Source organism: Salirhabdus salicampi (assembly GCF_024259515.1).
In the GTDB taxonomy this organism is placed as follows: domain Bacteria; phylum Bacillota; class Bacilli; order Bacillales; family Alkalibacillaceae; genus Salirhabdus_A; species Salirhabdus_A salicampi.
Genome location: NZ_JANBWE010000003.1, coordinates 346029 through 403699, shown reverse-complemented (window position 1 = coordinate 403699; position 57671 = coordinate 346029). Strand labels below are relative to the sequence as shown.

Annotated in this window: 51 protein-coding genes and 1 pseudogene (1 of these 52 only partly in view); 7 read left to right on the top strand and 45 right to left on the bottom strand. The window is 36.0% G+C overall.

Annotated elements, in window-relative coordinates; translation table 11 throughout:
* From pseG to NLW78_RS11685, 39 genes are all read right to left on the bottom strand, one after another.
* A protein-coding gene (pseG, locus tag NLW78_RS11875; RefSeq protein WP_254497343.1) for a UDP-2,4-diacetamido-2,4,6-trideoxy-beta-L-altropyranose hydrolase crosses the window boundary here: on the bottom strand, positions 1–312 show its 5' portion. 1158 nt of this gene lie to the left of the window's left edge; the window shows 312 of its 1470 coding nt (coding positions 1–312); it begins with the start codon at positions 310–312; its stop codon lies beyond the left edge, outside the window.
* A gap of 15 nt (positions 313–327) precedes the next feature.
* The gene (locus NLW78_RS11870) at positions 328–1062 is read right to left on the bottom strand and encodes a cytidylyltransferase domain-containing protein (RefSeq protein ID WP_254497342.1); all 735 of its coding nucleotides are present in this window, start codon (positions 1060–1062) and stop codon (positions 328–330) included.
* Between the two features lie 9 nt (positions 1063–1071).
* The gene (gene pseC, locus NLW78_RS11865; RefSeq protein WP_254497341.1) at positions 1072–2244 is read right to left on the bottom strand and encodes a UDP-4-amino-4,6-dideoxy-N-acetyl-beta-L-altrosamine transaminase; all 1173 of its coding nucleotides are present in this window, start codon (positions 2242–2244) and stop codon (positions 1072–1074) included.
* A gap of 45 nt (positions 2245–2289) precedes the next feature.
* On the bottom strand, positions 2290–3264 hold the full coding sequence (gene pseB / locus NLW78_RS11860; protein WP_254497340.1) for a UDP-N-acetylglucosamine 4,6-dehydratase (inverting): 975 nt from the start codon (positions 3262–3264) through the stop codon (positions 2290–2292).
* Positions 3265–3342: 78 nt separating this feature from the next.
* Complete coding sequence (locus tag NLW78_RS11855) at positions 3343–4611, bottom strand: oligosaccharide flippase family protein (RefSeq protein ID WP_254497339.1); 1269 nt, start codon at positions 4609–4611, stop codon at positions 3343–3345.
* A 101-nt stretch (positions 4612–4712) separates the two neighbouring features.
* Positions 4713–5747, bottom strand: coding sequence for a hypothetical protein (locus NLW78_RS11850; protein WP_254497338.1), 1035 nt, complete (start codon positions 5745–5747; stop codon positions 4713–4715).
* A 196-nt stretch (positions 5748–5943) separates the two neighbouring features.
* On the bottom strand, positions 5944–6999 hold the full coding sequence (locus NLW78_RS11845; RefSeq protein WP_254497337.1) for a polysaccharide pyruvyl transferase family protein: 1056 nt from the start codon (positions 6997–6999) through the stop codon (positions 5944–5946).
* A 2-nt stretch (positions 7000–7001) separates the two neighbouring features.
* Positions 7002–8030 (bottom strand): glycosyltransferase family 2 protein, encoded by a 1029-nt coding sequence (locus tag NLW78_RS11840; RefSeq protein ID WP_254497336.1) that lies wholly within the window; start codon positions 8028–8030, stop codon positions 7002–7004.
* Positions 8031–8079: 49 nt separating this feature from the next.
* Entirely contained in the window at positions 8080–9207 is a 1128-nt protein-coding gene (locus NLW78_RS11835; RefSeq protein ID WP_254497335.1) for a glycosyltransferase, read from the bottom strand.
* A gap of 27 nt (positions 9208–9234) precedes the next feature.
* Positions 9235–10305: an EpsG family protein gene (locus NLW78_RS11830; RefSeq protein WP_254497334.1), complete on the bottom strand. Its 1071-nt coding sequence runs from the start codon at positions 10303–10305 to the stop codon at positions 9235–9237.
* A gap of 90 nt (positions 10306–10395) precedes the next feature.
* A complete protein-coding gene (locus tag NLW78_RS11825; protein WP_254497333.1) occupies positions 10396–11208 on the bottom strand; it encodes a glycosyltransferase family 2 protein in 813 nt (270 codons plus the stop codon).
* Between the two features lie 137 nt (positions 11209–11345).
* Positions 11346–12320, bottom strand: coding sequence for an SDR family oxidoreductase (locus tag NLW78_RS11820; RefSeq protein ID WP_254497332.1), 975 nt, complete (start codon positions 12318–12320; stop codon positions 11346–11348).
* 2 nt (positions 12321–12322) lie between these two features.
* Entirely contained in the window at positions 12323–13708 is a 1386-nt protein-coding gene (locus tag NLW78_RS11815) for a nucleotide sugar dehydrogenase (RefSeq protein ID WP_254497331.1), read from the bottom strand.
* Positions 13709–13719: 11 nt separating this feature from the next.
* Entirely contained in the window at positions 13720–14856 is a 1137-nt protein-coding gene (locus NLW78_RS11810) for a glycosyltransferase family 4 protein (protein WP_254497330.1), read from the bottom strand.
* 28 nt (positions 14857–14884) lie between these two features.
* The gene (locus NLW78_RS11805) at positions 14885–15505 is read right to left on the bottom strand and encodes an acetyltransferase (RefSeq protein ID WP_254497329.1); all 621 of its coding nucleotides are present in this window, start codon (positions 15503–15505) and stop codon (positions 14885–14887) included.
* The gene (locus NLW78_RS11800) at positions 15502–16146 is read right to left on the bottom strand and encodes a sugar transferase (RefSeq protein ID WP_302328532.1); all 645 of its coding nucleotides are present in this window, start codon (positions 16144–16146) and stop codon (positions 15502–15504) included. Before NLW78_RS11800 ends, NLW78_RS11805 begins: the two co-directional genes overlap by 4 nt.
* A complete protein-coding gene (locus NLW78_RS11795) occupies positions 16146–17276 on the bottom strand; it encodes a DegT/DnrJ/EryC1/StrS family aminotransferase (protein ID WP_254497328.1) in 1131 nt (376 codons plus the stop codon). Before NLW78_RS11795 ends, NLW78_RS11800 begins: the two co-directional genes overlap by 1 nt.
* Before the next feature lie 210 nt (positions 17277–17486).
* Positions 17487–19310: a polysaccharide biosynthesis protein gene (locus NLW78_RS11790; RefSeq protein WP_254497327.1), complete on the bottom strand. Its 1824-nt coding sequence runs from the start codon at positions 19308–19310 to the stop codon at positions 17487–17489.
* A 26-nt stretch (positions 19311–19336) separates the two neighbouring features.
* A complete protein-coding gene (locus NLW78_RS11785; protein WP_254497326.1) occupies positions 19337–19519 on the bottom strand; it encodes a hypothetical protein in 183 nt (60 codons plus the stop codon).
* A gap of 361 nt (positions 19520–19880) precedes the next feature.
* Complete coding sequence (locus NLW78_RS11780) at positions 19881–20645, bottom strand: tyrosine-protein phosphatase (RefSeq protein ID WP_254497325.1); 765 nt, start codon at positions 20643–20645, stop codon at positions 19881–19883.
* 244 nt (positions 20646–20889) lie between these two features.
* Positions 20890–21588 (bottom strand): CpsD/CapB family tyrosine-protein kinase, encoded by a 699-nt coding sequence (locus NLW78_RS11775; protein ID WP_254497324.1) that lies wholly within the window; start codon positions 21586–21588, stop codon positions 20890–20892.
* Complete coding sequence (locus tag NLW78_RS15690) at positions 21578–22330, bottom strand: YveK family protein (protein WP_254497323.1); 753 nt, start codon at positions 22328–22330, stop codon at positions 21578–21580. The genes NLW78_RS11775 and NLW78_RS15690 overlap by 11 nt, the downstream gene beginning before the upstream one ends.
* 361 nt (positions 22331–22691) lie before the next feature.
* Positions 22692–23291 (bottom strand): adenylyl-sulfate kinase, encoded by a 600-nt coding sequence (cysC, locus tag NLW78_RS11765; RefSeq protein ID WP_254497322.1) that lies wholly within the window; start codon positions 23289–23291, stop codon positions 22692–22694.
* 4 nt (positions 23292–23295) lie between these two features.
* Entirely contained in the window at positions 23296–25086 is a 1791-nt protein-coding gene (locus NLW78_RS11760) for an SLC13 family permease (protein ID WP_254497321.1), read from the bottom strand.
* Positions 25087–25095: 9 nt separating this feature from the next.
* The gene (sat, locus tag NLW78_RS11755; protein ID WP_254497320.1) at positions 25096–26241 is read right to left on the bottom strand and encodes a sulfate adenylyltransferase; all 1146 of its coding nucleotides are present in this window, start codon (positions 26239–26241) and stop codon (positions 25096–25098) included.
* Positions 26242–26366: 125 nt separating this feature from the next.
* Positions 26367–27374: a UDP-glucose 4-epimerase GalE gene (gene galE, locus NLW78_RS11750; RefSeq protein WP_254497319.1), complete on the bottom strand. Its 1008-nt coding sequence runs from the start codon at positions 27372–27374 to the stop codon at positions 26367–26369.
* Between the two features lie 245 nt (positions 27375–27619).
* Positions 27620–28168 (bottom strand): dTDP-4-dehydrorhamnose 3,5-epimerase, encoded by a 549-nt coding sequence (gene rfbC, locus NLW78_RS11745; RefSeq protein WP_254497318.1) that lies wholly within the window; start codon positions 28166–28168, stop codon positions 27620–27622.
* Positions 28169–28202: 34 nt separating this feature from the next.
* The gene (gene rfbA, locus NLW78_RS11740; protein ID WP_254497317.1) at positions 28203–29078 is read right to left on the bottom strand and encodes a glucose-1-phosphate thymidylyltransferase RfbA; all 876 of its coding nucleotides are present in this window, start codon (positions 29076–29078) and stop codon (positions 28203–28205) included.
* Entirely contained in the window at positions 29079–29921 is an 843-nt protein-coding gene (locus tag NLW78_RS11735; RefSeq protein ID WP_254497316.1) for a protein kinase domain-containing protein, read from the bottom strand.
* Positions 29922–29952: 31 nt separating this feature from the next.
* Positions 29953–31110: a hypothetical protein gene (locus NLW78_RS11730; protein WP_254497315.1), complete on the bottom strand. Its 1158-nt coding sequence runs from the start codon at positions 31108–31110 to the stop codon at positions 29953–29955.
* Positions 31111–31141: 31 nt separating this feature from the next.
* Positions 31142–32458 (bottom strand): flippase, encoded by a 1317-nt coding sequence (locus NLW78_RS11725; protein ID WP_254497314.1) that lies wholly within the window; start codon positions 32456–32458, stop codon positions 31142–31144.
* 29 nt (positions 32459–32487) lie between these two features.
* The gene (locus NLW78_RS11720) at positions 32488–33468 is read right to left on the bottom strand and encodes a glycosyltransferase family 2 protein (protein WP_254497313.1); all 981 of its coding nucleotides are present in this window, start codon (positions 33466–33468) and stop codon (positions 32488–32490) included.
* Positions 33469–33513: 45 nt separating this feature from the next.
* Positions 33514–34746, bottom strand: a complete 1233-nt coding sequence (locus NLW78_RS11715) for an O-antigen polymerase (protein WP_254497312.1) — start codon at positions 34744–34746, stop codon at positions 33514–33516.
* A 21-nt stretch (positions 34747–34767) separates the two neighbouring features.
* Complete coding sequence (locus tag NLW78_RS11710) at positions 34768–35673, bottom strand: glycosyltransferase family 2 protein (RefSeq protein ID WP_254497311.1); 906 nt, start codon at positions 35671–35673, stop codon at positions 34768–34770.
* A 2-nt stretch (positions 35674–35675) separates the two neighbouring features.
* Positions 35676–36275, bottom strand: coding sequence for a sugar transferase (locus NLW78_RS11705; RefSeq protein ID WP_254497376.1), 600 nt, complete (start codon positions 36273–36275; stop codon positions 35676–35678).
* Between the two features lie 110 nt (positions 36276–36385).
* The gene (rfbD, locus tag NLW78_RS11700; RefSeq protein WP_254497310.1) at positions 36386–37258 is read right to left on the bottom strand and encodes a dTDP-4-dehydrorhamnose reductase; all 873 of its coding nucleotides are present in this window, start codon (positions 37256–37258) and stop codon (positions 36386–36388) included.
* Positions 37258–38277 (bottom strand): dTDP-glucose 4,6-dehydratase, encoded by a 1020-nt coding sequence (rfbB, locus tag NLW78_RS11695; protein WP_254497309.1) that lies wholly within the window; start codon positions 38275–38277, stop codon positions 37258–37260. Before rfbB ends, rfbD begins: the two co-directional genes overlap by 1 nt.
* Positions 38278–38306: 29 nt before the next feature.
* Positions 38307–39182, bottom strand: a complete 876-nt coding sequence (galU, locus tag NLW78_RS11690) for a UTP--glucose-1-phosphate uridylyltransferase GalU (RefSeq protein WP_254497308.1) — start codon at positions 39180–39182, stop codon at positions 38307–38309.
* A 103-nt stretch (positions 39183–39285) separates the two neighbouring features.
* A complete protein-coding gene (locus tag NLW78_RS11685; protein ID WP_254497307.1) occupies positions 39286–41004 on the bottom strand; it encodes a phospho-sugar mutase in 1719 nt (572 codons plus the stop codon).
* Positions 41005–41393: 389 nt separating this feature from the next.
* Between NLW78_RS11685 and NLW78_RS11680 the strand changes: the two genes are divergently transcribed.
* Genes NLW78_RS11680 through pssE form a run of 7 tightly spaced genes read left to right on the top strand, consistent with a single transcriptional unit; the run spans position 41394 to position 48058 of the window.
* A complete protein-coding gene (locus NLW78_RS11680) occupies positions 41394–42218 on the top strand; it encodes a sulfotransferase family protein (RefSeq protein WP_254497306.1) in 825 nt (274 codons plus the stop codon).
* Positions 42219–42264: 46 nt separating this feature from the next.
* Positions 42265–43776, top strand: a complete 1512-nt coding sequence (gene murJ, locus NLW78_RS11675; RefSeq protein WP_254497305.1) for a murein biosynthesis integral membrane protein MurJ — start codon at positions 42265–42267, stop codon at positions 43774–43776.
* Between the two features lie 12 nt (positions 43777–43788).
* Positions 43789–44676, top strand: a complete 888-nt coding sequence (locus NLW78_RS11670) for a PIG-L deacetylase family protein (protein ID WP_254497304.1) — start codon at positions 43789–43791, stop codon at positions 44674–44676.
* A gap of 20 nt (positions 44677–44696) precedes the next feature.
* Positions 44697–45992, top strand: a complete 1296-nt coding sequence (locus NLW78_RS11665) for an O-antigen ligase family protein (protein ID WP_254497303.1) — start codon at positions 44697–44699, stop codon at positions 45990–45992.
* A gap of 8 nt (positions 45993–46000) precedes the next feature.
* Complete coding sequence (locus NLW78_RS11660) at positions 46001–47092, top strand: glycosyltransferase (protein WP_254497302.1); 1092 nt, start codon at positions 46001–46003, stop codon at positions 47090–47092.
* A 16-nt stretch (positions 47093–47108) separates the two neighbouring features.
* Entirely contained in the window at positions 47109–47579 is a 471-nt protein-coding gene (pssD, locus tag NLW78_RS11655) for a PssD/Cps14F family polysaccharide biosynthesis glycosyltransferase (protein WP_254497301.1), read from the top strand.
* Entirely contained in the window at positions 47576–48058 is a 483-nt protein-coding gene (gene pssE / locus NLW78_RS11650; protein WP_254497300.1) for a PssE/Cps14G family polysaccharide biosynthesis glycosyltransferase, read from the top strand. The genes pssD and pssE overlap by 4 nt, the downstream gene beginning before the upstream one ends.
* 35 nt (positions 48059–48093) lie before the next feature.
* Here the strand turns inward: pssE and NLW78_RS11645 are convergent, their stop codons facing one another.
* From NLW78_RS11645 to NLW78_RS11620, 6 genes and pseudogenes are all read right to left on the bottom strand, one after another.
* Entirely contained in the window at positions 48094–48828 is a 735-nt protein-coding gene (locus NLW78_RS11645) for a WecB/TagA/CpsF family glycosyltransferase (RefSeq protein ID WP_254497299.1), read from the bottom strand.
* Between the two features lie 151 nt (positions 48829–48979).
* Positions 48980–49783, bottom strand: coding sequence for a teichoic acids export ABC transporter ATP-binding subunit TagH (gene tagH, locus NLW78_RS11640; RefSeq protein ID WP_254497298.1), 804 nt, complete (start codon positions 49781–49783; stop codon positions 48980–48982).
* 14 nt (positions 49784–49797) lie between these two features.
* Complete coding sequence (locus NLW78_RS11635) at positions 49798–50619, bottom strand: ABC transporter permease (protein ID WP_254497297.1); 822 nt, start codon at positions 50617–50619, stop codon at positions 49798–49800.
* Between the two features lie 92 nt (positions 50620–50711).
* A pseudogene (locus NLW78_RS11630) lies at positions 50712–51866 on the bottom strand (CDP-glycerol glycerophosphotransferase family protein); the annotation flags it as partial.
* A gap of 114 nt (positions 51867–51980) precedes the next feature.
* Positions 51981–54107 carry a bifunctional glycosyltransferase/CDP-glycerol:glycerophosphate glycerophosphotransferase gene (locus tag NLW78_RS11625; RefSeq protein WP_254497296.1) on the bottom strand — a complete coding sequence of 709 codons (2127 nt, stop codon included), beginning with the start codon at positions 54105–54107 and terminating at the stop codon, positions 51981–51983.
* 164 nt (positions 54108–54271) lie between these two features.
* The gene (locus NLW78_RS11620; protein ID WP_254497295.1) at positions 54272–57613 is read right to left on the bottom strand and encodes a CDP-glycerol glycerophosphotransferase family protein; all 3342 of its coding nucleotides are present in this window, start codon (positions 57611–57613) and stop codon (positions 54272–54274) included.
* Positions 57614–57671 lie beyond the last annotated feature (58 nt).

Sequence of the window (57671 nt, the reverse complement as noted above, 5' to 3'; positions counted from 1 at the left end):
TCCATTATCATCAATAAATAAAGTTTTTGCTGCACGTTTTGAAATAATTCTATATATATCGTAACTAGCCAAGTAAGAGTCTACAATGCAATAGTCACACTGTTTAATATAATTGGTTAAAAATTCTTTTGATAACCAATTAACTATCTTGTATTGTTTATCTTTAATGATCTCAAATTTCCCGGTGTCGCTATTAATTATGAATTCAACTTCAATCCCTCTGTTCGTCAATTCATCATATAGAGAACTGCACCTTGAGATATGTCCTAAACCTATTTGACTGCCGCCCTCTGTAAAAATCAATGCCCTCATATCTTTCATCCTTTTTTAATTAATTTTCTTTTGTTCAATATGTGCATTGATAGTATACATTTCCGGTTCTTTCTCAAAGATTTCAATTATATCTTGAAGATAAAAGTCATGTGTTCCTTTATATAGTTTATTATAAATTTCACTTATTAATTCAAAATCCTCTTCTGTATCTAAAGTCCATCGATATTTAGAATAATTAACATCATTCTTAAAGTAATGTATTTTATTACTTTTTTCATAAATATAAGGAGTGACATGTTCTCTATGATACTTTTCTCTTCCGTTATAAAATGCATCTTCTAATGCATTAAATGAGAATACTTCTGTATCTAATCCTCGAGGATATGTTCTTTGACTTAGATCTGATCCAGCATTTGTTACAATTTCATATTTTTCATTCCGATAGAAACTAATAATTTCATCAATTACATAGGCATCAATTACAGGACAATCAGAAGTAATCCTTACAATAATATCAATATTGTTTTCTTTTGCTGCTAAGTAGTAACGACTGAGAACGTCTTCTTCGCTACCCCTATATACCTTAGCACCACATTTAATTGCTTCTTTTTCAATAATAGTATCTTTCTCATGTACCGTTGTAGCAATAATTATCTCTTCAATTAAATTAGATTGTCTAACTCTTTCAATAACATGGGATAGAACAGTTCTTCCCTTTATATCTTTCATTACTTTTCCTGACAGTCTTGTTGAACCCATTCTTGCTTGTATAATAGCTGCAATTTTCATGTAATTACCCTACTTTCGATAAGTATTTACTACTTTATTTACAGCTGTTATTACATCCATTACATCTTCTTCTGTCATTGCAGGGAAAAGTGGTAATGTAATGATTTCCTCATACAACTTTTCTGCATTTGGACATAATCCACGTTGGTAACCCAATTGTGAATAGTAAGGCAGAAGATGAACAGGAATATAATGCACGTTAACACCTATTTTTTCGTTAACTAAAGCTTCAAATATTTCTTTTCTGCTCACCGACAACTTATCTAAATCTAAACGTATAATGTATAAGTGCCAGCTTGATATGCCATTATGATCTTGATATGGAGTTTGAATTTCATCTATCTCTTTAAAAGCCTCGTTATAAATCGATACATACTTCTTTCTTAAGTCAACAAAATTATCAATCTTCTTCAATTGACTAGTACCAAGAGCAGCTTGAATATCTGTCATTCGGTAATTAAAGCCTAAGAACTGCATTTCATAATACCAAGGACCATGATTTTCTATTAACTTTTCAGATTCTCGGGTAATTCCGTGGGATCTAAATTGTATTAATTTTTGATAATACTCTTCATTATTAGTTGTTATAATTCCGCCTTCTCCAGAAGTAATATGTTTCACTGGATGAAAACTAAACATTGTCATACCACTTATTGATCCTATCTTTTCACCTTTATAAGTTGCACCCAAGGCATGTGCAGCGTCCTCAATTACCACCAAATTGTGCTCTTTAGCAAGTTGGTGAATTGCATCTATATCAACTGGTTGTCCAGTGAAATGTACAGGAATAATTGCTTTTGTATTCTCATTAATTAACTCTTCAACTTTTTTGGGATCAATATTATAAGTCTTTGAATCTATATCGGCAAAAACTGGCTTGCCACCTTGATAAAGAACACAATTAGAACTTGCAGCAAACGTCATTGGTGTTGTGATAACTTCATCTCCTTCACAAATACCAGCTGCAAAACAAGCTCCATGAAGTGCAGCTGTTCCATTCGAAAATGCAACAGCATACTTAGCTCCAACGTAGGAAGCAACATCTTTTTCAAATTCACCTACCGCAGGCCCAGTTGTTAAATAGTCACCTTTTAAAACATTTACCACGGATTGAATATCTTCTTCGTCAATCCATTGCCGTCCATATGGTAAATAACTGCTTCTGATTGCTTTATTACCCATATTAAGTAAACTTCCTTTCCATATTTAAATAGAGGAAAATAATTATTACTCTTTAACTAATTCTCTGAGTTCATCAACAGTTAACCAATGGTCATTTACATCACTTATATAGGTAAAGCCTTCAGGTAATGGTTTACCACCGTTTGAAAATTCTTTTCTCCACCAAGGAAATTCTGGTTGGATAACATAGTATGTGTCATATTCTAAAGTTTGGCGAGCATCATCTTCGTTTATCATTGCTTCATGCAATTTTTCTCCAGGGCGAATTCCCACTATTTTTATCTCACATTCTGGTGCAATCGCTTCAGCCAAATCAACAACCTTCATACTAGGAATCTTTGGTATAAAGATTTCGCCACCCTTCATTCTTTGAAGATTGTCAATAACAAATTGTACACCTTGTTCTAAAGTAATCCAGAAACGTGTCATGCGTTCATCAGTAATTGGAAGCTGAATCTCTCCTTGCGCTTTAAGTTTTTTAAAGAAAGGTACTACACTTCCACGACTTCCTACTACATTACCATAACGAACTACCGAGAATCTTGTTACTTTATTACCTGCATAAGAGTTTCCAGCAACAAAAAGTTTATCAGAAGCTAATTTAGTTGCACCATATAAATTAATTGGACTTGCTGCTTTATCGGTGCTCAAGGCTATCACTTTCTCAACACCACGGTCAATTGCAGCCTCAATAATATTTTGAGCGCCATGAATATTTGTTTTAACCGCCTCAAAAGGGTTATATTCACAAGCCCCTACATGCTTTAATGCAGCAGCATGAATTACAATATCTACCCCATCAAAAGCTCTATATAAACGGTCTTTATCACGAACATCACCAATAAAGAAGCGAATTCGAGGATCTGTGTATTCTTGAGCCATTTCATATTGCTTTAATTCATCTCGGCTAAAAATAATAACTTTTTTCACATCGTAGTTTAGTACCTTAGAAATGAATTTTTTACCAAAAGAACCTGTTCCACCAGTTACTAATACCGTTTTACCATTTAAGTTTTTCATTTTTTATCCCCTTTTTAATTAAAGACTAAGTTGCCTTTTTCATTAGTCAAATATTTCTTTAATACTCCTGGATTAAAATTAACTTACTGTTGAATTTCCCCTTGATTTAATTAAAAATACACCATTCATCAATACAAAATAAACATAAAAAGTAACAGAAGTTGCTAATGCAACTGAATTGATCGAATTAAATTTGTTTAATAATAAAATACTGAGTAGAAAATTAAGTAATAAACATATTAGTTGTATAGAAACATATACTTTTTGATTATTAGTAGAGTTGAAATAGTTACCTGCCATTTGTACTAAAGTTAATGGGTATATACCAAAAATTAACATCTGTGCAGCTGTAGTTCCTTCTACATATTCTGGCATAAACCACTTAATAAAGTAAGGTATCAAAAGATAGCTAACAAATACTATAATAAGCATTATGAGCGATAAATATTTATTTACCCTCCAGTACAATTTCCTAATTTCCATGATTTTATTTCTACTAATTAATCTTACAATTTTAGGATAAAATATTTGTGTTAACACTTGTGGAACTAGCATCAATGTAGTAAATACAAATGTACCAACACTATAGTTTCCTAAATCTTCAGGTGTCATAAAAATTGTTAGAATGAACTTATCAGATGCTATCATTAAATTCCATACAATTCCTACTAACAATATTGGAAAGCCGATTTTTATCAATTTTTTGTATTGAGAAAATGTAAATTTTCTTCTATGGATCGATATAACTTTTCTTGCTAAAATAACTTGAAAAGCTATAGCGATTATCATACCCAAATACATACCTTCATAACCTATTAAAAATACTAATATCAAAGTGAAAAACGATTTTGCAACACTCTTAGTGGTTATTAAGTTTGAAGTCAATTTAAAATCCTGTTGAGATTTAAAATACATTTCTACATAGCTTGATAAATAATTTAAAAATACTATGAATGCAGCTAAAAATAACCCTGTTTTATATTCAACATCTATATCCTTAAAGTAAATTAACGAACTAATAAATAACAATAAAATAACGATAAATAAAGGTAATGTAAATAAGAAAGAAAATACTGAATCCCTTATTTCTTGTACTTTTTTTAAATTTTTTCTCTCTAGATAAAATGGTACTTCCCTATTCATTGCATTTAATGTCCCTAATTGAAATAATGGGGTAAAAGTAAAAATTAATGAAATAGTTATCCAGTAACCGTATTGTTCAGGACCCAACATGTTTCTTGTTGAAATACCTACTAACAAAGCTAATACTGCTTTTATGAGAGTTGCAGAACCTAAAGATATAATATTCTTATAAGTGTTAGTTTTAATTATTTTCCTTATTTTCATATAATTTTTCCAATCTCATATATACTTCATTTTAAAACTACAGTAAATATATCTTTATTTTTAGTAGTTTTTATTTAACTTCTTAGATAGAATTTAATAAATCATCTATCTATAAAAGATAAAATTTCTTTTAATTCCTCTACATCGGATGGAATAAAGAATTTATTTTGCCTATAAGTTTTCTTTACTGACTCAGCTAACCTTATCTGCTCACTTGCGAATTCCAAATCTTCTTTAAAAAGCTTATATAGAAGGATTACAATTGGTTCTTCGTCAAATAACAATTTAGGAGTAAGACAAGCAGTAGATAATACAGAAATCAGGACATTGTTGGGTAATTTATTGTTTAAAGTTATTAGCTCCCAAGGAACACTAAACTGATTAAAGATATTACCATTAAAAATATTTTCTTTGGACCTTGGATGCATTTTCACAATGAAGTTTTCCTGACCACATTTCCCAGAAATAACGTTAATTATTTCTAAAACATTCTGTTTCGATATCTTAAATGTTTTTAAGTCTTGTTCTAAATACACAAACTTATATTCATTACAAATACTATATTTTTCCTTGTAACCGAATATTTTATTATATGTCTTTATGACCTTTTCATTTTTTTCAACAGGGTTTAATTTTTTTAATGAAATTTTTTTAAATTTATGATCTTTAATTAACTCAGGTTTATATACATAATAGTTAAATTTCATAGAAGGAACATACAAGAATCCTATTGTTTTTCTTATAGCCACCTGTATTTTACTTTTACTGTCTACGATATTATAACTGCCCACACCTTCTTCAAGAACATCAATTGCGACATTCTTGTTATTAAAATACACACCATTAACAAATGTTGAAATCACCGAAAACAGTTCATAATGTAAGTATGGAATTACCATCCTATCATACTTAATTTTTATAGGTGAGTAGCTATTGAATATCAAACTTAACTTCTTCTTAAATATCAAGTATTTAGCAAACCTATTAACCCCCTTATTCTTTTTTGTAATGTTGTATATTTCTTTATTACACTGTTGATAATTAATAAGAAATACATTTTCAAATAATTTTAAGTTATCCAAGTTACTTTTTATTTCTTTCGCACCTGAAAATGTTGCATTAATATATAAGTCCACATAATCATACTTTTCGATGTGATTAATTCTAAAATTTATAGCATTAAACAGTTGATACGGAGTACTACAAATTATACAAACCTTCAAAACATCACCTTTTCTGATCTTTAATTTAATAATTTTATATTTACTTATAACACAATACACATGCCGATGGAATTAAGTGAACAACAGCAACTATTTAGGTTGCCTTCATTCATATGGATTTCATAAGTGGTTCAAACTTTTTAATTAAAGACATATCTTGATGGTCTTTCATATCATAACTCCATAAGTACTCTATGTTTTTTTGAATTTCTTCAATATCATTATTTTCTAGCATTATTATATAGTCCAAATCCTTTAGCCAAGCTTTATATACCCCAGATATTTTATGATTAGAATTATCCAAAGCAATACAAGGTGTCTTAGTAATAGCACAAAAAATCATCCCATGAAGTCTGTCCGTTAATACTATTTTAGACTTTTTAAATGCTGTCCAAATTTTATATAGTTCATTTTCTCTTTCCTCTATAGATAAATTATTCTTATTTATGTGTGTATCATAATAGGTAACCGAATACTTTTTACTTATTTCCTCAATTAAGGAGCTCTCCTCCTCTTTGTTAATTCTTTTTTCCCCATCTTTTCTTAAACAAAAGATTATCCCTTCCCTATCTATACAGGGATATTGTTTTTCTAAAGATAATACTATATCAGGAGAATATACAATATTATTTTTCAGAAAATGCTCTTTGTACATATTGAATGAATTTTGTTCTCTAGCAGATAGAGTAAGGCCCTTGTGTTTTCCATATATCTTAGTAGCTCTTTGTAATGCTTTTTTGCCACTATTGGTGTTTGAAAAGTCAATAGTCTGTGGAAAAGAGATGATTTTATTTTCAGGAAATTGGCTAATAATAAATTGCCGACAATACTCTATATCATCATACATATCACCTGTATTACCTCCACCCACAATGGTAATAATATCATTTTTATTTATTATTTTTTTTAAAGATTTAACCTCTGTAAATGTCTTGCTAATTGGAAAATCAATTATATCTGCATCTGGAAACTTAGCTTTTAAAAATTCTGTCTGCGCATATGTGATTGCTACATCTCCTAAATTTCCATAGTCAGCAGCAAGTGCAACTACTATTTTGAAGTTCGATCTATTAAAATGGTTAAAATCTTTGTTTGGCTTACTTAGTAACCATTTAGTATATAATTTCATTCTAGTAATAAGTTTATGTGTTTTTTTTATTAACATTTTTAACCCTCCTCTTTTTTAGGGTAATTTGATGTTTTATATAGAAACAAAATAATTTGACTTTGCTTATATTTTACTAGATTCTTTATTAAATTGTCCTTCAATCCAAATACTTTAGACTTTCTTAATATATCTTTTGTAATCTCTTCAACTAGAATCCCATTTAAATAAAATACTTTCTCTTTATGAGTATAATTATTTGCAGTGCTTAGCTTTTTAATAGTTAATTTTAAGTTACCAAATCCTATTGTACCTATTAAAGAGTCTATCCTTTTACTATCAATATTCCATGCAATTAGCAACTTTTCGATGGCCTCTAATGCAATTTTTTTTAATTCAAAAAAGTTCTTGTAGAACTTATTCCCTAAAGTTTCTCTATTTCTTTGGACATAGTGAATTAGCGGAACGTCTATAAATACAATCTTATTAGCATCTAATAGTACAGATGAATTAAACACTATGTCTTCTACTAAAGATAATCCTTTTGTGAATTTGTGATCATTATCTCTAAGTAAATCAATTTTATACATTTTGTTCCACGCGTAACCAAGTATTCCCACTAGTTCTGCAGAAACATTTAAGTTCATAATATTATCTTTATAAAAGATCCCGTTTGTAGGAATATGGATTAGAGAGTTAGTTACTGCTTCACCCTTATCTAGGTAGTCAACATAATAACCCCAAATTACTACATCAGGTTCATGATTTGCCGCTACCTCCATAGCTTTTTCAACCATATTTACTTCTACATAGTCATCGCTGTCAATGAAAATAATATAATCACCTGTTGCATTTAGTAAACCAGCATTCCTAGCATCAGAAAGGCCACCATTTTCCTTATGAATAACTTTTATTCGGCTATCCATTTTTGCATATTCTTCACAAATTTCGGGAGAGTTATCTGGTGATCCATCGTTAACTAAGATAATTTCTAGGTTGGAATATTTCTGATTTATTATTGTAGTTATGCATTTCCTGATGTATTTTTCTACGTTATATATTGGAATAACAATTGAAACTTTACTTAGCAAAAGGACACCTCCGTTCTTATTTAGTATTAAGATGTTTAATGGTATGTTGTTATTCTTTTTTATCTTTTAATAGATCAATAAATAAGTCCTCTACTGATTTAACGGTGTTATCAGTATTAAAATACTTTGAGCGTTCAATGGCTTTTTCTTTGTAATGATTTCTTAAGTTATCATCTTTGATCATTCTTAAAAGTCCCTTATATAGATCGTCTTCATTATTATTAACGATAAGCCCGTATTCATTATTACATCCAAGCATTTCTTCCATCCCTGAACATAATGTGGTTATTACTGGTGTCCCAACTATTAAAGATTCTGTAACTACTGTGCTGTAACCTTCATGATATGAGGAGCATACGAATAAGTCTGCAAATCTTAAAAATTTATAGGGATTATTCTTATACCCCAAAAGGGTTACATAATTTGATAGGTTTTGTTTATTTATATAATCCACAAGCTGTTTTCTTAGTGGACCCTCTCCTAAAATATACAAGTGGAATCTTAGATTATCTTTTACAAGTTTGCAAATAATTCTTAATAGGCGATCGTATCCTTTTTGGTGGGTTAAACTTCCAATAGTAATTAGATTTAGTTGGTTCTTATTTAACTGCACATTATCTATTTTTTCATATGATTTCGCTATTATTTGATCAGCTTCAATAGTGTTATATTTAACAATATTATTATTATTCAAGTTAGTATTTGCTTCAAATATATCTTTAGCTGATTTTGCGACAAATACTGTTGCGTCAAAACTTTGATAACATTCTACAAATTCTTTATAGTTTCTATAAGAATGAACTAGTTTCTTTTTGCTCATCTCATTGTGAATCCAGTTTATTTTCTTTATTTTGTTATTCTTATTTCCACTTACAATCCTAGTTGTTGCTCCTTGCATATAAGAGATAACAATATCATAGTTCCCAGGTACCATTTTTCTATATAAAAAATCTGGCGGAAATAACTTTAACAAGTGTTGGTTCCCTCTGAAAGACCAGTTAAATATATACTTATATTCAACATCTTTGTTTAAATACTGTTTGTTAACACCCTTATTAAACATAGTCAAAAGGGTTATTTTGAATCGAGTTTTATCCATATTATTTACTAGATTCACAAGAACTTTTTCTGCCCCTCCACCAGAAAGATCGTGGATAAAGAATAATACTTTAATCATTTTTTACTCCTTCTATATTAAAGATTTCTAATTTCTATTGAAAATCCATTGGAAATTAACCAACGCTGATGTTTTTGAAACGTCAATATACCAAAAAACTGCATAGAGAATTACTATAATCATTGTTAATAAAAATTTTAGATACTTATCCTTAATGTTTATCAACCTTGGAATTCCTAAAATTGCAAAGGCGTTAGTATAGATTAAAAATCTTGCTAAATAAGCGCTTTGTGAAGTAGCAAGCGCAAAAGCAGCATTTATAAATAATAGATTTACATAAAACAAATCTTCTTTACTTAGTTTAGATTTATTAGTTATTGTAAAATAAACTATCAGTGGAGCAAAGTTAACTAATATCCTTAAAAGATTTACTTCTCGAGTTACGTACTGGGTAATCGCAAAAGAATCAGCTTTTATGTTTTCAATTAGTTCGAATATATAATCATAAGAATAAATAACCGCAAATGAAACAAACATTAACAAAATAATATGTCTAATTTTTAGTATTTTACTTGGCACAAAATATAGTATTATCATACCTAATGCACTATAGTGAAATGTTCCAGCTAATAAAACTATTAGTAAATATTTGACAAAACTTTTACTAATAATATGCCGGTGGCCTGCTAAAAGAATGGCACAAGCAAGATACTGTTTAACTCCATTAAAAGATCCGTGCCAAACACCAATAAAAATAAAAAGTAACATACTAAATGTGTACATGTTACTGTACTTAGATATTGTAATTACAAATAATCCTATTGTAATTAATGAGGATATAAAAAACATAGTTGCATAGTCGTCATAGAATACTTCCGAAAACCATGCTATAAACTTTATACCAGGTTCACTATATGTTAAAAGGTCATTAAAAAATTGATAAGTGTACCTTTGATAATTTAGTGAGTATTGCCAATAATCGGTCCCGACCTGCCACCTCAACCCACTTATTAAAACTAACCATAACACTGTTAAGAATATAAAGAATCTATTATTTTTTATTTGAATGTTATTTTTAATATCCTTTTTTTCACCAAAATATGTTGCCATACAAGAAAAAATAAAAATTATTATAACAGTAATAAAGTAAATTTCCATATAATCATGCTTTCTTATATTTTTTATGAAAAGTAATTGTTTGTAATTATATTTACATTCGCTCTGATATAAGACATCTCAAGGTATTTACTACTTATGTGTAAATTGATATTTCCTATATAAGCTTATTAAAAAATATGGTGTTATACTTTTGATCAAAAAATTAAAAGTAATAGGTATATACCAATATAATGGATAGCCTAACATTTTGAATCCAATCAATCTAGTCTTATAAGAATTGAATCGAACTTTGAATGTTCTCCTTTTAATAGCGTCATAATTCTCCCTTACATAATAAAGAGGTTCAGTTAAATTTCTTCCATTGAATCCTTCTTTATAAAACCTAAACCATAAATCTATGTCTTGAGATCTTTTTGTCCTTTCTGAAACTGTATAGCCTCCTAATCTATCATAAACGTGTTTATAAGTCATTATCGTCGCATGGTTAAAAGGAGTTTTATTTTTAAGTGTAAATTTATCTGGGTTCTGAATGCTATATAGTATGTTATGAGTTCCCTCTTCATTAAATCTCTGCATAGAAGTGCCTATTAAATGTACTCTTTGGTTTTCTCTAAGAAAACTAACCTGTTTTTCAAGCCTAGTTGGGGCAGATAAATCATCACCATCCATACGTGCAATGTATTTACCAGAAGCATATTTAAGACACTTATTGAGACTATAGGAAAGCCTATAATTCTTTTCATTTCTTAATATAATAATTTTATCGGGATATAATGTTTTATATTTTAATAGAACATTATATGTGTCATCCGTGGAACCATCATCGCAGATAATTAATTCCCAATCAATATATGTCTGCATCAGAATAGAATCAATTGCTTCATTTAGAGTATTTGAACAATTATAAACCCCCATGATAATAGACACTTTCTCATTAGTCATAGTTAACATCCTACTCCTTTACGTCACTTAATACTTAATCTATTCTTAGATAATGTGTTCTCCAAGATATATTTTTTTAGTAGTTATTGAATTTTAAAGTAAAGAAATCCAATTTTATAAAAAAGTAATATAGGTTTTTAAATGTTTTCCTTATACCACTCAATTGCAGCCTGTATTCCTCTTTCAAAATTCCAATCTGGATCATATCCAAGCATCTCTTTCGCCCTATTAATATCCGCATTACTATGCTTAATATCACCTTTCCGATCCGGTCCAAAAATAGGCTGAATATCTTTACCTAAAGCGTTTAATAATTGAGCATAAATATCAATAAGAAATTCTCTTCCACCATAAGCTATGTTGTAGGCTTGTCCTGCAGCATTATGACCTGCTTTACATGCTTTCATGTTTGCTTCAATAACATTATCAATGTAAGTAAAATCACGACTCTGCTTACCATCCCCATTAATAGTTGGCTGCTCATTATTAAGTAATTGCTTAATAAATTTGGGAATAACAGCTGCATATGCTCCCTCTGGATTTTGCCTTCTACCAAAAACATTGAAATAACGTAAACCATACGTATCAAGATTATATAATTTTGTATATAACTTTCCATACTCCTCATCTACCATTTTGGTAAGAGCATAAGGTGACAAAAGATTACCTTCTCTTCCTTCTTGTTTAGGGAGATTTGGCTCATCACCGTAAACTGATGAACTTGATGCATAGACAAATTTCTTCACACCATTTTGTCTAGCAGCTTCCATCATGTTTAAAGTACCTTTTATGTTAATCTCTTCATATAATAATGGCATCTCTATACTTCTTGGAACGCTTCCCCAAGCGGCTTGATGTAAAACATAATCGACATCTTCACAGGCTTTCATACATGTGTCAAGATCACGGATATCTCCTTGAATAAATTCATAATTAGAATTATTGATAAACTCTTCTATATTTTCTTTTTTTCCAGTTGAAAGGTTATCAAGCCCTCTAACTTGATAACCCAAATTAAGTATTGCCTCTACTAAATTCGATCCAACAAAACCAGCTGATCCAGTCACTAAAAATCTAGTTCCTTCTGGAAAACTTATACTTTTATATCCCAATTTTATAACCTCCAATATAAAAGACCAGCATTTTCAGCTTCTTCTCGATTAAATAATCCTTTAATATCAATTAAAACACGGCTATTATTACTATCAAAGTCTAATACACTCTCAGATGTCGCTGCAATTTCAGCCATTACTTCAGTATTGATATAATCTGAAGATCCAAACATTGCTATAACATCTTCTAAACATATAGCTTTAAACTCCTCGTGTGGAACTGCAAATATAACTGCGTCCATTTCTTTTATATCTTCAACTTCGTAGAGATTAATTCTATATTCATGCCACAAGTCTTCTTTATCAGCTGCAGGATCCACAACTTTAACTTCTACTCCGTACTCTTCTAATTCTTTAATTACATCTACTACTTTTGTATTTCGTACATCAGGAGTATTCTCTTTGAACGTAATACCAAAAATAGCTACTTTTGCACCACTTATTTGTTTATTTGCCTTAATCATTTTCTTAACTGTGCTTTCAGCTATATATTTACCCATATCATCATTTATTTTTCTTCCTGAAAGAATAATTTGGGAATGATAACCCATTTGCTCAGCTTTATACGTTAAGTAGTATGGATCTACTCCGATACAGTGGCCGCCAACTAGTCCAGGCGAGAAATTGAGAAAGTTCCATTTAGTTCCTGCCGCCTCAAGTACTGCTTTTGTGTCAATGCTCATTTTATTAAAAATAATTGAAAGCTCATTCATGAATGCAATATTTATATCACGTTGTGCATTCTCTATAACCTTTGCAGCCTCAGCCACTTTAATGCTTTCTGCTTTATGCACACCAGCTTCTACAACTAACTCATATACTTTCGCAACAGTCTCTAAGGTTTCTTCATCTTGGCCTGCCACAACTTTTATAATAGTCTCTAGCCTATGAACTTTATCACCAGGATTAATTCTTTCTGGTGAATAACCAACTTTGAAATCTATTCCACACTTTAGTCCTGATTCTTTTTCTAAAATTGGAACACATATATCTTCTGTTACACCTGGGTAAACAGTAGATTCAAAGACAACGATCGAACCTTTTGTTAGGTTTCTACCTAAAGTCCGGCTTGCAGATTCCACCGGTGTTAAATCAGGTGTATGGTCATCTTTAACAGGAGTTGGCACCGCTACAACATGAAACTTCGCTTCTCTAAGTCTCGTTTCATCTGAAGTAAATTGAACCGTTGTATTTTTGATTACTTCATTTCCCACTTCTTTTGTAGGGTCTATACCATTTTTATATAGCTGAATTTTTTCTTTATTAACATCAAAACCAATTACATCAACTTTTTTTGCAAATGCAACTGCTATCGGCATTCCTACATAACCGAGGCCGACTATTGAAATTTTCTCATCTCTAGTAACAATTCTTTCATAGATTGTCATATTTACCACTCCTACATTATATTGTACTGTTTATCTAGTTCCTTTAGTTCCATGTGTTCTAAAATAACATTATTTATTTTATTTACATCAAACATATCAGTTGCTCTTTTATACCCTTTTTCTGCCATTTTTATAGTCATCTCGGGGTTGTCATACATTGTTATCATTTTTTCAGCCAACATATTTGAATTCTTAAGAGGGACCAAAAAGCCATTTTGCCCATCATCTACTGTTTGTCTACAGCCCGAAACATCAGTGGCAATAACTGCACGTCCAATAGCCATAGCTTCAACTAAGACTCTACCTTGTCCTTCATGATATGATGGAAGTGTGACCACAAAACTATCCTCAATAAACGGACGGACATCATCAGTCTTACCCAAATATTCTACAGTACCTTCGTCTGTCCACTTCTTCAGTTCTTCAGGTGTGATTGCCGTAGGATTTGAATCAAACGGACCAAGTATTTTAAATTGCATCTTTGGCCTATTTTCTTTTGCAATTCTTGCAGCGTTCAAGAACTCATATATCCCTTTGTCTCTTATCAATCTGGCAATAAATAGAAAAGTGTCGGAATTTCTTAAAGGTCTTTTATTAAATAAATTCAGATTTATTCCAGAGCTTCCTATTATAATTGACTTTTGCTTATCAATAATATTTTTATTTTTAAACAACTCTAAATCATCATCATTTAAAAAGAATAAAACTTTACATTTTTTAAAAGCCAATTTATACAAAGGTATCAATATTTTTTGTATCATTCTTAACTTAAATGTGTTCCCACGAATAACAGACCCCGCACCAGTCATCAACCCATAGATGTTTTCTACGCCACTGAAATAGGCTGCCAAACTACCATAAATATTGGGCTTTATAGTGTATGATAGAAAAACATCTGGCTTTTCATCACGGAGTATTCGGATAATATCCCAAACTAGTGCAACATCTTTTAAAGGATTCATTCCAGTTCTATTCATTTTAATTGGAAGATACTTCGCACCTAGTTTTAATACCTTATCCTCAATATCTCCATTATCATTTGGGGCACATGCTACTACTTCATGGCCATTGTCAACCATAGCTTTAATCATGTCCCCTCGAAAATTCACCAATGAGGGTCCATAACTTCCTAAAATGAATACTTTCATACCTTCATCCCCCAGTACTTATACCATATCAGTCAATTTTTTTTGCTGGGATTCCAACAAATATACCAGATTCATTTGTGTCCCTTACAACAACAGCTCCTGCACCAATTTTACATCCATTCGAGATTGTTACGTTATTACTTACCACACTACCAATACCTAACCAAGAACCTATTCCTACATTAACTGTTCCTGCTAAATGCACACCTGGAGATATATGAACAAAATCTTCAATTTTATTATCATGATCTACTGTAGAACCAGTATTAATGATGCATCCTCTCCCAATACTTGTACAACAGTTAATAACTACTCCTGCCATAACCACTGTCCCAAATCCAATCTCTACTTGTTCTCCAACCACTGCATTAGGATGAATCAAAACAGGAATACTAGCCCCAACTGTTTCTAGCATTTCATGAACCTTTTGTCTTGTGACATTATTACCAATACCAACAAATATTTCGTACTCATCTAAGTGATTAAAAACATCATCCGAATTGCCAATGACATCTATACCCATTGATGATTTAATACTTTCGTCATCATCTACAAAAGCAATATCTTTCCATTTATTCATTTTCAACGCTATGTCCGCAACAACTTTTCCGTGGCCGCTAGCACCAATTATTAAAAGTTTATTTTTCATAATTCCATTCTTTCCTTTTCGGTTCCCTTAAAGGGCTCGATCGTAGCAGCAGTTTCTGAATTAATACCCTCTCTAACTAAAACCTTTTTTACGGTCAAAAAAATTAACTTCCAATCTTCAACAAATCTTACATTGTCCACATACTCAACATCGAGATTAAATTTATCTTCCCAACTAATCGCATTTCTACCACTAACCTGTGCCAAACCAGATAGCCCTGGTCTGACTTCATGTCGGCGTTTTTGATGATTGTTATACAACGGTAAATACTGCACCAATAATGGTCTAGGGCCAATAATTGACATATCACCCTTCAAAATATTAAGAAGTTCCGGTAGTTCATCAAGAGAAGTGGAACGTAGGAACCTTCCAAACTTCGTCAACCTATCACTATCAGGTAATAACTCCCCTTTAGCATCCTTTTCATCTGTCATAGTCCTAAACTTATACATCATAAAAATCTCTTCATTAAGCCCAGGTCTCTTTTGCTTGAAAAGAATGGGGCTACCTAATTTTGTTCTCACAAGAAGTGCAACTACTAGAAATACCGGACTAAGAACAATAATGGCGATCAATGATAGCATGAAATCCATCGGCCTTTTTACAAATCTTCTATAAATGCCAATTTTGGAATTCCTCATTATTTTATCCACAACCCCTTAATAATCTTTACTACTCTTTTTAGGTCCTCATCCGTCATCTTCGTATCAGACGGCAAACAAACCCCATTCTCAAACAACACTTCCGATATTCCTTCACCCACAAAATCATACTTCTCAAAGAAAGGCTGCAAATGCATCGGTTTCCAAACCGGCCTTGACTCAATATTCTCAGTTTCTAATGCATCAAATATATCAAGAGGTCTAACTTTACCAGTCAATACTATCGAGCTTAACCAATAATTCGGTTCATCCCATTCATTGCTTGGCATGAACTTCACACCCTCAAGTCCACCAAGTTCACTTTTATAAAACTCAAAAATATATCTTTTCTTCTCAACTCTCTGATCTAACACCTTAAGCTGCCCTCTGCCAACCCCAGCAACAACATTACTCATACGATAATTAAATCCTAATTCACTATGTTGATAGTGCCTTGCTTGATCTCGGGATTGAGTGGCCCAAAATCTGGCCTTAGCAATTCTCTCTTCATTATTAGAAACAAGCATACCTCCACCAGAAGTAGTGATAATCTTATTTCCATTAAAAGAGAAGATGCCATAATCTCCAAAAGTCCCTGTATGCTTACCTTTATAGTAAGTACCTAAAGACTCAGCAGCATCTTCTATTACCGCAACATTATGTTTCTTGCAAATTTCCATGATCTTATCCATATCAGCAGATAAGCCATATAAATGAACAACAATGACTGCCTTTACTGCAGGATATTTCTCAAACGCTTCTTCTAATGCTTTTGGGCTCATATTCCAAGTTTCATAATCACTATCGATAAATACAGGGATAGCATTTTGATAGATGATTGGATTTGCAGTAGCTGAGAAAGTTAGTGTTGGACAGAATACAATATCCCCTTCCCCGACCCCCGCCGCTTTAAGAGCTAGATGAATAGCAGCTGTTCCTGAAGACAGTGCTGCAGCAGCTTTAGAACCAACCATCTCAGCGAGCTCTCTTTCAAATCCATTTACGTTTTCACCAAGGGGTGCAATCCAGTTTGTATCAAAAGCTGCCTTTATATATTGCATTTCATAACCTTCATCACTCATATGTGGTGATGAAAGAAAGATTCTCTCTTTCGCTTTTGTTTTCTCCATCTTTATGTCTTCCTTCCTTAGTTAAGGTTATTCATTAGTAGATTAGGACTTAATCGGAATCTACTTTATATCTATTCCAACCAACTACTAAACCACTAAAATTAATTTGTTTTCTATACCCATAGTAAACAAGAAAGCCGAGTTTTTAGTAACATATCTACTCTTTTATCTATTCCTTCAACTCGGCTTTCTCATCTTGTTTGTTAAACCTTACTTTACAGCTGCCATTTCTCGTTTTTCAAACACGATTTCCATTAACTTTTCCCTAAGTACATCATCAGAATGGTTGTGGAAACTTTTGATCAGGGATATCAATTTATTTGTGTTCACATCAACGGTCCGGCCAACATAAATTTTTTCAAACACTTGGCCAGGAAAGACTTCGTTTTCGTTTAACAGTTCTTCATACATCTTTTCCCCTGGGCGAATGCCTGTGAATTCGATCGGTATTTCCTCTTCTGTATAACCAGAAAGTTTAATTAAATTTTTTGCGAGATCCACTACTTTTACCGGTTCGCCCATATCAAGGACAAAGATTTCTCCACCTTTTGCAAGCGTTCCCGCCTGAATGACGAGACGGGACGCTTCGGGAATCGTCATAAAATAGCGTGTCATATCCGGATGGGTGACCGTAACCGGTCCACCTTTGGCAATTTGCTTTTTAAATAACGGAATGACACTTCCCCGACTTCCGAGTACATTCCCGAATCTAACTGCAACGAACTTCGTTTTGCTTCGTGGGTTTAAATCTTGAATGACCATCTCCGCAACCCGTTTCGTTGCCCCCATGACGTTCGTCGGGTTGACCGCTTTATCCGTCGAAACGAGGACAAAGGTTTCTACTCCAAACGTATCTGCTGCTTCCGCTACATTTTTCGTGCCCATCACATTGTTTTTCACCGCTTCATGTGGGTTATATTCCATCAGTGGAACATGCTTATGGGCTGCCGCATGATAAATAATTCCTGGGCGATGCTCTTCCACAATTTCAAATATCCGTTCCCGATCTTGCACGTCTGCGATAATGGGCACAATTTCAATGCCTTGATCTCGATATTGTTCGTTAAGTTCCATATCAATCGTATAGATACTGTTCTCACCGTGACCGACTAACAAGATTTTGCGGGGATTAAATTTCATTAATTGCCGACAAATTTCTGACCCGATGGAACCACCTGCCCCGGTGACCATCACGGTGTTTTCTGTTACATATTTGGAAATCGCATTAATATCTAACTCGACCGGTTCTCTTCCTAAGACATCTTCCACTTCCACTTCCCGTAAATGGTTGACGGACACTTTCCCGGTCATTAAATCTTCAATCTTCGGTATCATTTGTACTTTTGCATTTGTGTCATTACAAATGTTCACAATTCGTTTTAACGCCCCATTTTGTAATGAAGGAATCGCAATGACGATATGTTCAATCTGTTGTTCTTGGACGATCGATGGGATATCGTCTACCGCTCCAACAACAGGTACATCAAAAATGTCCATATTATGTAATGATCGATTATCATCTACAAGTGCAACTGGCTTTAATTCGACATGTTGCTGTTCGTTTTTCAACTGTCTCGTGATCATCGCTCCTGCTGCACCAGCTCCGACAATTAGCGTACGTTTTTGTTGATCTTTCGCTGTTATATAGCGATCACGAACAATTCTCCACATAAATCTTGAGCCACCGATGAACAAGATGTGTAACAACCACGTAATGATTAAAGCGCGACGTGAAAGCGAATAATCATTTAATAAAAATAAAATAAGTCCAGCTGCCAAAATAGATAGTGTTACAGCTTTCACAATCGCAACAAGCTCCCCTACACTCGCATATGCCCACACTTTTTTATATAGTTTATAGCGAATGGCAAATACATGATGAAATACTAACAACGCGACTGCACTAAACGCTACTATATGGAATTCGGTCACAATTGCATATGGGTATAAGAACCAAACAGAAACAAAAATTGCTGTACTAATAATCAATGAGTCTAGCAGGACTAATAGAAATAATCGTGTTCGATAAGTCATTTTATTTCCTCCTTTCTATAAGGTTTTTATTTTTCGATCCTTTTCAATCGTTGTTTGATGGCTAAACCGAGAGCCTTCTCAATTTTATGGACTTTTTCAATCGGTGCGTCTTGCTTTATGTACCGCAATGCTTTTTTGATCGACTTCGGTAATTCCACATCTGCGTGGTGTTCTATGTTTTGCCCTTTACTTTCTTTATACATTTGCATAAATATCCCCCAATTTTCCCCCAATAAAAATACTCAACGGAAAGACACTGTAATAAATGTCCTTTCGTTGAGCATTTTGGTTTTTTATATAAAATCATAAATATAAAAACATGGGCATCAAACCCGACCTCACACTACTCCCTTGACGACAGGCGTCTAAGGTGACATCTTACACCCACGAAGTAACCGAGTGCCCCCATTGATATTGGTTAGGAGACATTACCAAAATGACATTACAACTAAGCATAGGCGCTTTATCCTACACTGGTCTCTATTTTGTCTCCTCGATCATTTTGGTTTCGAATTGTTTCTATATTTCTTCTTTCAAACTACTAGACGCTTTTTATGTATGTCTCTCTTTTTATATAAGACCTAAAAACTTTTTCTTCTTCAGTCGATGTGGTTGATCACCGACAATTACGTTTCCTTCAATTAAGAGCTCCGCATTTTCCGTAAACTCGTACACCATTTGGTTGCCGAACCGTTTTTCAATCACATCGTACGCTTCACGCATATGAAACAGCCGTGATTTCGTATTGTGGGCATCTGAAGCAACAAAGTGGGTTAAATTGTTGTCGATGACATCCAGGGTGAACTTCTGTATCTTCTTGCCAAACTTCCCACAAACACTTGCCGCTGTCACTTGGGTTAAGGCTCCGTTTTTCACGAATGAATACAACAAGTCTGGACTTTGCACAAGAGCGCTATTCCGTTCCGGATGAACAATAATCGGTTTATATCCTGCGACTTGAACATCAAACAAGAGCTGGTTCGCATAGCGGGGTACATGTCCGTGGGGAAATTCAACAAACACATATTTTGTTCCGTTTAACGGAATAAGTTCTCCCTTTTCCAATCTCGCCAACATATCGCCATTTACTCGAGGCTCCTGTCCAGGCAATACCTTCAACGGGATCTGTTCCGCCTGTAATGCTTCATTTAAACTTTGCACAGCAGGTACTATGACATCACGATTATTAATATACTGCCCATCTAAATGATGTGGCGTGGCCACAATCGTATGGATCCCTTCCTCGACTGCCAATTTTGCCATTTTAAGACTTTCGGTTACAGATGAAGGTCCGTCATCTACCTTCGGGATAATATGACAATGAATATCAATCAAAGGAACACCACCTTTCAGCGTATTTAAGCTTGTCTTCCTCTATTCATTACTATGTAAGTAATAGTTTTATATACTAGCATAATTTATACATTTTACCGTTACTCATTCCTTATCAATTGGTAAGGGATAACAATTCATAATCTATTCATACTACAATATATTATTCTCCAACTAAGTCTTTATACCTTGTTTTTTGGTATAAAAAAACCATAATCAAAACAGGTTAATTATGGTTTTTTTACGTTTACCGGTTGCCGTAATAGTAATAGTAGTTGCTTTCCTTCTGTTCCCGATCGTTTAATACGACCCCTAGCATTTTCGCATTGACGTGTTCCAATTGATCCTTTGCCTTTTGCGCAGCTTCGAATTCTGTCTTTTTACTCCGAATGACGAGTAAAACGCCATCACATAAGTTGGACACAATCGTTGAGTCGGTAACAGCTAACACTGGCGGTGTATCAAAAATGATCAAGTCATAATGTTCTTTCGCTGTTTGAATAAACTGTTCCATTCGTTTCGAGCTTAAGATTTCCGATGGGTTCGGTGGGATAGGCCCACACGTAATGACATCCATGTTCGGAACTTTCGTCTCGGTAATAATATGTTCAAATGATTGATCTCCGATTAAATAATTGGTTAATCCGCTGATGTTCTCAACCCGAAAGGTATAGTGCACCGTTGGTTTCCGTAGATCGGTATCCACTAACAATACCTTTTTCTCTTGCTGAGCGAACACAACACCCACATTGGCAGAGGTGATCGATTTTCCTTCTCCGGGTCCGGCCGATGTGACGACGATTGTTTGCAAGTCTTCATCAACCGCGGAAAATTGAATGTTTGTCCGGACCGACCGATATTGCTCTGAGATCGGTGATTTCTTATTAATATGGGAAACGAGGGTACGGGAACTTTTATCCTTCTTTTGCTTTCGACTACGCCTCAAAAGTTCCACCCCTTTTCTCTATGACTGGAATTTTCTTTCCCTTAGCAGATGGACGGTAATCTCCATCCTCAATAGATGAAACAACACCGAGTACAGGTAAGCCCAGTTTCTTTTCCACATCGTCTTCCGTTTTTACGGTATTGTCCAAATACTCTAGTAAAAAGGCAAGTCCAACTCCCACCATTAACCCGAGAACCATCGCAATTGCTATATTTAAAGTAGGTTTCGGTTTAATCGGGGATGGGTTTGGTGAATATTTTGCTTCCGTTAAGATATGAACATTATTCACATTCATTAAATCAGGTACAGTAGATTGGAACACTTGTACAATTGTATTCGATAAATCTACTGCTAGTTCAGGATTTGGATCTTGCACCACTATGTTTACAACCTGTGAATTTTGTTCACTATTAACGGTTACTTTTGATTGGAGTGCGTTTACAGTCATATCGACATTTAAACGTTCGATGACTTGGTCTAAAATCACAGGTGATTTAATAATAACGTTATATGTATTAATTAATTCAACGCTCGACCGTATGTCATTTACATTATATTGAAAATCGGATTCTGACTTCTCCTGGTTGACTAAAAATTGAGAGGATGCTTGATAAATCGGTGTTAACACAAAGTAGCTTAATAGTGCACTAATTACTATGGCACTAACTGTTATTGATAAAATTAATAGTAAGCGCTTCTTTAACGTTTCATAGATTTCCTTTAAGGAAATTGTTTCTTCCACGATGCCACCTCCATAGTCGCTATGTATATTGTTTATTATCTATCATAGCATGGATTCACTTCGTCTCATAGATGGTTACTTTCATAAAAATACCAAAGTTGGCACTTTTCTACATCTTTCGACATGAGTACATATTACCATGAAACGTTTAGCTTTTCTACAATAATATCCAAATTTGGATATTATTTTAAATAACAGCACATAAAAAAGGATATTCTTATTGACCCATGGTAGCCATGAGTACACAGAATATCCCCGATCGAACGCGTATGTATTTTTTTGGAATTATATGACGCTTTTTATATTTATATCTCTATTACATATAGCGTAGCACTATTTTCATAGGTCGACAAGACGATTTTTATGAAATGTCATAATTTTTCCTCAAATGTTGAATGATAGTCTCGACCGATTGCTGTAGAGATAATTTCCCTGTATCGATGATGAGCTCAGGATCTTCCGGTGCTTCATAAGGATCATCAATTCCGGTAAAACCTTTAATCTTACCTGCTCGTGCTTTTTTGTATAGACCTTTCGGGTCACGCTGTTCACATATACGTAAATCACATTTTACATACACTTCAATAAATTCCCTTTCGGAAAATAGTTGTCGAACCTTTTCTCGATCTTCACGGTAAGGAGAAATAAAGGCAGTTAATGTAATCAGTCCTGCGTCGACCATCAACTTCGACACTTCCCCGACCCGGCGAATGTTCTCAGAACGATCTTCCGCACTAAAACCTAAATTATTGTTTAAGCCGTAACGAACGTTATCACCATCTAAACGATACGTTCTCATCCCCTTCTCAAATAGCGCCTTTTCAACGGCTACCGATAACGTAGATTTACCTGAACCTGATAAACCTGTAAACCAAAGTACCATGCTTTGATGGCCGTTTAAACGTTGCCGATCTTCTTTCGTAACCTTTGACTCGTGCCATGTTATATGTTTTGCTCTCATTGTCTTATCCTCCTTGCAATGTTACAAACGTTACAATCGTTACCGTCATAACCATGACTAATAAAGTTAGTGGTAAACCGACTTTGATATAGTCCGTAAATGTATATCCACCTGGGCCATACACGATTAAATTCGTTTGATAACCAATTGGTGTTAAAAAACTAGCAGAAGCTGCAATGGCAATAACCATCGCGAATCCTATTGGTTCCATTTGTAATGAATACCCGAATTGGAGGGCAATCGGAAGCATGATAGCTGCAGCTGCACTATTCGTTATCATTTCCGTCAGTAGATTCGTCGTAATATACAGGATCGTCAAAATTCCAATTGTACCTAATGGAATACTAATCGATAAGATTGCATCGGCGATCATTTGAGCCAAGCCGGTTTTTGATAGAGCGATTCCTATTCCGAAGGCACTTGCTATAGTTAGTAATACTTGAAATTGTATGTACCCTTTAATCTCCTCAAAGGACACCGTTTTTGTTAATAATAAAAGGAATACAACAAAAGCTGCTCCCTGGACCATACTGACAAAATGGAACATGACAGCTATGATCATAATGAGAAACAAAGATAGTGATAACATTCCTTTCCACGTACTTCCTTCAACTTGCTTTGGCTTGTTTAATGGAGAAAGCACATAAAAATCCTTCGCTTCATAATGTTGTTGCAAAAAGTCAGTTCCGGCTAACAACAGCAAAGTGTCCCCCGGTTTTAATTTTATATCACCAATTTTGCTTTGAATTCGTTCATTATTACGGTGAACTGCAACAATACTTGCGTCAAACTTCGAACGGAACCTCGCTTCCTTAATGGTTTGATCCAATAATGACGATTGATGAGACACAACCGCTTCTACTAAGGCAGTATTGCCATTTCTCAAATCATCTAATGACAAATCCGAACCGGTTTCAACGGTCAACCCCTTTTTCGTTTGTAGTTCCGCTAGGGTTGAGATTAGTCCAGTAAATATAAGCCGATCCCCTGCTTGAATCAACGTCGATGATTTTACTGGAGAAATTTTTTCCTCTTTCCGTATAATTTCAATTAAATAAAGACCTTGTAAATCTCGTAACCCAGCATCTTTCACACTATTATTCACGTGACGAAAGGATTCATCGACCGTTAATTCTGCGATATATTGTTTCGTCTCTTCCTTTCGTTGTTTTTCAACCGATTCATAGATTGGCAACAACCGAAAACCGATGACAGATATATATAGGATACCTACGATTGTAATTGGTACACCAATTACGGCTAATTGAAACATTGAAAAGCCATCGTATCCATTGGCGATTAACATTCCATGGACGATAAGATTTGTTGATGTTCCAATTAACGTAATCGTTCCACCTAATGTCGTCACATAGGACAATGGAATCAATAGTTTAGAGGGTGCAATATTATGCTTTTCGCACCATTTTCGTAAGACAGGAGTAAATGTGACAACAATGGGTGTATTGTTGAGGAAGCTTGAAAAAAAGGATAAAGGGGTTAAAAAGCGAAACAACACCCCTTGTTCACTTCGACTTTTTACCAACCAAGCTTGAACAAATCGATCTACAATCCCACTTTTCTGTACAGCACCTGCCACGATAAAGAGAAACCCAATCGTTACCAGCCCTTCATTAGAAAAGCCCCGAAAAGCCTCCTCAGCTGTTAAAACACCCGAAATAAGGAGAACGAGTAAGGTGGACAAAAGTACGACATCAGGTCGAGCAACCTCGGCTAGTAACGCGATAAACATACATGTTAATACGATGAGCAGAAATGTCATCTCGGTAGTTAACATAGGTAACGCCTACCTCATTCCGTTCATTAACACTTCAACCACCTCTGGTCGAGAGAACTGTTTCGGAGGTTTCTCACCGTTACGTAACAGTTCTCGCACTTTCGTACCACTTAAATGGACATGATGCTTCTTGTCATGGGGGCATGTTTTCGTAGTGCCCATACTTTCACATTTCACACAGTAAAACGCATGCTCAAATTTCATAATCGTCATATTGAGCTCGGCCTCAAATTCAGCCAAAAATTGTTGTGCTTCATACGTCCCATAGTAATCACCTACCCCGGCATGATCCCTCCCGACAATAAAATGCGTACAACCGTAATTTTTGCGCACAATGGCATGAAGAACCGCTTCTCTCGGCCCTGCATAACGCATTGCGGCTGGATAGATGACGAGTTGAACACGGTCCTTCGGATAATAATCGTTCAGTAATACTTCATAGCTTTCCATTCGTACATGGGCAGGAATATCATCAGATTTCGTTTCCCCGACCAGCGGGTTTAGAAGTAATCCGTCGACGACTTCTAATGCACATTTTTGAATATATTCATGGGCACGGTGAACAGGATTTCTCGTTTGGAATCCGACAATTGTTTCCCAACCTAGCGCTTCAAATGTTGTTCTCGTTTGCTTCGGATCTTGATAATAGTCTTGAAACGGGTGATGGTCCGGTCGATTCAACAATGTGATGGAACCGGCAATGTAAACATCACCCCTGTTAAACAGTTGATGTACTCCAGGGTGGGCAAGGTCTGTTGTACCGTAAATCTGCTTCGCCTCTCTTTCTTTGTCGTATGTATACATTTCGGAAATGGTAATCGTTCCGTATATGACATCATCTGCCCCTTTTAAAGCAACTGTTTCACCAATTGATAGATTGCCGGCTACTTCCTTCGTTATCGGTAATGTAATTGGAATGCTCCATATCGTTCCATCGGATAACCGAACATGTTGTAGCACTTGATTATAATCATCTTTTCCCATAAAACCTGTTAACGGACTAAATCCACCGATACCGATTAATTCAAGGTCTGATATCGTCCATTTTGATATATATATTGATGTGAGCGATTGGGCTCGGCGTAAAAGCTTTTCCCTTTCTTTTCCCGTTGGTTCACGATTTACTAACTGGTTTCCATGTGGTTTTATTGGCATAAGCAACCCCCATAGCTGTATAACTTGTTTACTACACCATATGCCAATTTGATTAAGGTTATTATTAAATTAAAACATGAAAAACCCCACATTCATATTGAATATGGGGTTCGCTTATTCATTTCTTAATATCCGTTTGGATTCTGTTTTTGCCAACGCCACGTATCGACACACATTTCATCAATGCCTTTTTCTGCTTCCCAGTTCAACTGTTCTTTCGCCTTGTTCGGGTCTGCATAGCTTGTCGCGACGTCTCCAGGACGTCGGTCCGCTAGTGTGTAAGGGATCTCTTGACCTGATGCTTTTTCAAACGCTTCCCGCATTTGTAACACACTAAAGCCGTTTCCAGTACCTAAATTGTATGCTTCCGCTCCAGTCATCTCTGTTACTTTTTCCACAGCTTTTAAATGGCCTTTAGCCAAGTCGACAACGTGGATGTAATCTCGTACACCTGTCCCATCAAGGGTAGGGTAGTCACTACCGAATACCTTCAACTCTTTCAACTTACCTGTTGCCACTTGGGCAATAAACGGCATTAAGTTATTCGGAATGCCATTCGGATCTTCCCCAATTAAACCACTTTCATGTGCCCCAACTGGATTGAAATAGCGAAGAAGCGCAATACTCCATGAATTGTCCGCTACATATAAATCATGGAGTACTTCTTCGACCATAAGCTTCGAACGACCATAAGGATTCGTTGCTGATAAAGGCATATCTTCTGATAGCGGCATCGTTTCCGCCATACCGTATACAGTTGCCGATGAACTGAACACAATGTTTTTCACATTAAATTCGTTCATGACTTGGCAAAGGGTAATCGTACCACCCACATTGTTTTCATAATATTTTAGAGGCTTTTCTACTGATTCACCGACCGCTTTCAAACCGGCAAAGTGGATTACCGCTTCTACGTCGTTTTCGGAAAAGATTGAGCGGAGGACTTCCGTGTCACGTATATCCCCTTCATAAAACCGTGCCGTTTTTCCGGTAATGTCCGTAATCCGGTTTAATACTTCTTGCTTACTGTTCGTTAAATTATCAATAATGACAACGTCTTTGCCTTCGTTTAATAATTCTACAACGGTGTGGGATCCGATATAACCGGTTCCACCTGTTACGAGTATAGCCATTTGTTAGCCTCCTACCGCATTTCGTTTTTTTATAATCCAACGTTCTAATCTATCCATTTGTAAATTCCAGAAGACAATTTGTCCATCTTGAGTCATATGAGATAAAATCTATGGATATAATTGTCATATAAGGAGCGTGATCATATGAATGATAATAAATCATTTAATAAAGGTTGCGGTTGGGGACTGCTTATATGTCTTCCCTTTTGGGCCTTTGTCTTTTGGCTGTTTATTGAAAAATAAGTCTACTTAAAGTTGATTTCGGCCTCTGACAATAAGGGGTGCTTTTCATCTTTTGCCGATAAAATCGGATTAGATGTAGGCCATTCAATCCCTATTTCTGGATCATTCCATGCAATTCCACGATCATGGTCTGGTGAATAGTATTCATCAACCTTATATAATACATTTGTATCTGTCGTTAATGTACAAAACCCATGGGCAAATCCTTTCGGAACGAGTAGTTGGCGTTTATTATGCTCACTTAATATGACACCAACCCACTCACCAAACGTGTTGGATTCTCTACGAATGTCTACAACAACATCAAATATTGCTCCCGTACCAACTCTCACCAATTTAGTTTGTGCTTTTGGTTCTAGTTGGTAGTGTAGACCTCTTAAAACACCAGCTTCTGCTGATAACGAATGATTATCTTGAATGAAGTTATAATTTAATCCTAATTCAGTCATAACTTTTTCATTATAGCTTTCCATAAAGAAGCCTCTATGGTCACCGAACACTTTTGGTTCTAATATAACTACACCGTCTAGTTTCGTTTTAATTACATTCATATTGTACTACCCCTCTTTCTAGAGTTACTACTGTTTAGCGATTTACTTTTTCCGCTATGTTTAATAAGTATTTCCCGTACTCGTTTTTCGCTAAAGGCTTGGCAATTTCAACAAGCTTTTCCCGATCTATATAACCTTTGCGATATGCAATTTCTTCAAGACAAGCCACTTTCAAGCTTTGTCGTTTTTCTATTGTTTCAATAAAGGTGGAGGCTTCTAATAGGGATTCGTGGGTTCCCGTATCTAGCCAAGCAAAGCCACGTCCTAATAGCTCTACGTTTAATTCCCCTAAGTTTAAGTAGGCTTCATTAATCGAAGTAATTTCGAGTTCTCCTCGGTCAGAAGGCTTGATCGTCTTGGCAATATCGACCACTCGATTGTCATAGAAATAAAGTCCAGTTACAGCATAGCTGGATTTCGGTACTTCTGGCTTCTCCTCGATCGAAAGTGCTTTTCCTTCATCATTAAAGCTAATCACCCCAAAGCGTTCTGGATCCTTAACGTTATAACCAAATACAGTTGCTCCAGTTTCTCTTGATGCAGCCCTTAACAGAAGCTCGGAGAAGTTGTGTCCGTAGAAAATGTTATCTCCCAATATAAGGGCTACATTATCATCTCCAATAAATTCTTCACCGATAATAAATGCTTGTGCCAGTCCGTCTGGGGATGGTTGCACAGCATAACTAAGGCTAATACCTAAGTCCGATCCATCACCTAATAATTGCTCAAATCGTGGTGTATCCTCAGGGGTTGATATGATTAAGATCTCCTTAATACCTGCTAGCATGAGAACAGATATCGGGTAATAAATCATCGGCTTATCATAAATTGGGAGTAACTGTTTAGATACTGATCTTGTAATCGGATATAAGCGTGTACCACTACCTCCTGCTAAAACTATGCCTTTCATTTATTCCTCAACTCCTTTATTGTTACTGTCTCCATTAAAGGTGTAAGACAGTGCTCCTACTAAACTGTTTAGAAATTTATATTCTGCTTCACACGTTATTGCCCAATTTGGGTCTATTCTTTCCGCTAATAAACAGATGGAATACGCATCATCCCATTTAAACGGAGCTGGATTCGCTCCATTTCCTAAACCTTTTAAAATTTTCTTCTGCACAGGTATATTTGGGATTTCTAATAACTCCCGACGACCAGGACTGACGGCGAATGCAAAATCAATTAATACAAGTTTCGGTCCTTTGTTCGGACCTTCGTCCCTTACAATAAAGTTATCCATTCGAATGTCTCGATGTATAATGCCCGCATTATGGAGCATTTGTACAATGACCACAAATTGTTTAACGATGTCTTGTTTCACTTCTGCCTTTTTACTAGTATCCATTATATATTGAGATAATGATTTACCTTTTACAAATTCAAAGGCTACGAATGGATTGCTTCCTTCTAATTCATGGAACAATACACTTGGGAGATGATTACCTTCTGTGTCAAAATTTTTTAAAATGTTGATCGCATTTGTTTCATTATGAACAGCATTCATTCCACCATGGTCTAATTTAATAAAGACTTTTTGATTTCGATTTTTCTTATTCCCGATAAAATATTTACACCCTTGGTGCCAAGAGGTGAATTTTAACGGCTTCACCCCTGTTAATTCATACTTCTTCTCAATGTAGTCTTGAAAGTCTCTCCCGTTTTTCAAATACCAATTCATTGATAAAGTATTTTCAATGATTTTCTTCTTTATAAGGGAGATGAAAAATCGTGCCTTTTTATAAAAACTCATCTATAAATCATCCGTTCATTCTTATTAAGCATTACCTTTTAATAAGTTTTTTAACTCGTTTTTTATACGGGCTTAGTGTACGATCTATTTTCATTTTCATCGTTCTTTTAGAACTAATTTCAGTGTCAGCAATGTCTGTATTAAAGTATACTGTAAGATCCTTCGGTTCACTGTATGTGTAATGACGCTCGTTCATAAATTCATCCATATAACCTTTTAACTGCTTCGTATCTTGAAACATGTCGTAAGTTAGTTCTTGCACATTATACTCCTTGGACATGTTTACGAGTCGCTCTTTATAGTCTTGGGAAACAGATGGCTTATGAACAATCGCATGATAAAATAAGCTATAAAAGTAATGAATCGCATCCGGCTTATAAAAACCGCCCTCATCCATTACACGTTCATTTAGTATTGCTTCTTCCCACTTCGTGTCATAATAATGATCACCTACATGACGGAAATCAAATAACACTTCTTCTCTAGCAATTCGTATTTCGTTATAGACGCGATACTTTTTTCTCGTTACTTCCTTCGCGTTCGTGATATAACACATTTCACGATAATTTGTCGTGAGTAGATCAATATCTCCGTGGGTATCCATATGATATTCATCAGGAAAACACTCAAAGTTACGTAGGACAACATATGGAATTGATGCATTTAAGACGTAGAAGAGCTGCTTAATATCAGTCCATCCATTTGCTCCAACTAAGTCTTGTTTCACTTTTTCGACATTGCCATCCCATTCCGTTGGATGTTGCTTTTCAAAATCTTGTGGATTAATTCCTAAAAGTAAGGTGAGGTCATGGCTGGTTTCTTCCGGGTCATTTGTTGCATGAATTTTATGACCACCGCCTGTCCAAGAGCGATATAACGACTTAGCGTCAAACATATTAACATTTAACGTGTCGGTACCTTTCGATGTATGTCTTTCACCGTAGGTTGGTTTTTCATCTCTAGCTACAATTAGTAAAAATGGACCTGTACCACAATGCCTTTCCTTCCCGGAACCTTTCGGGAGCTTTTCACCGTAAAAGCGGGATAGATTTTTGGAGAACAGTTTCTTGGACCATTCAACTTCGTAAACATTCAGGATAGTAAATTTCTCCCTCATGTCCTTTAAAATCTTTTTTTCGTTATACCTAGCTTTTTCCCATATAATAAATAAATGCAATTCGCTATTCATAGTAATAAATCCCCTTATCCTACTATTTCACTTAAAAATATTTAAATAATGCAATCTTCAGTTTTAGTTTAACAAAAATCACTGCTAATATATTTTTTAAAATAAGCGATGTTGCTGTTGCGACTGCTGCGCCTGGTAGTCCATAGTTAGGAATTAACACAAAGTTTAAAATAATATTCAAGATTCCACATAGTACTACATTGTTACGATGAAACTTTTCATGTCCAGTCATCATTAATAGGTAGGCTACTGGTCCAGTTGCTAGTACGACGAACTGTCCGATCGCTAAGATAATTAAAGCTAACGTTCCTTGGATAAATTCCTCTCCGAACAGGCTCAGTATGAATTCTGGAATGATTAGGAATGGTGTTAAAAACGAAATCGCGATTAATAACATAATAAATGTTGATAATTGGGATAGTTTCGTTAGCTTTGATAACTCACCTTTCGTCCATAGTTCAGAGAACTTCGGACCTACTACACTGTTAATGGCGATTAATAACATACTACTAATCATTGTAATACGGAGTACTACTCCATATATCCCTACATCCTTACTGTCGGAGAACATACCTAACATAACCGTATCAGCAATATTCATGACTAAATTCATTAAACTTACCCACAATAACGGGAGGCTTGTTGCTAATATTACATTTGTTTCAAAGTTGTCACTTTTATATCCTTTATTTGCCTTAATGGAATTCGTCCAAAACAAATATCCAATCAGTAATATGAAAACAGTTGACAGGACATATGCAATTGCTACACTTTCAACGCTATTCTCCTTATAGAAAACAAACATAAATGATAAGAACAATAGAGGGACTCCTAGTCCTTGTACAAAAATGGCTTTTGATATTTTCCCAATTGCTTTCAACGCCTCGGCATGTAAATTAAGCAAAGCAAATGGAATTACACTTAATGCCATAATTTTCAGCGGTATTACTAAGGATGGGTCATTAAAAATGATAGTACCAATAAACTGGCTGGTTACCAAAATCAAAATGGCAACTACAGTTGACACAGTTAAAGATATAAACATTGACTTACGATAAACGCTCATCAATTTGCCCAAATTGTTCTCGGCCTTTGATGAGGAAATATATCGTAACATCGTATTGTCCAAACCCATTCTACCAATAACGGAAGCTGCAGTTGATAACGTCAAAGCTAGAAAATAGACACCGGCTCCTTCCGCTCCGAGAAACCTTGCTAAGACAATGTTAGCTGTGAAGTTAATTATTGCACCCAACATTTTAATTAAAAATGCTATTACACTACCTTTTAGGATGCCTTTAAAATTATCATCTAATTTATCTTTTAATTTCTTTTGAATAATACTCATAAAAGCTCCTTAATTCATAGATGTAATCATTAATGCAACATTAATTTACTATCTCTATTTTTGGCATGTTGTTTAATTGCTTTTCTCTTTTTTAACATTATTTTAGATTTACGGAATATTTCTGGAATGGTACTTAACAATCTCGGTTCAAATAAAAGGATATAAAAGAGCTTAATAACTTCCCGCGGCATAGCGTTTATTACGTTTTTTACATTCGCGTTTTTGATTAAAATTAAATAGCTGTTTATAAACGATAGTTTTTTGATGAAATCAGATTGGGTATTCCGATGTTTAATTAAGAACTTTAACTTCTGCGGTTGTCCAATCGCTCTTCCGTGATAAGTAATCGCATCAGGTACGTAATGACATTCCCAACCATAAGTTCTTAAACGCCATGATAGATCAATGTCCTCTTTGTAAGCAAAAAAGTCATTGTCAAAGTATTCGTCGTTTAATTTAATATCGTCTAAAGCTTCTCTCCGGTAAATTGGAGCCGCCCCGGAAACACCGAACACGTGAATACTATCGTTATATTTATCAATGTCAGCTTCATTTTGGCCTCGATCAACCATGCGCATGTTTTTGTAAACGGCAATACCCGTACTATCGATAACATTTACGGAACACATTTGATCAAAGTCATATTTCAACAACTTCCCTGTTACTGCACCTACATTTCCGTGCTCTTCCAGGTACTCTAGACAGGTACTTATAAAGTTATCCCCCATCCATATATCAGTATTCAAAATCATGACATACCTACTGGAAGAGAGCTCAATTCCTTGATTCGCAGCATAGCTATAACCGCGATTTTCTTTATTTTGTACTACTGTAATATGTTGGCCATATTTTTCATTGATAAATTCATAGGAACCATCAGAAGAGTCGTTATCTATATAATAGATACCAAATTTCTTATGCAGCCCTAACTCCATCAACCTCGTAATACACTTGTCACTAAGTTCTTTCGTATTATAGTTGATTATAATTAAATCGAGTAAAGAATCCATTTTATTCCACCTTAATCTGTAAGCTATATGAATACACTTTTCCAATTACTTTTTATGAGGTTTGTATAAATAACGGCGAAATACAAAAATCCAAAAGAACTGAAAAGAAACTGGCAAGTAAAGTAAGAAATCCGTAAAGAATGACATTAAGATAATTTGTGTAAATACGACAAATATCATCAACGACAAATAGTTTATATTTTTCTTGAAATTGTGGTATACAACATATGCTAATACACCAAGGACCAGGGTATAAACGACTAATCCAATTATGCCAAAGTCTAAATATGGTTTAGCCATATAACCAGAGACTGTAAAGTTTATGCTTACAAGATATGAAGACAGTTTTGATGTAAAACTATCTATATAAAGTGTGTCAACGATAATAGTTGGAAAGAAGGAATTTAACATGTTCCATCCATAAGCGAATTCCATGTTTGCCTTTGAAAACAAGGAGTTAAGGTTTGCTACTGTCATGGTTAAATACATATACACCCAGTAAAAACCCGATAATAGGTACGGAATACTTTCACTCTTTATATCAGCAACTTCGACAAACTTACTCAACCCTGTTCGTAAATTTCCAATTAGCCCAAATAAAGTTACTAATATAATTGATGAAGGTATTACCTTTTTATAGTTGATCTTCTTGCTGTAAATTAATTTAATGATGGCGATCTGTATCAAGAGTGTAACTAATACTTGCCTCGATATAACTAAAACTGGAATAAAGAAGATAACTAATAAATACAATTGCAAACGCAATTGGGGCTTTTCCTTATTCAAGATGTACAGCAGTGTTCCGAAGAAGATAATAAAACTCATGAGCAAACCATTAAATGTAGGTATCCCATATTGAGTGTAGTTTTTCCCTATGCCTAGTAACAGCCAAGCCAATGGATAACCACCACTAAATATACCTTGAATAATCGTAAAGATAATAATAAAAGCGAGTCCTTTATCTATAAGTGATTGGTTTATGTCCAATATGAATTGGGGAGCTGTTGGTTGATGTTCCCTTAAGGTTTCAAAAGATGTAGTTTTATTCAAAACAAAGAAAGAAACTAAATAACCTACCATAAACATAGCGAACGTCAAAAAAAAGACGATTAAACTTCTATTTGAAAGATCGTTTAGGTGGTGACTTAATTGAAATGAATATAGCAGAATAATAAATCCCCAAATGCCATAAAACAGTGTTAAACTATTCAAGAATGTTCTGTGTAAGTAATAACCTACTACACTTAATAAAATTAAAAACAATAAAAGCCCAACCATAAATGTTTCACACTTCCCCTATTATTTCATATATGCTGATAATGTTCTCTTGACTGTCACTGGTAATTTCTTATGATTCTTTCCTAGTAAATAACCCGCATACTTTGCCATTGTCTCTAAAACTGCTACCGGTATTAAATAATAGTAACGTTTTTTGAACAAATAACGCAGGAGCTGTTTAACGAATTTTGCCCCTTCTTTCTCATTTGAAGCATATTTTAAAAGATATTCTGTATCTTTAAATGCCATCCCAATATCAAAGTACCTCTTAAATTGCTGCAGCATTGTATAGTTGTGGGAGTGGTAAACCCTTGCTTCATGGGCGTAGCATACTTTATAGCCATCTAAAATCGTTTCAGACGCTAAAATCATATCTTCATTTAGAATGATTTTTTCCGGGAATTGATATGAGTCAAACACTTCTCTTTTATACATACTACAAACATTAGAATTGAAGAAATTTTTAATTCCTAGTTCTTCAATAGTCGATTTATCTTTAATAACTCCACGGTCTGGGTAATTAAAGGATCGAGCAAACTGTTCAGTAGGTTTTGCACTTTCTCTTGGTATCTGTCTTGCATAGCTAATCAACACATCATCCGTAAATGAAGATAATAAATTTTGAATTAAATAATTATCATACGGTATTGCATCCTGTGTCATAAATAACAAATAATCACCTGATGCCTTGGACACAAGTAGGTTTCGCGTCCCTCCATGATCAAATTGGTCATTCGGGATCACGAAAACTTGAACATTAGGAAAGTTATTTTGTACAAGTTCAACAGTATCATCTTTTGATGAAGAATCGACAATGATAATTTCTAGTTCGTCGTTCCCAATCTCTTGGTTCGAAAGTTTTGATAATAAGTCAATAATATAATTGTGAGCGTTGTATGTCGGAATTAAAACCGATACTTTGTGCATTTCTAGTATGCTCCCTTTCTCAACAACACGATCAATATCGTTTTAAAGAAAATAGATAGATCTAATTTTACCGATTGGTTATAAACATAATATAATTCAATATCTACTCTTTCTGGGTAGCCAACATCACTCCGGCCACTTACTTGCCAATAGCCTGTTAACCCTGGCTTAACAGATAATAATACACTTTTTCTTTCCTTGTACTCTCTTAACTCTTCTTTCACTACTGGCCTTGGACCAATAATCGTCATGTCACCTTTTAAAACATTAATTAGCTGTGGTAACTCGTCTAAACTTGTCTTTCTTAAAAACTTACCTATCTTCGTAATTCTAGGATCCTCATCCTGATCTAGTTTATAATTATTCTGTATATACTTTTCATATAAAACAGGATCGCTCTTCAGTCTCTCCTCTGCATTCGTAACCATGGATCGGAACTTATAGATATAAAATTCCTTTCCATTATGTCCTACCCTCTTCTGTTTAAAGAACACCGGTCCTTTTGAACTACCCCATAAATACAATAAACTTACTAGAAAAAAGATTGGGGAAAACACGACAAGTCCAATAATAGACCCAACCACATCCGTAGCTCTTTTCATAGTTTGATAAAGGGTGTTAACCTGAGCGGTTTGATCATAATGGACATGTGTTGTTCTATATTCTTCTACATTTCCCTTTAAATTCGCCAACTTATAATCCTCCTTAAAAATTATTCTTCCTTACTTTGTTGCTTTTCCTGTAATTCTTGTAAAAATCTCGTTAACGCGTCTCGCCAATGGGGCATTTCAGCAAATTGATTTAGCCTCAATGCCATATGGTCAAACACAGAGTTTTTCGGCCTTGGGGCCGGTCTTGGAAATTCCTCTGTAGTACAAGGATTCACTTTAATATCGCTACCAATCTGGTTAAAAATCTCACTAGCAAACTCAAACCAAGAGCATTGACCAGAGTTGGAAACGTGATAGGTTCCATACTTTTCTGTCTGGACCATTTCAATGATGTTCCTTGCTAAATCTTGCGTATAGGTAGGAGAACCTACTTGGTCTTCTACAACCTTTAATTCATCCATCTTTTTCGCTAACTCCATCATTGTTTTGACAAAGTTTTGGCCATTCACACCGAATACCCAAGACGTTCGTACAATGAAAAACTGAGAATGGAGGTTACGGACAAATGTTTCTCCTGCTAGTTTCGATTTACCATATACACCTAAAGGTGAAGTTTCTTCAAACTCATGATAAGGTTTTTCACTCTCGCCATTAAACACATAGTCAGTACTAACATATACGAGTTTCGCCTTCACTTTTTCAGAAGCGGCAGCGATATTTCTGGAGCCAATGGCATTTACAAGATAAGCGGTATCTGGGTCTTCTTCTGCATGGTCAACCTTTGTATAGGCAGCACAGTGAATGACAGCATCCGGTCTAATAGAACGAAATGTATTGAAGACTTCTTCATCATTTGTAATATCTAGCTCCTGCCTAGTAAAACCGTATACTTCATATTCATCTATTTTTCTAAGTTGCTGAACAACATCAGAACCGAGTTGTCCAGCTGCACCCGTTACTACAATTTTTGACATTATACTGTTACTCGCCCTTCATACTGTTTTTTGTAGTAGTTTAAATATTCACCGGATTTAATGTTTTCCCACCATTCTCTATTGCTTAAATACCATTGAATCGTCTCTTCTATTCCTGTAGCGAAGTTAAACTTCGGCTTCCACCCAAGTTCAGTTTCCAGTTTAGTAGGATCAATCGCATAACGTTTGTCATGACCTAGTCTATCTTCCACATACTGAATTAAATCTTTAGAAGCACCTAGCTTTTCAACAATTAGTTCTACTACTTCAATGTTCGTTTTTTCATTATGACCACCAACATTATATACTTCACCAGCTTCACCATTGTGAATAACTAAATCAATAGCTGAACAATGGTCTTCTACATGCAACCAGTCTCTAACGTTTTTTCCATTACCGTAAACTGGTAAAGGCTTGCCTTCTAGTGCGTTCGTTACCATTAAAGGGATGAGTTTTTCCGGGAAGTGATATGGGCCATAGTTATTTGAGCAACGTGTTATATTCACATTCATACCAAATGTTTCATAGTAAGATCTAACTAATAAGTCTGCACTTGCCTTACTAGCAGAGTATGGGCTATTTGGTGCTAATGGTGTATCTTCAACAAAATAACCAGTGTCACCTAATGTTCCATATACTTCGTCAGTAGACACTTGTACATATTTTTCGATAGAGTTTGCCTTCGCAACATCTAGTAGATTTTGAGTTCCTAAAACATTCGTTTTCACAAAAATATCAGGTTGAGTAATACTTCTATCTACGTGGGATTCGGCCGCAAAGTTAACAATAACATCAATGTTATGTTCCTTTACAACATGCTCGACTAGTTCTCTGTTCGCAATATCCCCCTGAACAAATTTATAGTTCGGATTGTTTTCTACATCACTTAAATTTTCCAAATTTCCTGCATAAGTTAACAAATCATAGTTTACTACTTTATAAGTAGGGTATTGTTTTAACATATAGCGGACGAAGTTACTACCAATAAAACCTGCTCCACCTGTTACTAATAAGTTCATATAAAGTTCTCCTTTTTTCTTAAATTATATTAAACTTCAACTTTATCGTTTGTTAGTTGCTTTAAATATTCGGCTAATTCGTCTTTCACTTCACTATGAGATAGCGCAATTTCAATTGTAGTTTTAATAAAACCTATTTTCTCCCCAACATCATAGCGGGTACCTTCAAAGTCATAGGCATAAACTTTTTGTGTAGAATTCATTAAATTAATTGCATCTGTTAATTGGATTTCACCACCGGCTCCTGTCTCTTGTCTATCTAAATATTGCATGATTTCCGGTGTTAAAATATATCGTCCCATAATTGCTAGGTTAGAAGGTGGGTTCTCTTTTGGTTTCTCTATAAAGCTATTTACTTTATATCTTCTCCCCACTTGTTCCGATGGATCAATAATGCCGTAACGATGTGTTTCACTGTCAGGAACAGTCTGCACACCAATAATAGAAGAACCAGTCGCCTCATATTGCTGAATAAGTTGTTGTAAGCACGGTTGGTCAGACTGAACAATATCGTCACCAAGTAAAACGGCAAATGGCTCATCACCAATGAACTTTCTTGCACACCATACTGCATGCCCTAATCCTAGTGGTTCTTTTTGTCTTATATAATGAATATCAACTCTAGCTGATTGTTTTACCTTATCCAGTAATTCGAACTTCTCTTTTTTCATTAGATTATCTTCTAACTCAAAGTTATTATCAAAGTGGTCTTCAATTGCTCTCTTACCCTTACCAGTCACGATGATAATATCCTCAATACCTGAAGCAATGGCTTCTTCTACTATATATTGAATCGTTGGTTTATCTACGATTGGTAGCATCTCTTTCGGCATTGCTTTCGTAGCTGGAAGAAATCTAGTTCCTAACCCTGCTGCGGGTATAATTGCTTTTCTTACTTTTTTCAATTGAGAGCCCTCCGCATATTTATTATTGGTCATATAAAAACATTTATACATTTCTTGACAATTAAATTAGTAAAAAAATACTAGTCTTTAGATGAGCTCGTTTTTAAAAATGAATTTGTGCTAATACATGGTCTTTAATTTCTTCTAGCTTCTGTAAACTGTTCCGATAGGAATTACTCTTAACAGCAAAGTAAAACTTAATTTTCGGTTCAGTTCCTGATGGTCTTAAACAGAACCAACAATCATCATTTAAGACAAACTTAACAACATTTGATTTTGGCAGATGAATTGGTTCGATTTCGCCAGAACGCAAGTGTCTCCGCTCTTGACTTTGGTAATCTTCAACTACCTCTACTGACATACTCCCAATCTCTACGATTGGGTCTTTCCTAAATTTAGACATAATGTTCTTTATTTTTTCTGTACCTTCTATTCCTTTTAGCGTAATAGAATGTAAGTCTTCTAAATAATAACCGTGCTTTTCATATAATTCCTCTAAAGCTTCATATAAAGACTTACCTTCAGCTTTATAAACAGCGGCCATTTCACATGCTAATACTGCAGCCTGAACAGCATCCTTATCTCGAGCAAAGTCGGAAATTAAAAATCCATAACTTTCTTCATAACCGAATAAAAATGTGTTCTGCCCTGTTTCTTCAAATTCTTGAATCTTCTCACCTATAAACTTAAAGCCGGTTAACGTATTTAATGTTTTCACACCATAATGGGATGCAATAGCTTTCCCAAACTCTGATGTCACAATCGTCTTAATTAAGACCCCATTATCTGGTAGTTGTTCTGTGTTTTTCAAAATATAATCTAGCAATAGTGCACCCAATTGGTTTCCGGTTAAAACTTGGTATACATCGTTATGATTTTTAACCGCTACCCCTAAACGGTCTGCGTCTGGATCCGTTCCTATTAATATATCTGCATTTGTCTTTTCACCATACTGGATCGCCATTTCGAATGCTTGATGCTCTTCCGGATTCGGTGATTGTACAGTTGAGAACTCCGGATCTGGGGTAGCTTGTTCTTCCACAATGTTGACATTACGAATGCCAATTTGCCCCAACCCTTCTTTAACAAGGTGGTATGACGTTCCATGTAAAGGAGTAAAGACAACGTTTAAATTGTCGGCATGTTCTTTTAATATAGTTGGGTTTAATGAAATCTCTTTTAATCGTCTTAAATATTCTTTATCTATTTCTTCATCAATCCATCTTAGTAGTTGTTTTTGTTCCAGTTCCTCTTTCGTAAGCACCGGAACTGTAAGTTCATCTTCAACTTTATTTACCTTTTGAATGATTTGCTCTGCTTGTTCCGGCGGAACTTGTCCACCCTCTTCGTTATACACTTTATAACCGTTATACTCCGGCGGGTTATGGCTAGCTGTAATCATTACACCTGCCGCGGTTTTTAAGTAGCGGACAGCAAATGATAGTTCAGGTGTTGGTCGCAGAGAAGTAAATATATATGTCGGAATATTGTGTGCACCCATGACTTTCGCTGTTTCAATAGCAAATTCTTGAGAGAAATGACGAGAATCGTAGGCAACTACTACCCCTCTTTTTTTGAATGCCGCTCCCTTTTCTTCAATGTAATTTGCTAATCCTTCAGCTGCTCTTCTTACTGTATAGATATTCATTCTGTTTATCCCCGGTCCTAGCTCTCCCCGCATACCACCAGTACCAAATTCTAAGTTATTATAGAAGCTCTCTTTTATTGCACCTTCATCTATCATTTTCTCTAATTGAACACGCAAATCTCCATTTAACGTGTCAAATTCAAGCCACTTTTTGTATTCTTTCTCCCAACTCATTATGATTCCCCCTCTTTATATCGGAAAGCTTATATTATAGCAGTCCAAACTAAAAATGGACACCTCTATTAAGACACGTGCTTGTATAACGTGTTTCAAGGTATCCTCGATCAATCAATCATATACATATATCCCAAACTATAGGTAATTCATTCTATGACTTTATATTTATCTGAAAGTAGAAAAGACGCGAATTTTATCTGTTTTTGTTCTTTTTGTAGGTATTTCGATAATGAATATATTAACACTAAATTTACATTCAATCAAGGTTATGTTAATGATTGTAAAAATGTAGAAATAAGTTTAAACATTACTCAAGGGTGACAAAATATAGTGTACGTAGTGGATTAGCCATTTTACCATACATAATAAAGGAGTTTTAAATAAAAATGAAACGTATCGCCCGATCTATTATTCACCTACCACGTAATTGCAAACGATTTTATTTGCATAAAACATCCACGGTTAACCCATCGCCTACTTTTGTCCTAGGTAACCAAAAAAGTGGTACGTCTGCTATTGGGGCATTGCTGGCTCAGTTAACAGATCGTTCTGTTGCTATTGATTTACCCGGGATTTGTGAGCCGGTTCAGCCGAAATTACATCGCGGCGATTTGTCATTCCAAAAATTTGTGCAAAAAAATGCGTACGACTTTTCCAAGGATATCATCAAGGAGCCGTCTTTAACCTTTTTATACGATGAGCTCCGTACACACTTTCCCAATGCGAAGGTTGTGTTTATTATTCGTGATCCTCGGGACAATATTCGGAGCATTTTAAATCGGGTCGGAATACCGGGCCATTTACATAACATTACGGACCGAAAATGGCGTCGCCAATTAAAAAAAGCACCGAAAGATTGGGAGCGGGTCATTGACAGTCGATGGATGGGTGTTAAAGGAGAAAACTATATTGAGTGGATGGCACACCGATGGAACGTAGCCGCAGATATATATACTCAAAACAAAGACGATATGATGTTCATTCGTTATGAAGATTTCGTCAAAGATAAAGAAAGGGCCATTCGACAGTTAGCGAACGAGCTGGACCTACCTCACGTTCATGACATTTCCGATAAGGTGGATATTCAATATCAACCAGCCGGAAATCGGAATGTAAAAAAGCATGAGTTCTTTGGGGAACATAACCTTACACGTATTCATCGTATATGTGGAGATCGAATGGCATCCTTCGGCTACAAGGTGCATGTATAAATGTTCCCCCTCAAGGTTACGATGATTAACTGGAAGAGGTATGAAATTGAAAAAAACAGTCGCATTTTCAAGTCTATTATTTATCGTTGTTACGTTGATATTAAAGTTGTCTGGGTTGTTACGGGATATTGTCATCGCCTATTACTTCGGCGATAGTTATGTTGCTGATGCCTACTTAGCAGCATTTATTATTCCGAATTTATTTATTTTGTTTTTTACAACAGGGATGAAAAATGCCCTCGTACCAAGTTACATTGAAGCAATAGAACAACAACGGGGACAGGAACATTTAGGACATGTATTCAAGGGAACGATACTTATCAGTTTCTGCATCACCGTTGTTGGCGCCATGTCAGCAAATGCCTATATTCCCATTCTTTATCCCCAATTTTCAGCCGAGGCAAAAACGATTGCCATTTGGGTATCTGTCATTTTATTTGCAGCCATTTTCATGATTGGAATGAATGCAGTATTAGAAGCTTATTTCGATGCGGTGAAACAGTATACGTTTTCCGCTTTTACGCAAATTTTATTGTTGTTTACGGTTGTGCTAAGTGCTGTTTTATTCGCTAATCAAATTGGTGCCTATTCATTAGCATTCGGTTATTTAGCCGGAAGTATTCTTTCCCTGGTCGTCAAACTTGCTGTCGTCAAAACGAGGCGGGCAATGGCGGTAAGGACTAAAATGCAATGGAAAGAAGTGAAACGGTTTTACCGTATTTTTATTCCGGTCGCCCTCACTGTCGCTGTTGGACAAATTAATTTAGCGATCGACAACGTATTTGCTGGTTATTTTGGGGAAGGCGCTGTTACTTACATAAACTATGCAAAAAATTTAGTGCACTTTCCCCAGGCCATTTTCGGGGTAACGATTGGAACGATCATCTTCCCCCTTCTTTCGAAAGCAATGGCTCAACTTGACCATGACGGGTTTAAAAGAGGAATTGAACAAGGGTTAATGACGATGTTCTATATTTTGTTACCCGCTATTGTCGGACTCATGTTGCTCATGCCTGCTGTCATTGAATTGTTATATGAACGGGGTGCTTTCGGACGTGAGGCTACGGCAGCGACAAGCTATGTGAGCTACTTTTACGTTGGATCTGTACTCTTTTTCAGTATACACAACATTATTAATAAAGGGTTTTACACTTTAAAAAAAGGCCACCTCATTCTGATGATTGGCGGGCTGGCGATAGGCTTAAATATCTTGTTTAACGTTTTATTTACAAGATGGATTGGATATTATGGCATTCCCCTCGCCTCTTCGGTGATGGCATTTTTTTACGTTGGCACATGTTTCGTCATCTTTTACCGATTAGTAGGTGGACTTCAATTAAGCCATATAGGGATGGAATATAGCCGTATAATAACCGGCGCCTTCATTATGGCGGCAGCACTCTATTTCATCTTGCCAACACTTCATGAACTGCCTCGTTTCGTATATATATTCTGTAGTGCTGTTATAGGAGGTACGGTTTACGTGGTTGTAACGTACTTCCTTCAATCTACTTCTTTAGCTTTTTTCTTACAAGCGATTAAACGTCAGAAGGGATAGGGGCTGTTGATTATGTTGAAACAGATGTTAATGGAGATGAGCCGCCCAATCTTAATACCAATTACCCGATATATCCTGAGTCACTACTATAAAGGAAATCGCCCCCTCTCGAATGTAGGTCATCACAAGCGTGTTTGCATACTCGCCCCCCATATGGATGATGAAACGATTGGTCTCGGGGGGACAATAAAACTTCATGCAGAGCATGGTGCTCACGTCACATGTGTATTCACATCCGATGGGGCGAACAGTACGAGTGTCGTTAGGAAAGACCGTTTAAGCAACATTCGTAAGCAGGAGATGGAAATCGTAAAAGAGATTTTAGGCATTTCCCGAATTGAATATATGGATTTACCAGATGGAGACGTAAAAAGTACGCAAGACGCCCAACGAACATTACAAACCATACTAGAAGACATTCAACCAGACGTCATTTACTGTCCTCCATTTGTTGATGCCCACCTTGATCATATCGGTACGACAAATTTGTTACAGGATACATTAGCCGCTATGAAAATAGACAAACTTCCGATCCGCCTATACGAAGTGAACTGTCCGATTCCGCCGCGTTATTTAAATTGTCTCATTGATATTAGTTCGACCTTCCACGCGAAACAAAAGGCGATTGAAGCGTTCCAATCCCAGCAGATTGCCTTCGATGGATTTCTTGAGTTGAATCGATTAAAAAGGAAGTTAGTGCACAACAATAATAGTAAAGCGGTAGAAGGATTTTTCGAAATGCCTGCTCACGATTTTATCGAAGGGTTTAACCGAATTAAAGCGGAGACAGATCAATATCCTCATCTTTTTAAACAAGCAAACCGAACGATTACTTTACTTTGGGCTATATACCGAAGTGAGCATAAAAAACAAGCCATATACGAAAAGATTACGCAATGAAAACTTAAGGGGATATGAGTATGACATATAGAGAGGGACACCTGCCAAACTTAGAAGCTTTTTTTCTATTTTTTATTATCATACAGCCGATTTTAGATGTGACGGCCTTTTTCCAGTTACCGATTGCTCAGCCTGTCCGGGTGTTGGCGATGGCACTCGGTGTACTCTATATTGCGTTATATCAAAATAAGAACGTAAGGAATGGGTTTCTCATATACCTTGTTATTATGGGAGTATTTCTCCTATCCCACTTTATCATTAGCTATCTATACAAACCGACGTTTGTTTTATCTGTTGAGGTCACGTATTTAACGAAAACAGCGTATTTCTTTGTTATGTTGTTTACATACATACTCGTCGTACGAACCATTGCAAAGCGGACAAATTGGCAACTCCTTATACAACGCAATATTTTCATCGGCATGTCGGTTATTGGTATTGTCATGTTATTAGCCTCTTTAACTGGAACAGGCAAGCGTAGTTATGATTCTTTAGCGAAATTAGGGCATTCAGGTTGGTTTTACTCAGCCAATGAGTTAAGTGCCATTTTAGCGATGGGGTTTGGCATTATGTTGATGTATGTGTTAAACCGACACAAACCGAACGTGAAGTTAATGCTCATTCCATCCGTTGTCATTATCATATGGGCGACTTTGACTGTTGGAACGAAAGTAGGCCTTGGTGCTTTAATCATTACGTTAGTTGCTTCCATGATTATTGCCTTTACAGAATGGTCTACGAAAAAAGCGTGGCTCAACATTTTCGTACTCCTGCCCATGTTAATTGGAACGTTTAGCGCCATCCCCCTTACACCTGTCGGAAACAATCTCGGATTTGCCATGTCAAAGGTGAAACAGCCGATTGTAGTAGAGGATCAATCCCTTGAAGAAGAAAAGACAAAAGAAATGAGCACGAAACCTTTATTAAGCGGACGGGGGGATTTCCTTCAGGTGAAAATTAATCAATATCAAAATGCCCCTGTTATCCAAAAATTATTTGGGATGGGACGAGGAGGAAATTATTCGGATATCCCAAAGTTAGTCGAAATGGATATGATTGATTGGTTCTTTAGTTACGGAATGATTGGCTTTGCGATTCTTCTCTTTCCGTTTCTCTATTACGGTTGGCATATAGTGCAAAACGGGAAAGCGATTATTCAACATATGGATTCTTCTACCTTTATGGTTGGCATTGTAGTCTTATTAGGGTTTGGGGCGGCCTTCGTAGCTGGTCATGTCCTTTCATCACCAGCATCAGGAATCTATTTGGCTCTCTTTTTAGCGTATTTTTATCAATTAACGGTTTCGATGGAGTAGGTGTAAATATGAAGGGGAAACGTATTCTCGTGATTACGAATATGTATCCAAGTAAAAAGCATCACACGTTCGGCATTTTCGTGAAAAATCAAGTGGAATCTCTCCGTAAGCGGGGCTATGTTGTTGACGTATTAGCGGTAAAGGACCCCCGTATGGGGAAAATCTTCGTCATGAAAAAATATGGAACCTGGCTCATTCGCTTTTGTGCAATCTTTCTTTTAAAAGGAAGGAAATATGATATCGTTCACGCCCACTATATTTTTCCGAGTGGCTGGCTCGGACAAGCATTTAAACGGTGGTTTGGCGCCAAATTGATTATCACGGCTCATGGTGGTGACGTAGATAAAATGATGAAAAAAGGTTCCATCATCCAACACCATATGCAACGTATATTACATGCCTGTGATCATATCGTAGCTGTGGGGCCGAAATTAAAAGCAGATATTGTCGAACACTTCCGTATATCAGAGAAAAAAGTGGAAATAATAAACATGGGAGTGAACCGTAAACAGTTCCACCCACTTCCGAAACGAGAAACGAAAGAAAAGCTCGGCATTTCGAAGGAAAAATTCATCATCCTTTATGCAGGTAACTTCATTCGGGCAAAAGGGTTAGAAGAGCTGATTCTTGCTTATCATCGTTTAAAACAGAAGTACGATGATATTGAACTGCACATCATCGGTGCTATTAAGGAACCCCACTTTTTCGATGATATGAAACAAACGATACACCGAGACCATATTCAAGATGTTACCATCCACGGTCCTAAGGAACAAAGTACTGTAGCAAAATGGATAGCCGCCGCAAATATGTTCGTGCTCCCTTCCTATATGGAAGGGTTTGGACTTGTCGCTTTAGAGGCGATGTCCTGCCATACGCCAGTTGTTGGCAGTCAGGTTGGCGGTTTAGCTCATCTATTACAAGATGGTGCAGGCATATTAGTGAAACCGAAGGATGTTTCATCTTTACAAGCAGGAATGGAACGACTCCTCCAAGATGAACAATTAAACAAACGTTTGATTGATAAGGGAGAAATGATTGCGCAGCAAAATGATCAAGACCGGTTAGTAAATGAATTAATTTCGTTGTATGCAACATGATTGGAGAGATGGCGCTATGTCTAATAAAAAGTTGCTACTAATTTCCTCAATTGGTGGTCATTTAGCCCAACTACTGCAGCTTGATTCTTTTTTCCAACATTATGATTATCATATCGTAACAGAGAAATCGTTAATTACAGAAAAGCTGACCGAAAAGCATTCCTGTTCATTTCTTGTCTATGGTGCGAGAAATTACCCTATTCGATACATGTTTAAATTTTCCTATAATGTAGTAAAGTCGTTCTACATTTTTTTACGGGAAAAACCGGACGTCGTCATTACAACAGGGGTACATACAGCCGTGCCGATGTGTTATATTGCGAAACTCTTTCGACGTAAGGTCATTTATATCGAAAGCTTTGCGAAATCGAGCAGCCCTACATTATCAGGACGTATGATTTATCCGATCGCCGATTTATTTATCGTTCAATGGGAATCGATGAAAAAGGTGTATCCAAAGGCAACGTATGGAGGTGCAATCTATTGATATTCGTCGTCTTAGGAACTCATGAACTCCCCTTCCCCCGCCTTTTACAAGAAGTGGAACGAGTGAAGCAGGAGGGACTGATTGAAGATGAGATTATCGTGCAATGCGGGCATACGAAATATGAAAGTGACGTTATGACGTTAAAGCCTTTCTTCAGCTTTGATAAAATGGACCTCCTCTATGACCAAGCCCGACTTATTATCTCCCATGCCGGGTCCGGATCGATTATAAGTGGAGTGAAAAAAGGAAAAAAAGTCATCGCTGCACCTCGTTTAAAAAAGCATGGGGAACATAACGATGATCATCAGTTAGAACTCGTTGACGTGTTTACCAAAAAGGGACATATATTAGCGTGGCATGAACAAGACCGTCTAGAGGATATGATAAAAGAGGCAGAGTCATTCGAACCGAAACCGTACAGGTCCGGAAAGGAACATATCCTTAAGTTAATCGAACAATTTATCTCAGACGTAAAATAAAAAGGACGACTTCCTGTATAAGAGAAGGTCGTCCTTTAGTATTTCTTCACGATAATGCGCAACATAAATTCAAACACCTTTAACACACGCTTCCAACGGAATGGTTGCTTCACAAGGCGGTAAAACCATTCCATGTTTAAGCGGATCCAAAACTTTGGCGCCCTATCGACTACTCCGGCCAGCACATCGAAACTCCCACCTACACCCATAAATAACCCTTTCTCAAACTTATGGTAGTGCATGTGAATCCATTCTTCTTGGCGGGGAAAGCCGAGAGCGACAAATACTAGATCTGGCTTTGTTTCCTTCATTTCGTTCACGATCGTTTCGTCATCAAGTGTAATGTATCCATGATGATAGCCCGCAATTTTCAGCTTAGGATACATTTGAATGAGACGACCGATCATTTTCGTATTCACTTCTTCTTTCGCACCTAGAAAATAACAAGATAGCCCGTTTTCTTGTGCATAGTCTAGCAGCTTACACATTAAGTCAAAACCGGTAATCCGTTCTTCTACCGGATCTCTTAGCCATTTCGACGCAATGACAATGCCTGCACCGTCTGGTAACACGTAATCAGCTTGCTGAATTCGTTCTTTATATGAAGGATCCTCATTCGCCCTCATCACAATTTCCGGATTGGCCGTCACGATAAACTGCTTCTCCCCTTCACGTAAGCGGGGATAAATAGATTGTTGGAGGAGCTCTTCTCTATTATTTTTCACAAATGGGATTCCCATAATATTTGTACGTGCTAGTTTCGGATTCATATTTACAACCCTCTCAACAGGATCTATTCTATGCTCAAATCTACAACTCTTTCAATTCCATTATGCCATTGATCAAACGTTTGAACAATTGGCAAACAATTGCAGAAAAAAAGACCTTAGCTTTCGTAATCGGCTAAGGTCGGGTCTTCGATTAGGTTCGAACTGGTTTTTGGTTTAACTCATGTAAGGCTGTTTTTCGGTATATTTGTTTTTCTTTTTTGGACATCTTTTTCCATTCACTTAGAAACGTCTCATATCTCGGTAATATCTCTTCTACGGTGCCGTAATCCTTCACTTGGCCAAACTCCAGCCATAATATCTTTTCGCAAAACTTTTTCATCTGCCCAATCGAGTGGCTTACGAAGATCATCGTTTTCCCTTTTTCTTTAAATTCCTTCATCTTCGCTAAGCTCTTCTCCGCAAAAGCCTTGTCTCCTACAGATAGGGCTTCATCAATAATTAAAATATCCGGGTCAATGTTGACGGATATAGCAAAGCCGAGCCTGGATTTCATGCCGCTTGAATACGATTTAACAGGCTGATCGATAAACTTTTCAAGCTCAGCAAATTCAATAATTTTCGGCTCTAATTCTTGAATCTCTTTCTTTGAAAATCCGAGCATTAAACATTTCAATTCGATATTTTCTCGACCTGATAAATCCCCTTTCAGGCCAGACGCTACGGCAATTAACGCTGCTTGACCATTTACCTCGACCGTTCCCGACGTTTCAGGAACGATGCCGGCAATGATATTAGACAGTGTAGATTTCCCAGAGCCGTTTATCCCAACGAAGCCGACTACATCCCCTTTTTCCGCTTCAAAATTGACATTTTTCAAGGCGTAGAAGTCTTCGCCGTAATTTTTCGGCAACAGCAAATCGAGGAGACGCTCCGCTGGTTTCGAGTATAGTTTGTATTTTTTCGATACATCTTTAACAATGATTGATTTATCCATATGGTTCCCTTCCATCAAAGAAAGTCAATAAAGTGCCGTCTGAATTTTACGTGTAGGCTGGCACCAACGAAAAACAACAATAACGTCAGGCCCCAGAAATATAAGGTGTATTGCCAATGTTCAACGAAATACCAACCTAAACCTAATAAACCGGAGCGATACCCTTCAATTAAATAGTATAGTGGGTTTAGCTTCATGATCGTTTGAATGGAACTTGGTAACACTGTTAACGTCCATAAAATCGGTGATAAGTATAAGAGCATCCGCAATGTCGCATTTAAAAACATATGCACATCACGTACGATTGTCGATAATGTCGATGTAATTAACGCTAAAGCATAAATAAAAGCAAAGGTAGCAAACAAAAAGTATATAAGCTGTATATAGTAAACGTTAATCGGATATCCAGAAAACTGAAAAATGATGATGGTGATAAGTGCCATCACGATATGAATATAAAACTGTGAGAAGATGACGTAATTCGGAATTACACTCATCGGAAAATTCATTTTTGATAGCATTCGTAATCGGGTATAGATTGATTTCGATGCTTGAATCGTAGATTGATAAAAGAAGAACCATATAATGATTCCCGCAAGCATCCACTGTAGAAATGGAACAGCCATCCCGTCGGCGACTTCGATTGCCTCTCGCTGTCTGATACCGTATCCAAATACAAACCAATAAATCATCACTTGAATGAGGGGATTGATAATCTCCCACGCCATACCTAAGTAATTATTATTGTTAGAACTTTTTAATTCATATAATGACAATCTACGAATGAGATAAAAGTGTTTAAATTGTTCTTTTATAACCGTAATTGCGGATTTCATATAAAGTTCGTTTCCTTCCTAAAAGTCACCATGTCGTCTTCGGAAAAATTATACTAGGAAATACGATAAAAAACAAACAACTGTAAGATTCATTACGATAGAAACACTCGGTTCACAACCCGTTCTGAAGCTTTTCCATCCTCTAAATAACAAAAGCGGTCATAAAATGCTTCAAACTGTCTATCAAGCTGAAAGTTTGCGGACTGCAGGCGTTTGATTTCGGTAATGATCTCGCCGGTATCCTTCGTAAGCAATCCGGGTGCTTCGGCCTCAAGGTCAAAATAAAAGCCTCGCAGTTTGTCCCGGTACTCATCGATGTCATAAACAAAGAACAAAATCGGTCTCTTTACATTTGCAAAATCAAAGAAGACAGATGAGTAATCTGTAATCAGCACATCGGAAATTAAATATAAGTCCCGAATATCTTCATATTTGGAACATTCGTATACGAAACCTTCATAGCCTGTTAAGTCTAGATTCTCGGCCACTAAGTAATGCATGCGTAAAATGACGACGTATTCGTCTCCTAGTTCATTTCGGAGTGCATCCAAATCGAGTTTTAGGTCAAATTTATATCTCCCTTTTCCGTAAAACTGGTTATCCCGCCAAGTTGGGGCGTAAAGAATCACCTTTTTCTCCCCAGGGATACCTAGCTTCCTCTTTAACGATTGAATATGAGAAGGATGATTATTGTTATATAAATCATCATTTCGAGGATAACCTGACTCAATCACTTCATGCTGGAACTGAAACGCACGTTGAAAGATCGCTGTTGAGTAGGCATTGGGAGATACTAAGTAATCCCACTTATTCGCTTCTTTCACAAAGTTCTCCCGATACTTTGCGGTGCTCGTTCCCGGCATATGTACTTCGTCAATATCGACACCCAGCTTCTTTAAAGGGGTGCCATGCCATGTTTGTACATATGTTGTACCCTTCGGTTTTGGAAACCATAATGGAAGCCGGCTATTCGTCACCCAAAATTCAGCCCGGGGAAAGAGAAGGAGCCATTTCCATGAAAAGCGTTTTATATGTGGAATGTTTCTTTCTTCAAATAAATGGGCATACCGCCGATCGACACTCCAATACATGTGATAAGGCAGGTCATGTTCTAACATGTATTCATAAATTGCCCTTGGACTGTCACTGAATTGCTTACCGTGAAAACTTTCAAAGATTACAAGCTTCCGCTTTGCGGGGAATTTACTAATAAAGTGAAACATCAGTTTAAATATACGAAATAGTACTGTTTTTACTTTTTCTTTTATCATGACGAAACCTCCATAAGGACCTAAACATAAAACGAAGTGCAGCTCCTTGAAGGTTAAGTCTGCACTTCAATCTATTATAAGTGTAAAAGATTACGGTTTTAATGGAAACACTTTTTCGACAACGCAACGGGATGCTTCCCCATTATCCCATGAACAAAACGTTTCATAAAAGGACTGGTACTTATCCGCATATTGCTGTTCAATGCTGTCTATGTTCACGAGCGCGTCTACTACTTCTTCCGTCGTTTTCAGTAGTGGGCCGGGCACTTCTGTCTCCATATCGATATAAAAGCCACGTAATTGGTCTTTATATTTATCTAGATCATAAGTGTAAAACAAAATGGGACGTTTTAAGTTCGCATAATCAAAAAACACGGAAGAATAGTCGGTAATGAGTACGTCAGAGATTAAATATAATTCACCGATATCTTCATAGGAAGATACGTCGTAGGCAAACTCTTGAACGCTCGTAAGATCTAAATCTTGAGCAATTAAATAGTGCATCCGTAGTAAAATGACATAGTCATCACCTAGTTTCTCTTGCAGGTGCTGTAAATCCAGCTTTAATGTGAATTTATATTTTCCTTTTTCATAATACTCGTCATCTCGCCAAGTCGGCGCATACAGAATAACTTTCTTATGTTGGGGAATGTGCAACGATTCTTTTAATTGATTGATACGTTGTTCTTTATCCTTTCCGTATAAAACGTCATTTCGTGGATAGCCATACTCTAACATTTCATGTTCAAATTGGAACGCACGTCGAAAGATATTTGTGGAATATTCATTTGGCGAAATTAAGTAATCCCACTTCCTCGTTTCTTTTACAAAGTTCCGTTTATACTTTCGTGTATTTGTCCCCGGCATGTGAACTTCTTCCATATCTAACGCCAGTCGCTTTAATGGTGTACCATGCCATGTTTGCAAAAAGACAGTCCCTTTCGGTTTATTCAAATGCACAGGACTCCGGGCGTTAAATACCCAATACTTCGCTCGCGCTAAATAGTAATAATAGAATAAACTAAACCGCTTCACTTGTTTCGGGTTACCGGGCAGTGATTTACCTGGCTCATTAAAAATCCAAATAAATGTATAGTTCGTCCGTTGCTTTAACATCTGTTCATAAATATACTTCGGGCTATCTGAGTAATTTTTCCCGAGAAAACTTTCAAACACAACGATGTTTTCTTTTTTCGGCAGCCGTAAAAAAACAGAACGATAAAGTTGAATATAGAAATTCCTTCTTTTTTTTGTTGCCCATTTTACCTTTCTTAATCGATGATGCCACTTATTTACCCTTTTATATTTCCTTATATCGTTAGTGTTAATCGCCTTAATTTCCCGTTTTAAGATGGTACTCTTGTCCGCTAAAGCAGAATCATCAACCTGCTTCATACATTCTACTAATATTGGGAAAACGGGGTCGATATTTTTCCCGATTTTAAAGTGGGTCACTATCGTTTTCCGGTAATAATTTAATAGATGTCGATCTAAGTAGTTAGCTGCTTTTTGATTTGCCTTCGTTTCTCGCTTTAACGAATGATATTGCTTTAAAAAGTCTTCAATTGCCTCTCCTGCGCTACGTTTGTAGGTTAATGTTGAGCGCCGATAATAGATAGCTTTGTTAGCGACTGGGATTTGTTTCACTTTCAACATAATCGGGACAATAAAGGAAAAATCCGTATAAGCTTGAACAACTTCCGAAAAACGTAGATTATATTCATCGATAAACGATTTGGCAATCAAACAGTGTAATATCGTGCGGTCCTGAAACAATTTATCTATATCTTGAAATTGTGAGACTGTTCCTTCTTGGTATAACTCGCCTTCCAGCTCATTAGTATGGGGGTGTTTAGCTGGATTTACTATTTTCCCTTTAATCATTGGTGATTCCTCGATGTTGTGAATCAGTTCTTCTAGTGTATTACAATTAAGGTAGTCGTCACTGTGTACAAAATATAAATAATCTCCTGACGCATGCTCAATCCCAACATTACGTGCTACCCCTACTCCTTTAGACCGGTCAATGTGGTAGGTGGTCACATTCTCATGATTGTTCTTCTGAAATTCTATGTTTTCGTTTAGTAGCTCGTCCGTTTTATCATAAAGTAAAAGTATTTCAATCTGTTTATACGTTTGGTGGACTATAGAATGAAGACAATCCTCCCATTTGGTACCTGCTTCCAAAACAGGTAAAATTACTGATATTTTTTTCATTACCCTTCACCCTGTTATTGTATTTATATTTTAATTTTATATCTTTAGTTATATTCATTATAGTAGACGGGAATTCCTATGCTTCGTTTCAATTCTTTTAAAAAACTACCACTAATCTTCTAACTGTCAACGTCGTTAGGATTAGTGGTTATGGTTTATCCTATTTATTTTTCTTCAAGCACTTGATCAACTACCCGTTCACTTGCCTTTCCGTCTTCTAACAGGCAATAAGTTTCATGAAATGCTTTATACTTCTGTTCATATTGCTTGGCTACGTCTTCGATATTTGTGATCGAATGAATCAACTCTTCTGTTGTCTTCAATAACGGCCCAGGCGCTTCCTGTTCAAAATCCATATAAAAACCACGAATGTCATCACGATACATCTCAAAATCATACGTAAAGAACAAGATTGGACGCATCGAATTGGCAAAATCAAACATTACCGATGAATAATCCGTAATCAGGATATCCGAAAGTAAAAACAACTCCTGAATATCGGGATAATTCGAGACGTTCTTGACGAACTGTTGGTGCTCTGCTGGAATTCGTAACTTTTGACTAATTGCTATATGCATGCGCAGTAATAAGACGTATTCGTCCCCAAGCCTTTCCTGCATTGCATCTAAATCGAGCTGCAATTGGAATGTAAATTTATTCGCACCTGTCGTTTCATGATCGCGGAAAGTAGGTGCATATAAAATAACCTTTTTATCCTTCGGGATATTTAATGTCTGTTTCACTTTATCGGCAATATCCTGTTGTTTCTCATCGTCCAAATAGAATATGTCATTACGCGGGTAACCAAGTTCTAATATATGTCCTTCATATTTAAACGCACTTTTGAAAGCAGAAGAGGCATATGGGCTTGGGGATATTAAATAATCCCATGTTTTCGTTGCATTATATACCCGTTCGATATACCCTTCACTACGCCCTTTAACATTTTTCATATCAAACAACATTTTCTTTAGCGGGGTACCGTGCCATGTTTGTAGATAGGTTGTCCCGCGCCTTCTTTTTAAATATGTTGGGAAGTTTTGATTGTTAACCCAATACTTCGCCCGTGCTAAATAATAAAAATAGGACGGACTCAGACGTTTAATACGCTTCGTGTTTGGATCATGAAAACGAACTTTCTTATTACACACCCATACGATTTTATAATCTAAGTTACGCTTCACCATTTCTTCATAAATATATTTTGGACTGTCACCATAATGTTTTCCGATATTACTTTCAAACACAATGAGTTTTGAATCAACTGGTGTTATCGTTTTTAACACATTAAAAACGGTGTGCATGACCGGTTTATAATACTTGCTTTTTCGGAACCGTTTGTAAAAAGCGTCATAGTACTTACTCTTAAGTACTGTTTTAACAAATGAAGGCCTTTTTCGCATTGACTGAATTTCATGGAAAATTCGTTCAGACGATTTTTGATCCCGATACTTAAGAAATTTCTCGGCTCGTTTTTTATATTCGTTCTTCATTTGAAAGTTTTGTTTAGCTGCGTTTTCAACACACTCCAACACGTCTTGTTCATCAAACACGATATCTCCTGGCAAATCTTGATCTAAGTCCAGGTGTGAAGGTTTCTCCCCTAAAAACTTCTCACGATCAAATTGGTAGTACACGACTGGACGATGTAAGAAACTAAAGTCAAAGCCTACACTTGAATAGTCGGTAATCATCATTGAACTTTCCTTTAACAAGTGCTGGACATCTACCTCACCTTGATGAATCACTTTAATAGGGAAATCTTTAAAGTAGGAGACGTATTTTCGCATATTTGGATGTAAACAAAATACGATTTCAAAGTTATAGGTTTGCGAAAGTTCGTACAAATAAGGATGATTGATTAAACGTTTATAGCGTTGAAAATATTCACTTTCCAGAAAAGTGGAATCATATAATAGCCAGTCCCTCCATGTCGGAATAATTAACAACTGGCGTTTTACATCGACATCTTTTTCAAACAATTGATCGAATCGGGAAAGTCCTGTCACTTTCACCTGATCTCGTTCATATCCGAAATCTTCTACAATCATATCTTTTTCAAATTCCGAGCTGACGAAAAATAAGTCCGCTTCAAAGCCGAGGGCTCCTTTTCCGTATACACCTGCCATATTTTTCGTACCCATGACTCCGTGCTGGAGAAACACCTTATCACCTTTTACCTTTTTGTGAAATTCTCCGGTCCGGATCGGGTACATAAGGTGGTGATGGTGTGAACATATAACTTTTCTCGCCATGAGTAAGTTCCATATATGCTTTTTTGAATTGAAATGAAGAATATTACCATAAGGCAACAAGTTCTTTCGTTCTGGGGATTCCCGTTCAATGACATAGTATACATTACGCTTCGGATGATTCTCCCGCATATATTTATAGAAATGATAGCCTGTATCCTGCGCTTTATACGGCCACTCACCAACTATCCAAATATTTTTATGTCGCATAAGCGGACGGAGTAACCACACCCAAGGAAGTAATCTCTTTAAATAGGAGTAGGCCCCTTTATCAAAACGAGTAACCTCAAAGGAGAGGTTTTGTTTTTTAATGGTTAAATAAGGCATGATGACAAACACATTGTCTCCGTACACAACTGAATTCGATTTATCTGCAAACGACTTAGTATGATTTGTCCCTGCAACTCTCACGAGTGTAGGTTCAAGGTCATGTTTCGTATCTACTTCTAAAAACAGATCATATATATCTTGATTGATAGAATGGACTTTAAAAATTCGTTCAAAATCGAGTTCGTATTGAAATTGATATGGAACAAACCCATGGAATAACTGCTCTTCTTCCTTAATGGGATCCACTGTAAATGTTCGTTTAATGATATGATTCGTATTTCTACCTTTCAATAGTAAATGTACTTGTTGCAACTTATCTCGTTCGATAAATAAACGTCCTGATAATAACATCCTTCTTTTTTCTGCTGTAAACGTTTGAAGATCAACTCGAACATTTGGAACAATGCTACGATTAACCGAAAAGGAGATATTTCCCTTTTTCGTAATGTAAAAGAAATAACGATTGTTATTGATGGTTATAGGTTCAAGGGAATGACAAATTGTATGCTCAAATTTCCCTAATCGCATTGGATACTCTAAGTCGAAATTCCCATCACTTCTCTCGATTTTAGCCGCTTTTCCTTCAAGCTGTTTTATTTTCTTTTTAGACAGTCTTTCACTCGGAACGTTAACTAGGATATATAGGTCATAGATGTGCTCGTCGGAAAGGTGGCTGATTTCATTGAAACTAAGTTGGAAACGGAATTCATGCCCTACCACGTCTGGAATAAAGGTGATGAAGTCTCCACCTTCCCTCGGCTTTAAGATAAGCTGTTTTACGATATAAGATTGATCTTTATTTAGCTTTCCTTCGATATTTATATTTTCCCCTTTTTGGGTGACAGTCAATGTTTGTTTCAACTTCTTTTTATTCTTCGTCTCAGGCTTTTGTAATCCTCTTATAGTGCGAAAAAAGTTACGCATTTGTACCCCTCGCTTATATGTTTGTTACGAAATATTTTGTCATTTCACACTTAACTAC

Excerpts from the sequence above, each read along its gene's own strand:
- NLW78_RS11710 (WP_254497311.1), bottom strand. The coding sequence starts at position 35,673 with ATGCACAAAGTATCGGTTTTAATTCCGACATACAACGCTCACAATTAT.
- sat (WP_254497320.1), bottom strand. The coding sequence starts at position 26,241 with ATGCCAATAAAACCACATGGAAACCAGTTAGTAAATCGTGAACCAACG.
- NLW78_RS11815 (WP_254497331.1), bottom strand. The coding sequence starts at position 13,708 with ATGACAATCTATGAAAGAATTGTTACTAGAGATGAGAAAATTTCAATA.
- NLW78_RS11715 (WP_254497312.1), bottom strand. The coding sequence starts at position 34,746 with ATGGTTGGGCTTTTATTGTTTTTAATTTTATTAAGTGTAGTAGGTTAT.
- NLW78_RS11785 (WP_254497326.1), bottom strand. The coding sequence starts at position 19,519 with ATGCAAATGTATAAAGAAAGTAAAGGGCAAAACATAGAACACCACGCA.
- NLW78_RS11705 (WP_254497376.1), bottom strand. The coding sequence starts at position 36,275 with ATGAAAAGAGCTACGGATGTGGTTGGGTCTATTATTGGACTTGTCGTG.
- NLW78_RS11845 (WP_254497337.1), bottom strand. The coding sequence starts at position 6,999 with ATGTTAATAAAAAAAACACATAAACTTATTACTAGAATGAAATTATAT.
- NLW78_RS11625 (WP_254497296.1), bottom strand. The coding sequence starts at position 54,107 with ATGAAAAAAATATCAGTAATTTTACCTGTTTTGGAAGCAGGTACCAAA.
- NLW78_RS11800 (WP_302328532.1), bottom strand. The coding sequence starts at position 16,146 with ATGAGGAATTCCAAAATTGGCATTTATAGAAGATTTGTAAAAAGGCCG.
- NLW78_RS11855 (WP_254497339.1), bottom strand. The coding sequence starts at position 4,611 with ATGAAAATAAGGAAAATAATTAAAACTAACACTTATAAGAATATTATA.
- cysC (WP_254497322.1), bottom strand. The coding sequence starts at position 23,291 with ATGAGAGCAAAACATATAACATGGCACGAGTCAAAGGTTACGAAAGAA.
- rfbD (WP_254497310.1), bottom strand. The coding sequence starts at position 37,258 with ATGTCAAAAATTGTAGTAACGGGTGCAGCTGGACAACTCGGTTCTGAT.
- pseC (WP_254497341.1), bottom strand. The coding sequence starts at position 2,244 with ATGGGTAATAAAGCAATCAGAAGCAGTTATTTACCATATGGACGGCAA.
- NLW78_RS11685 (WP_254497307.1), bottom strand. The coding sequence starts at position 41,004 with ATGAGTTGGGAGAAAGAATACAAAAAGTGGCTTGAATTTGACACGTTA.
- NLW78_RS11760 (WP_254497321.1), bottom strand. The coding sequence starts at position 25,086 with ATGTTAACTACCGAGATGACATTTCTGCTCATCGTATTAACATGTATG.
- pseB (WP_254497340.1), bottom strand. The coding sequence starts at position 3,264 with ATGAAAAACTTAAATGGTAAAACGGTATTAGTAACTGGTGGAACAGGT.
- NLW78_RS11635 (WP_254497297.1), bottom strand. The coding sequence starts at position 50,619 with ATGAAATCCGCAATTACGGTTATAAAAGAACAATTTAAACACTTTTAT.
- galE (WP_254497319.1), bottom strand. The coding sequence starts at position 27,374 with ATGGCTATACTCGTAACAGGTGGAACCGGTTATATCGGATCCCACACC.
- NLW78_RS11830 (WP_254497334.1), bottom strand. The coding sequence starts at position 10,305 with ATGGAAATTTACTTTATTACTGTTATAATAATTTTTATTTTTTCTTGT.
- NLW78_RS11720 (WP_254497313.1), bottom strand. The coding sequence starts at position 33,468 with ATGGATTCTTTACTCGATTTAATTATAATCAACTATAATACGAAAGAA.
- NLW78_RS11810 (WP_254497330.1), bottom strand. The coding sequence starts at position 14,856 with ATGAAAGTATTCATTTTAGGAAGTTATGGACCCTCATTGGTGAATTTT.
- NLW78_RS11680 (WP_254497306.1), top strand. The coding sequence starts at position 41,394 with ATGAAACGTATCGCCCGATCTATTATTCACCTACCACGTAATTGCAAA.
- NLW78_RS11670 (WP_254497304.1), top strand. The coding sequence starts at position 43,789 with ATGTTGAAACAGATGTTAATGGAGATGAGCCGCCCAATCTTAATACCA.
- NLW78_RS11735 (WP_254497316.1), bottom strand. The coding sequence starts at position 29,921 with ATGAGTTTTTATAAAAAGGCACGATTTTTCATCTCCCTTATAAAGAAG.
- NLW78_RS11730 (WP_254497315.1), bottom strand. The coding sequence starts at position 31,110 with ATGAATAGCGAATTGCATTTATTTATTATATGGGAAAAAGCTAGGTAT.
- NLW78_RS11825 (WP_254497333.1), bottom strand. The coding sequence starts at position 11,208 with ATGACTAATGAGAAAGTGTCTATTATCATGGGGGTTTATAATTGTTCA.
- NLW78_RS11835 (WP_254497335.1), bottom strand. The coding sequence starts at position 9,207 with ATGATTAAAGTATTATTCTTTATCCACGATCTTTCTGGTGGAGGGGCA.
- NLW78_RS11725 (WP_254497314.1), bottom strand. The coding sequence starts at position 32,458 with ATGAGTATTATTCAAAAGAAATTAAAAGATAAATTAGATGATAATTTT.
- NLW78_RS11805 (WP_254497329.1), bottom strand. The coding sequence starts at position 15,505 with ATGAAAAATAAACTTTTAATAATTGGTGCTAGCGGCCACGGAAAAGTT.
- NLW78_RS11795 (WP_254497328.1), bottom strand. The coding sequence starts at position 17,276 with ATGGAGAAAACAAAAGCGAAAGAGAGAATCTTTCTTTCATCACCACAT.
- NLW78_RS11645 (WP_254497299.1), bottom strand. The coding sequence starts at position 48,828 with ATGAATCCGAAACTAGCACGTACAAATATTATGGGAATCCCATTTGTG.
- rfbC (WP_254497318.1), bottom strand. The coding sequence starts at position 28,168 with ATGAATGTAATTAAAACGAAACTAGACGGTGTAGTTATATTAGAACCA.
- NLW78_RS11665 (WP_254497303.1), top strand. The coding sequence starts at position 44,697 with ATGACATATAGAGAGGGACACCTGCCAAACTTAGAAGCTTTTTTTCTA.
- pssD (WP_254497301.1), top strand. The coding sequence starts at position 47,109 with ATGTCTAATAAAAAGTTGCTACTAATTTCCTCAATTGGTGGTCATTTA.
- NLW78_RS11870 (WP_254497342.1), bottom strand. The coding sequence starts at position 1,062 with ATGAAAATTGCAGCTATTATACAAGCAAGAATGGGTTCAACAAGACTG.
- tagH (WP_254497298.1), bottom strand. The coding sequence starts at position 49,783 with ATGGATAAATCAATCATTGTTAAAGATGTATCGAAAAAATACAAACTA.
- NLW78_RS11790 (WP_254497327.1), bottom strand. The coding sequence starts at position 19,310 with ATGACTTATCGAACACGATTATTTCTATTAGTCCTGCTAGACTCATTG.
- rfbA (WP_254497317.1), bottom strand. The coding sequence starts at position 29,078 with ATGAAAGGCATAGTTTTAGCAGGAGGTAGTGGTACACGCTTATATCCG.
- NLW78_RS11660 (WP_254497302.1), top strand. The coding sequence starts at position 46,001 with ATGAAGGGGAAACGTATTCTCGTGATTACGAATATGTATCCAAGTAAA.
- NLW78_RS11620 (WP_254497295.1), bottom strand. The coding sequence starts at position 57,613 with ATGCGTAACTTTTTTCGCACTATAAGAGGATTACAAAAGCCTGAGACG.
- rfbB (WP_254497309.1), bottom strand. The coding sequence starts at position 38,277 with ATGAACTTATTAGTAACAGGTGGAGCAGGTTTTATTGGTAGTAACTTC.